Consider the following 43,796-nt stretch of genomic DNA (forward strand, 5'->3'; position numbering starts at 1 on the left):
GAAGGTCAAGTACAAGGAGACGGCGCGGGGCGGGCTCGCGGTCAACGTCATCGAGTGCTGATCGAACTCGCCCTGACCTGGGAGGTCTTGCGTTTCGGAGCGTTCACGACGCAGTGTCGTTGATCGCTCCGGCGCTCCCCAATTACTCCCCAGCGAAGGCTGGTTCTCCCCAGCCACTCCCCAGGAAACGCGCTGAAACGGCCGCTGCTCCTTCCCGTAGGTCGGGAGGAACAGCGGCCGTTGTGCGTTACGGGATCATGCCGGTGGGCTGTCCTTGAACGTGTGGGTGCGGTGCCACTGGTAGTACTTCTCGCGGTCCTCGGTCCACCAGGTGACCTTCCGCCCGGCCAGCCTTTCCTCGATGTGCTTCGCGACTTCAGGCAGGTCCTTGGCGAGTGGGCTCACTTGGATCACGCCCTGAGGGGCGACGGCGATGTAGCCGTGTTCGTAGAGGGAGTCGCAGCCGAAGGTGCAGGCGAGCATCGCGATGTTGGCGAGGTCGCGCTTCTCATCGTCGTCACACACCGAGCGCTTCTTGATGTGGGCACCTATGAGGAAAGCACCGGGAAGGTGCCGCCCGCACAGGGCGCACTCACCCGTGTTGCTGGGCAGGAGACGGCGCTTCAGCGCAGCCTGCTCGCCCCGGTGGGCCCGTTGAGACTTGCGCTCCAGCTCCCCGTCGAAGTTGGCAATGGCCGCTTCTTCCTCCTGCTCATCGACGGGCGCAGGTGCGGCCGGCGCCGGGTCGAGCGTCAGGAGGGAGTGGAGGGTGTCGCTTTCGTCGTCGCCGAGGACCGTGATCCCCATGACGTTCCGCTTCTCGTTCCACTCAAGAAGCTTGCGAACTTCCGCGATGGGAATGTCGAAGCCCTGAACGCCGGAGATGGCATACATGAACTCCCATGTGCTGCCGTCGTCTTCGGTCTCCCACAGCTTCATCGCCATGGCCTTGTTGCGCCAGGTCAGTGCGATGGTTCCACCGAGGTAGAGCTTGTTGTCGCCGGTGAAGACCACCCCATCCCCCGGACGCATCTTCTTGATCTGGGGGGCGTTGGCGTCGTTCTTGCCTGGCGCGACGCCCCACATGGGGGCAGAGCCATCAGGAAACAACGTGTGGAGTTGGTCAAGGACGTGGGCGTCGAGCAGATGCGCGTAGTCGTCAAAGACCACCGGTTTCGCGATCGTGTCCTGGTAGTGCTTGTTGACGACTCTCCTCGAGCGCCTGGCCGGCTGCATGACGATGCGCATCGGCTGACTCATCCCCCCAGTTGTGTGTACTTGTCCGCCCGGCCCCGTGCAAGGTGCGCCGGGTATTTCCGGTGGTTGGTCTCGATCTTCTCAACCAGAGCCTGCTCCAGGTCAAGATCGAGAACGTCGGCCAGCCTGAGCAAGTACGCGAAGACGTCGGCCATTTCCTCGCGCACATGCGGCGCCCGGACGGGATCATCCATGACGGCGCTGGACTCTTCAGGTGTCAGCCACTGGAAGATTTCGAGGAGTTCGCCGCTCTCACCGGCCAAGGCCATGGCCAGGTTCTTCGGGGTGTGGAACTGTTCCCACTCGCGTTCAGCGGCGAAGTCAGCCAGCGACTTTTGCAGAGATCCGATCGTCATGCTCCCAGCAATACCAGGTGGCACTGACAGGCTGTCGCGATCTCACCCCGTATCCAATCGAGTTGTCGGTCACAGCTGGTATACGTCTGGCCATGCATCTCTACGGGGGAACGGTCTCGGCGGTCACACAGAACGTCACACAGCCCGCGTTCATCGCCGAGTGCGAGCGACGCTTTGTCCAGCTGTTCGGCGTCTCGCCCAGCCAGGAGGAGGTACAAAGCTGGCGGCGCAGCTGGCCTGCCCTGCTCGCCGCCCTGCAGCGAGCAGGTTTGGACGAGCTCCATGTGCTGCTCGAGTACGCACTGCCGGCGACCGGAGAACGTATCGACGCCCTCGTCCTCGGTGAGGCCCCCGATAGCCGCCTCTGCGCCGTGGTGATCGAGCTGAAGCAGTGGACCAGTGCGCAGACCAACCTGGCCCGTCCGGGGATGGTCAGAATCGGACAGCGCACCGTGCAGCACCCTGCACGTCAAGTCGGCGGATATGTCCGCTACTTGGAGGACTGGATCGCTCGGGACGAGATCCCGCTGCTGGCGCGCGGCATCACCGTCCTGCACGACGCACAACCTGAATTGATCAATCAGCTTCGGCCCGCGGCGGCTCGCGGCCCCGCCGCAGCCTTCCCCCTCCTCGGCCGTGACGACCTCACCACCGAACCCACGAGGCAGGCCCTGGCCGAGCGGCTGGGTTGCGCCGACATGCAACCGACCGCAGACGAGCGCATCAAGGCCTTTCTCGACACGGAGCACCGCCCCTCGTCCACCTTGCTGGCCAGGGCAGGACGAGCAATCGAAGGCCACGACGAACTAACTCTTCTCGGCGACCAGGATCTGGCGCGCCAGGAGGTGCTGCACACCGTAGAAGCGGCGGCACAAGAGCGGGTAATACGCAGCACCATCGTCGTCACCGGAGGTCCAGGGACCGGCAAGACCGTCATCGCATGCCGGCTCCTCGGCGACCTATGCAGCCGCCCAGACGCAAACCCCCGACTGCTCTCCCCCACCGGCACGCTCACCTGGCAGCTGAAGCGCACCGTCGGAGATTCCTCACGCGGCCTCATTGCCACGTTCCTCAACAACGTGCCCGCGGGATTGACGGCCGGCAGCGTGGTTCTGCTCGATGAGGCCCACAGGGCCCGCACCTACCCCGACCAAGGCCGTAGCGGTTTTCCGCTCATCTTGGGACAACTGTTGAACCGGGCGTCGGTGGCGGTGCTCTTCCTCGATGAGAAGCAGACCGTTCGCCCCACGGAAGGCATCAGTCTCGCCGACCTTGCCCAGCACGCCGAGGACAACGACCGCTACTTCTGGCACATCGACCTCACCACGCAATTCCGGTGCAACGGCTCACGCGCCTATCACCAATGGATCGACCAGTTCCTGGAGCCTGCGGGCCCCACAGTGCCGTGGGCGGGCGCGGATTACGACCTCGCGGCCATCGATGATCCGGATCAGTTCACCCGATGGGTCAACTCCCACGTGGACAACGGTCACACGGCCCGGATCACAGCAGGCTTCTGCTGGCCCTGGGAATCGCCGGATACGCCCCCGCTTCGGCCAGAGGTTGAGATTCCCTGGATGGGGCCGGATGGGCCACGCACTTGGACCCGCCCCTGGAATGCACGCATCAACGAAACCGGCCACCCGCAGGTGCCGGGCCGCCCGTACTGGGCCACCGACACGGGCGGCCACGAACAGGTCGGCTGCATCTACACCGCCCAGGGCATGGAGTACGCCTACAACGTCGTCATCATCGGTGACGACCTCGTCCGCCGAGGCGACAAGTGGGCCGCCCAGCCCAACAAGAGCTGCGATCCGGCGTTCAAGGACATCTCCCCGGACCGCTACCTGCGATACGCCCTCAACACCTACCGCGTTCTCGCCACCCGGGGAACCAGAGGTACCCGCCTCTACTCCGCCGACGAAGAGACCCAAGCCCATCTGGCAGCACTGCTGCCGCATCATGATCGACGTCCCCGCCAAGGTTGAGTGTCAGTGGGTTGCCGTAGCCTCGGTCAGCAGCTGAAGTCCTTTTCGACTGCCTGACGGGGATGCTGTGACTGCGTGGATCCTGACCTGCAATCTCGACACTTTTGATCTTGAAGCGTTTAGGCGTGACGGTCAGGAACTCCAGTCGTGGAGCGTGGGCCGCTTCCGTGATGAGCTAACAGCCGGCGACGCGTTCGCCTTGTGGATCACCGGTGCTGGTGGAGGAGTTGTCGCCCGCGGACACCTCACCGGACCTCCTTCCCAGGACCTGTCGGCCGACGAGGCGTACTGGAAGAAGGACCCTGGGACTCGTTGGTACGTCCCACTGATCGTCGACGAGTGGCTGGAGCGCCCCATCCCGCGCAGCCAGATCATCGACGATCCGCTCTTCTCCAACTCCTCCCTGCGCAAGCAGCCCTTCGCCGCCAATCCGCACCGACTCGACGCTCAGCAATGGGACTTGCTCACCAATGCGCTCGAGCACGCAGGCGACGAAGACCCGAACTGGCACCTGCAGCCTGGGGACACCATCCGCCGTGTCGACCTGCATGACCGCTACGGCGGCAGCAGCCAGGGCGGGATCTGTCCGTCAGGGCGCACGCCGAACGTCCTGATCTTCACGGATTCACGCTCGGGCCATCAGCACGGGTACTACGACGAGTGGAGCGAGGACGGGACCTTCCACTACACCGGCGAAGGCCAGAAAGGCGATCAGGTCTTCACCAAGGGCAACAAAGCAATTCGCGACCACGGCCTCACGGGTAGCCGACTGCGCCTCTTCGAAGGCGCGCGAGGCACCGTGCGCTACGTAGGGGAAGTCGTCCTGGACGCGACCACCCCCCACTCCTACGGCCAGGCCCCACCGACCGGTGGCGGCCCGCTACGCCAGGTCATCCGGTTCCACATGGTGCCGGCCGGGACCAAACCCCAGTCATCAGACGTTCCCGTCGGCACCGGATACCGTCCCGCCGATGAGAGCATCCAGCCCGCCGCCGCGCCACCGCGCACTCCCGACCCAGACTTGACCGGACGAAACCTCAAGGCCCACCGGCGACTCCAAAACGAGTTGGCCGAAGCCGCACGAGCATGTGGCATGGAGGTCTTGTCGCCCACGGCCTCAGATCCCGACTTCGACGTGGCATGGCGCGACTCCGCCGACAACCTCACAGTCTGCGAGGTCAAGTCGCTGACCCTTGCGAACGAGGCTCGTCAGCTGCGCACCGGCTTGGGGCAGATCTTGGACTACCACGACCAACTACGGGGGCGGGGTAGGGAAGTTCGGGCTGCGCTCTGGGTAGAGCGGGAGCCGACCGACCCTCGGTGGATCGACCTGTGTCAGCGGGTTGGCGTCAAACTCGCGTGGCCGGGCCTAGAAGCAGAACTTCTCACCTAGGAACGTAGATCCTAGGTGAGCGAGTTCAGGAAAGCAGACCTGATTCTCCGCATGATCATTAGGAGGGTCAGAGTGAAGTGTGCGAGAAGTACGAGCAGGACGCCGCTTGCCCACCGATTGATTCTCTCGAGCCCCATACCAGAGGCAACTCCCAGGATCGAAGCCGACACCAAGGCCACCAAGAGGGCGTAGGTGACATTTGCCTGCAGGTGCTTGGCCAGCTTCAACCTCACGTTCTGCAAGCCGACTCCGCCCGCACCTTGAGCAGCCTTCGCAGCGACGTCAAAGAGGAGAACCAGAAGGTTAAATAGGAGGCCAGCTAGTATCGCGAATGCGGCGAGAATATTCCCAACACCCCCGACCCTCCATCCAAGGATCGCTCCCCCCACCCCGACAACCATGGGAAGCCCATAGAAGAATGCAACTTCCCCCCATAGAACTCTGTTCGTGGAGTGACTCCGCAGGGTGTTGAAATGATCCTTAACGATCGGAACGAGGTCAATCATTTGGATCATCGGGAACCTCCAATCGATAACGATCCCAGAGCTCTGGCCACTCGAATTCACGGCGCATCAGATCAGCGCCCAGCCCCATGGTTTGCCCCAGATCTTCTGCTAGCTCTTTCGCCTTCGCGTACACCCACTCATCCGTGAGGGTGGCACCAACACCCTCCTTCTTCAGTTCGGCATCGAGGTCGTACAGCATCGCTGGCGTCGCACCAGACGACACGGACAGAGTGCGAGTCGAGTTAGCGATCTTGACTTCGACCTTCATCTCTCCGAACTCAACGTCTCGCCACTCCAACATGCTCGAGACATCGGCCTCTCCGCTTATTACCCTCTGGATCATCTGCTTGCGAAATGAGGTCAGACGCGGAGGGCGAAGCACCACCTCGAGCGAACCTAGATTCCGCTCGTTGTCCCCAAGCCCCAAGGCGTCGGCCACATCGTGCGGTATGGCATGTCGGACGAGGCGAATCTTCCGCAGCTCCCCACTCTCCAAGTACACGCCGAAAGCGGCCTCTGAAGTCATGCTATTAATCTCCAGTGTATAACCACTGAACTTGGCAGAGAAGGCTTTCTTGAAAGCTTCAGACAGACTTGCGATCACCCCATTCCCCTGGAAGCGCTCAGTAAACAGAAGCCCCGCAGTTGAGTTTCCAGGCAGGATCATGTAGTTGCGCAAGTCCGTAAGGTCTACGTGATCTTCTTCTTTCCGGAAGACTACCGCTCCAGTCAACCTCTCCCTTATTCTGGACTGGGCGCCGAAGAGTCCGTGAGCGAGCTTCACGTAGAGGGCGCGGTTTTCCTGCCGAATGCCATGAGCCTCGAGTGAGCGTTCCTTCTTTGGTATTTCATACGGCCTGTCCTCCAGGTGCAGCAGGAACCCGTAGAACTCCTTCAGTAGATCCGCCCCCGCTCCGTCGAAGTTGTCGAGCGCTAGATAGCCTTTCTCCCGGTTCTTCCGGATCCTGACTGCATAACTTGCGAATGAGTGCTTCGCCACTCGCCACCTCCCCTGTGAGCGCACGATCATCGCACGGCCGATTGACTATGGGTCTGATATCCCAAAGTTGGCTGAAGGTGGTCGACTTGGAACGTCCCGCCGGGCCGTCCTGCGAGTCAGATGCAGGTCTTCTGAACCTCAAGCAGGTAGGCCGTCCATCGAGTACCCGGTCGACGGCCGGGCACCGAACTCAAGGCGAGTTCAAGGGTCTTCCTCAAGGGATGGGGTGATCCCATGATCGACTCATTGCGTCGAGCCAGGCGTTCCAACTCGTCGGGGCGCGGCAGCCGATCACTCTTGGCACCGTTGCAAGCCTGATGCGCAGGGGCGAGATTCCACAGCACATCCAGATCGGGGCCATCCCAACCCCCCACACTGGCGTAGCGCTGCATGAGCGAGTAGGGGAAGACGTGGTCGATGGCGACCGCGTCGGCGAGATCTAGCACGTCGTCGCAGATGAGGCAGCGGCCGTGTTGAAAGCCGATCAAAGCGTCGGCTACTCCGGTGACCGGACGACGACGGCGCTTGTCGGTGAGCTGCAGCGTCGACCAGTCCACGGTGACGCCCCCCTCGATGAGGGCGCGGCCGATGCCGGCGGCGAAGGAGGATTCCACGATGCTCCAACGTGCGCCGAGCTCCGCACGAAGTCCCGCGACTTGTTCCGACTGCGCCACCTGCAGGAGTTCTGGCGTGAGACAAACGATCCGCTGGCGGGGATTCCCGGCCATCTCGTAGAAGCGGTGGGGGACTTCGGTTCCTCCGCGCAGGTTGTGGAACTTCTGCATGACCATCGTCGGCATTGACTTGACCGCGGCTTCCAGCAGCAGGTCAGTGGGCCGGCCGAGCTTCTGCGTCTCCTCCCGCTCGGCGGCCGCGATGGTCAGGAAGTCGGTCCTGCCGATCAAAGTTCCTTCGGGTGCCTGCGGGGCCGTAGCTGCATGCTCGACCAGGCTCATGGCATAGGGCACGGCGAGCTCGCTGAGCAGGATCTCGGCGTGGCCGTGTCGGGCGTGCACGAGGAGGGCGTCGGCAAGGGCGAACTTGTACGTGCGGGAGTTGGCCCCCATCAAGATCGCCAAGCGCCAGGACGATCGGACGGAGGGTTCGGCCGCGAAGAAGGCATCCGCCGTCATGCCTGGCCCTTTCGCATGGCCAGCTCGCTCCAGTAGATCCCGTCCCGGCCAAGCTGGTCCTGTCCGCCACCGAGGTGCAGGACGTCCAGGCCGCATTCCTGGGCAAGTGCCGCGGTCTCGTCAGCGGGCACGTCAAACATCTTGCGGTCCGCGGGTGGTGGGCCGTGACGCAGCGAGATGATCAACAAGCCGCCGGGAGCGAGGAGTTCGGCCAGCCGGCGCATAGCAACGGTCCGCTCCTGCTCATCCAGATGCATCCACACTGCAGAAAGGAGGATCAGCCCGAAGTTGCCCTCGAGGTGCTCCAGGGCAGGGAGCGAGTCCTCCAACCAGTCGATGGCGGCGTCAGCGTGCAGCTTCTGGGCTACCTGCCGAAGCTCCCTCACCGGCTCGACCGCGATGACCTTGTGGCCACGGTCGGCCAACGCCTGCGCGTCCCGACCAGTGCCGGCACCGATGTCGGCGGCCCGGGTGGCGGCGTCCGGCAGTAAGTGCAAGATCTCCTGGTGCACAGACTCGAAGATCAAGCTTTCGTACCGCTCGGCCAGGGCTTCAGCGGCGTGTGCGTAGTACGGCTGAGCACCAGCGACGGCGACGTGCGATGAAACCGACACACCCTGATCTGCAGCTGATCTCGTCATGTCAGCACACTACGACGCCCCACTGACACACCGGATCCCGTCGCCGACAGGTGGCCGCGGTACGCAGCCGTCGGGAGAACTCGCCGACGTGGATTGGGAGTTCGCAACGAACGTAGAAGCGGACCGCATCGATGACGCTCGAACTCCCGTGCATCATCGGACACTTGACCCACCAACCGTTTCATGGTTGGGTGCTCGGCGCGCTGTATCCCAAATCCCGGCTCCGGCCATCGAATCCCCCGAACGCAGCGCGGAAGGGCACCTCCATGCCTAAGCCCCAGTACGCCTACGTGCTGCCACCCCACAAGGTGGAGTACGGGCTGGAGGTCGCGGTCAGCGACCTCGCCATCGACCCTCAGGCGCAGCGGACGCTCAGCGAACCGCGAGCCCAGCGCATGTCCGACAACCTCGTTATTGAGGCCATCGGCTTGATCATCGTTTCGCAGCGCGACGACGGCAAGAAGTACATCGTCGATGGCCAGCACCGGAAGCGCGCCTGCGAGCTCGCCGGCATCACCACAGTCAAGGCTGAGGTCCACTACGGCCTGACGCTTGCTCAGGAGGCGAGCCTCTTCCTGATCAAGAACCGCGAATCGCACAAGCCGAGGCCCATCGACGAGTACCACGTGGGGCTCACCGGCGGGGTACCGCTCTTCGTGGATACGGACCGCGTCCTCAAAGACCACAGCCTGACGCTTGGTTCCACGTCCACCAACGGGGTCGGCGCCGTTTCCGGAGTTCTGCGGATCACGGAGCGCTGGGGCGCCGATACCCTCGACCGGACCCTTACGGTCGCGGAGGAGGCGTGGGGGCGCACGGCGGAAACCTGGGACGGCATGCTCCTGGGAGGTATCGGCCAGTTCCTCGGTCGGTTCGGCGGTGAGATCGACGACCAGGAGCTCGCCAAGCGACTGCTCGAGTCCGGTTCCGCCCTCGCTTGGCGCGCCGAGATCCTCAGCCAGTCGTCCCGCGGCGGATTCAACAACAGCGGCACTGGCTCCCGCGTGACCACCGCCTTCAAGCTTGTCGCCCATGCATGGAACAGGCGGCGCAAGGCGGCAAACCGCATCGAGATCTAGCTCATCTGAGTCGGCCGGTGTCCCTTGCAACCTGGGCAAGGGACAAGAATCCTCCGGCTTGACCAGAGCAGTCGCGATCTTCTGCCAAGCTAGATGCGTGAAAATTGTCAGGCGAATCGGTGCTACGCCGCGCATGCCGCGGTGGATGTGGCGCCTGATCGTTCTGCTGTGTGCGCTGATCCTTTCGCGCCGAGGGTTCACATGCTGCTTCGCCCCTGCGGGGGCACCCTCTGAACCCCTGGATGCCGGCGTACCTGTACCCCTGCGCATCTGACAGACCCTCCTGCCCTGCGTGATCCATAGTCCTCAAGGCGGGATAGCTCTGTGCCGTGGCAGGCGCGCTCTCGATGTGCTGCTCTCGTCTTGCCGACCGCAGTGAAGGGTCAGCAATCCACCATGTTTCAACTCCCTGACGGCATGCCGCTGTGGGTGGTCCTCACCCTCGGTGCCGCGTGCATCGCAGTATTCGGCCTGGTCCGGCTGGTCGGGAAACTCCCCAAGGACTGGTACAAGCACCGCTCCGAGTTCCTCACCCGCAGGGAGGAGCTGAGGAACGGCCACAAGGAGGGCCGGACGGCCACCCTGGAAAGGCCCCGGTTGATCTTCTTCGGGTTCGTGCTCGTCTGCATCGTCGTCGTCATCGTCGCGATCGTGACGTCGCAGACCACGGCATCAACCCCACCGTCCGGGACTCCGTCGGTGAGCTCTCCCTCGACACCTTGAACTCTGGGTGTCCAGCTCGGAGCTGCGCCTTGCCCCAGGGCTTGGGGTCAAGGCGCGGCTCCGCGACCTTTCAGGTCGAGTACTCCAATTCCGTCACCGCGGCCTGGCGTATGACCAAGGCCAGTTCGTCAACATCAAGGCCGTGAAGGTAAGTCACCAAAGCCAACCTCGTGTCTCGCAAGTGACCAGCAAGCCCGACACCGCCGATGCCGCTGGGACGGATGATCTTACGGAACTCCTCGTGCTCGATCGCTCCCGCGATCAACTTCTCGGCCAGCCATAGGGGCGTGCGCTCACGGATGGCAAAGGTGAGGTGGATGCTGTGCTCATCGAAGTCGACGACGTGGGGGTTGTGGACCCATCCCCTTGGGAGCAAGAGCGACTGGCCGGCCTTGAGGTCGAGCTCTATGTCCGGCCCGGCCGCTTCCCACGTCGAAACGAAGTCGTCCTTCCAAACGCGGAAGCTCTCGTTGTACTCCCTCATGGGAGCTTCGACCGGCGGCCGCCAGAGCTGCCACCGCTTCGTACCCGCGATCTGGACGATCACAGCCATCTGCTGATCCCAGTGGTGGCGGAGCCCTTGCTCTCCGGGCGGGGTCAGGAAGGCGTGGATGTAGTTCGAGTATCCGGTCTCGGTCTGGATCGCTTCGGAGATGCGCGACAAGGCCGGGACTACCCGTTGAAGATTGCCGAGGCGGATGGTGTACCCGCGCTCGTACAGCCGGGCGAGCTTCGAGCGATCTGTCCGACCATTCGTCGTGTACGCGTTCTGACTCAGCGACGGGTAGGGGGCCTTGATGGCCGCAATCTCGTTCGCCGGGACGCATCCGGTGTTGAGGTAGCCGCGGATGGTCTCCCCGCTGACGGACTCATCGAGGGCCGCCGTGCCGCGGTCGTAGACGCGGGGCTCATCTGGCCACGAGGCCAGCAGTTCCGTTACACCCTCCTCGGGCAGCAAGAGACGCAGCGACATTACATCGGCTCCTTACGACAGTGGGAGCGGGCAGGCGATCTCTGGGTGGAACCGGTTTGGGCAGCACACGACGGAGAACGAGATCAGGTTCTTCGACGGCGTGTAGTACACCCAGCTCACGTCGACGCCACGGGGCAGTACATCGGTGGCGTAATCCAGCTTGGTGTCGAGACTGCTGTACGCCTCAAGGCCATCCGTGCGTTCGAACGGAGGGTTCGCCTCGTACTCTTTCGTCAGCCAGGCCAGCGCGATACCCATATCGGCCCAAGTGCGGTCGGCCGAGACCTGGTTCTTCTTCATCAGCCAGTAGCCAGTCATCGTGGGCGGCATGTTGCCCGTCTGGAACTCCGCGGCGGCTTCGCGGAACCGGTCGAGGACTGCCTGCTGCTTCTTGTCCTCGGGATTAAGCACCGAGGGCGGTCCGTTGGGATGCGGAGGCCGGCGACCTCCCTCCTTCCCGTACACAGCTGATGGGCCGATCCACGGTCCGTAGCCGTGCCAGTGCCCTGACCAGCTCATATGCGCCCTTCCGGAAGTACAGGGCCGCCCCGCCGGAGCAGGGCGGCCGTCTTGTCCTGAACGGGGAAGCGTCAGACTAGAGCGCGAGCCCCTGCTTCTTGACCCAGCCGCGGGCGAAGTCGTCCAATTCAGCCTTGGTGAACCGGAGTTCGATTCCGGCGCCCCCAGGCTTGTTGTCGCGCAGGGCGAAGACGGAGGTCGCGCCGGGGATCGCGCCGACCTCGACGCAAGACTCGTGCTCGCCCCCCAAGTTGCCGCCGCAGAAGTTCTGGAACTCCGCGCCCTCGATGGGGAGGTTGTAGAGGGAACTCATGGGATGGTCCTCCTGGTGCGTTGACTGTGCGGAGATGCGTTCTCCGGGCCGTCGTGCACTGGCAACCCGCGTGAGCGGGTCGGCCCCTCCCCGGCCTCCGGTCCAGGGGCAGCCGGGGAGGGAGTTCGTGGGCTACTCCGTGCGGATGTAACGGAGGGTGCCGGCGAGGGCGTTGAAGTCGATGGGCCGATAGGCCAACGTCGGGCCGGCCACCGTGTACGGCTCCCGGTCCGCGAAGATCAGCACCTTCGCTCCGCCTTGGCCGGTGACCATGTCTCGCACAGGGAAGAAGATTCCGTCGAAGCGGATCAGGTCCCCGATCTTGAGTTGTCCCGGGGTCAGGATCGTGCCGTTGGTGCCCGGAGGGCCCACGGGGATCTTGCTCTCGTCAGGCATCATGCCGCTGCCCATCCGAGGCGAGAGATTCGTCTAATTCCGGGGCGAGTTGCTCGACGGTGTAGACCCGACCGTCTCGCGTCACCCTGTAGACCCGGATGGTGTCCGGCCCGGACAGAGCGACCGGACTGGGCTGTGAAGGCGTCACGCTCATGGCTTCCCCTCGCTGCTGTGCCGGTGGGTTCTGACACGAACGTAGGGCCGTCATCGGCCAACTCCCAAGCAGATTGCGCGAGTTTGCAGCAGGTCGATTGACTAGGTCGAACACCTCGCCGAGCATCAGATTGTCACGCAAACTCGCGCAAGGCAGCGGACGGGAGAGCGGCCATGAAGTTACGGTTCCTTGGCAAGAACTCCACCCCCGGAGACAGTCCCACCCTGTATGCCAGCGACCAGGACAGCTATGTCGTCCAGGGCTGGAAGGTCTACGCGAACGACCTGCTGATGCAGCTTGATGTCCCTGACGGACACACGGTCGTTGAGGTGCCCACCGAGCTCTTCGAGCACCTGACGAAGGACGGCTTGCCGTCCGCCGAGATCAAGAACTACGCGGCACCGATCATGCTCCTGACCGAGCAGGGAACATGCATCGTCCAGGGTCCGGAGATGCATGACGCGGAGGCCTTGAGTCAGATGCGCATGCCCGACTATGAAACCTGCATCGAGGTGCCGAAGTCCTCGATCACGGCCCTGCTGGAGGAGAACAGTGGACCTGATCACCAGCGCCCAGCGTGACGAGCTGTTCAACAGCTTCGAGCGGGATGCCTTTCACCTGGAGCTGAGGGACGACTACGGGTCCCCTGTCGAGGACACGCCCTACGCCCGTTGGCAACGTGGCGAGCCCGACGACTACGCCTGGCTCGATCCCTGGATGACGCTCATGAAGGGGGTCACCGGCGAGGGCAGGACGGTACGGCGGGTGCGCGTCATCTCCGAGCCGCACTCCCAATACGTCGGCTGGGAACACTCGTTGACGCACCTGAACCTGGAAGCCGGGGAGGACATCCGATGGATGCCACGCCACCAGCTACCCGAAGGCATCACCTTCCCCGTCGCCGGCAACGACTGGTGGCTGTTCGATGACCGCCTACTCGCCGTGGGCCACTTCGATCAGGACGGCAGGGTCCTCGGCTCCGAGCTGATCGAGGACGCGGAGACCGTGGCGGAATGCATCCGCGTACGGGATCTTCTCTGGACCGTCGCTACTCCACACACCGAGTACAAGCCCTGAATCATCCGTGAGCACTGAAGCACAGTCACAGCGAGAGGCCTTGGGTGCCCGGCTTCGAGGTTTCCGCAAGGATGCCGGGTTCTCGAGCGGCCGGGCATTCGCCCAGGCGACCGGTTGGGCGGAGTCCAAGGTCTCTCGGATCGAGAACGGACGGCAGAACGCCAGCGAGGACGACATACGCCTCTGGTGTGCCCTGACCGACAACCAGGAGCACGTGGGCGACCTGATCGCCACGGCCAGGCACATCGAGGAACTGTGGCTCGAATGGCGCCGGCAGCTCGCCACCGGTGCCGCGCCACGGCAACAGAAGGCCCTGCCCGTCTACTCCAAGACCAAGGTGTTCCGGATCTGGCATCCGACCCTGGTCTGGGGATCTCTACAGACTGCGGACTACGCGGCGGAAACTTTCAAGCAGGTGATCGAGTTCTACGGCATCCCGGACGACATGGATGCCGCCGTGGCGAAGCGTCTGGAGAGGCAGAAGTACCTCCACCAAGGTGACCGCATCTTCAACGTCCTGCTCGCCGAACAAGCGCTGTACAGCAACTTCGGCGGGCCGGACGTGATGATCGGGCAGCTCGACCGTCTGCTCGCCGTGATCGGCCTGCCGAGGCTGAGCCTTGGCCTGGTACCCAGGTCGGCACCCATGCACATCTGGCCCGGAAACTCGTTCTCGATGTTCGACGACAAATTGGTACTCGTGGAGACCTACTCCGCCGAGCTCTCTGTGACACAGCCCAGGGAAATCGCTCTGTACGCGAAGGCTTTCAAGCTCTTGAAGCAGTCGGCCGTCTACGGCGACAGGGCCAGGGCGCTCATCGCACAGGCGATCCAGCACCACGACCGGCACTAGCAACCAGGATGGAGAGGCAGCATGTCAGACGCCCCGAACTGGCGAACGAGCTCCTACACCGGCACCGAGAACTGTGTTGAAGTCGCTGATAACCACCCCAGCGTCGTCAGAGTCCGCGACAGCAAGAGGCGCGAAGGTCTCTCCCTGGACATTAGCCCTGCCAGCTGGCAGGCGTTCGCTGATTACGTCAAGTCCCAGACGCTATAGATGTCTGGCACCCACTCCGAGCATGGGACTGCATCGGTCGTTGCGTGAGTCCTGGCAGTCCCTTCAATCTCTCCCGTATAGGAGCTTGAGATCATCTCAAACGCCACTCGATGGCCTCGCGGATCGTCGGCACAGCCTGCTGGTCGAACCCCTCACTCAAGAGTCTGAATCGATGCAACTTGGGCGGATCTCCATCCTTGTATCCGGTTACTCTGTAGCCCTCAATGTGTCGGTTAGGATCCATCTCCACGTCGACTAGCCCGAATCGGCTGAGCATTCGATGGGACTCATATGCATCCCGGCCAAGCCCAAAGTGAAGAAGCCTTACATCGCCCGCAACAAACACCTGCTGCTGCAATCCGAAGTGCGCATGCAAGGACGCCAGCATCAGCAGAAATGCGAGCTCGCTATCTTCCAGTAGATGGATCCAACCGTTGAGGAACAGTCCAGCAGGCAATCCCAACAGGCCTCGTTGGTCCAACGGCACCGTGTAGCGATCGGTGTCACCTCCGTCAGACGGCGCCCCAGACTCCTGGAGCAACAGGAAGCCTTCGTACTTGCCCGTGGCGCTACGAAGGTTCGGTAGATGTACGAGCCGAAACTCGGGCTCAGCTAACCGCTTCAGAGCATGCTGGAGCTGCCGAATCTTCTTGTCCCGCACGCTGGCGTAACTCAATGCACCACCACCCTGCTGAGCGGTTGTAGCTATCAAGTCGACCCAACTCACGGATTTGTCCGTCGCGTTGAGGGGGAGATGGTTGCCGGGACGCGTGCCCGCACGGCCTGCTTGCGCAACGAAGAGACCAGTGAGGTACAGCTTCAACGCAATGCCGCGAGGCGACGACAGGCGGGTCGCAGGCGGCCTCTCGGCGAGTGACGGTAGTAGCCGATCTGAGGGTTCGCCCTGGACGTCCGCCGGCTCATCGCGGTACACGAAGCTTCTGCGGATCACCAGGTGATCCGCAACTGGGATTCTAGCGAACGCTCCACACGCGCGGACTACCTCGCCCTCGCTTCTCTCAAGCTTGACCTGGCGAGCCTCAAACCGCCTGCGTTCACTGGGAGATGGCGGGAACAGCTGAGGAAACGAAGAACTCAAAACGAGTTTGCCCCCTCTGATCTGAGCCTCTTGATCCGCCAGAGATGGGCTCCATTTAGTCAACCATGAGCACTCACTGGCGGATTAAGCCGTGCCCGAAGTCTACTCGCCTCGCCGAGGCGACGCGTGCATTCTCGTGTGCAGGAGCCCGGAACCACAGAACAGGTAAGGAAATTGAGCGGCCCCTGGCTGTCATCCAAAGGCCGCTCATCCGGTGCTCTATGTCTCATCACATACAGAGTTAGGAGACGCACCAGTGCCGAGAGTACGCACCGGAGGCGAGCCCGACGAGCCCGAGCGGCTGCCGCTTCGGTGGGCGGTGATCTTCGTGGCCGCAGCGGGGGCCACGGCATTCACCGCATTGGTCGCCGGTCCCGTTGTAGCCATAGGGGTCTTCTTTGCCGTGGCCGGGGGCTTGCATGTCATGGTGGCTTGACCGCCCCTGACGCGCGCAAGGCGCCCCGCTCCGGCAACATGCCGGAGCGGGGCGTGGGCTCATGAACCGGCCGCGAGCTGCCACGTGGCCGCGAAAGCTGCGACCGCAGCGGCCAGGGCCGCGATGATCTGCCAAGGCCATCGGTTGGCTTCGAGACGGCGAATGCGTTCCTCATGGTCGTCGAGTTGGTCAGTGATCGCGGCTATCCCGTCGAGCTTCCCTTCGATACGGCTGACGCTCTCGCGGAGACCGCGAAGTTCGCCGTACATCTCGGCGGCGGTGATGGTGACGACCGGAACGTCGTCGCCACTCACGGATTGAGTCCCCTCGGGGCGGCCCCCGCAGTGGCGTTGGCGGTCTCGGTGATGCCAGGGCCGCTGCTGCCCGTGGTGCCCGTGGCTATTGACGTGACGACCGAGAGGATCGCGGCAATACCGGCAAGAGCGATGCCTCGGCCCCAGGGGAGGGCGAGAACGTCGGCCGCGTCGAGGCCGAGGGCCGCGATGAGAGTCTGCGCGAAGGTGCGGACCGCTCGCTCGGTGGTGGCGAGCCAGAAGCTGGAGCTGTTGATGGTGACCATGGTGGATCTCCTGTTCAGCTGTAGACGGGGAAGGCGTGGCGAGTGCCGAGGGCGGTCAGGGACTTTCGGCCGGGGACGCCGTCGGCGTCGCTGCCGGAGTAGCCGAGGCGGCGCTGCCAGGCCGCGTATGCAGCGAGGGTCTTGGTGCCGTATGAGCCGTCGATCCACTTCTCGGCAAGCAGTCCCTCGGCGTGCAGTGCCTTCTCTACGGTGAGGACGCCGGTGCGGTAGCTGGTCTGGCCCTGAGGTGCGCTGGGATCGTCACGGGCCGCGGCGCGGATGCGGGCGAGGCTGACCGGAGATCCGACCGGCAGAGTCTGCGGGTGCGGCCCGCCGTCGGTGGTCGGCTCGCGCTTGAGGCGCTTGGCGATGTTGCTGCGCAGGGCGGTGATGCTGACGCCGCGCGGGTCGACCTTGGCACTGGTCCATTCCCGGTGGCCGATCACGGACTTGGCGGTCCACTTGTGGGCGCGGCAGATGGCGGCCGAAGTGCGCTCGACGGCCTCGACCTGGGCCGCGGGCCAGGGGTCGTTGCCGTCGCCGAGGTTCTCGCATTCGAAGCCGTAGAAGCGGGCGTTGCCGTCGGTGTTGTGCTGGTTCGGGCGCGGTGGGGTGCTGGCGTAGTTCTCACGCTGGACGGCGTGTAGAACGTCTGCGTCGCCGCTGCCTGCGTGGTTGGCCCGGCCGTGGCCGATGAGGTGGACGATGCCGTCCTTGGCGATGACGCCGTGGCAGAGCGGGCCGGGGAGGTCGGTGTAGCCGTCGTGGCAGATGCGGAGGGTGGCGTCCGTGCCGCGGGTGACCGTGTGGTGGATGACGATGCCGTTGACCGGTCCCCAGGGTCCTTTGTGGTTGCGGTTGTGGGTACGCCAGCCGTCGTGTTCCACGACGGTGACGCCCTCGGCACGCAGCACCCTGACCAGGGCATCGGCGGATAGAGGTGTGGCCATGTGGTGGGGCTCCTTCGGTTGGGTTGCTATTCGTCGGCCGCTGCGGCGGCCTCGTCGTCGGGCGGTGCAGGAAGCCGGCCGCGGAGTTCGCGTACGTCCTCTTCGAGGCGGCGGATGCGGTCAAGCAAGTCGGGCGGGATGACGGCCACTACTCGTCTCCTTGATCGGTGCCGGTTGCCGTGGCGGTGTCCAGGAGGAGCGAGGCGGTCTCTGGCTGGCCACGTTCGGGGGCGCGGGCGGTGAAGCCGACGACGCGGTACCGGCCGGCGAACCGGTTGGTCCATACGTCGGCGATGCGCAGGCGGATGGTGGCGCCGAGGACGGCAGGGGTCATGGCCGCGGCGTCGAGGTTCACGGTGATCTGGGGAACGGTCTGCCGGTTCCACGCCTCGCGCAGGTCCGCGGTGGCGTGCTCGTTCAGGACGGACGTGCTGGTGATGGCGGTGTAGTCGCTGGTGCCGTCAAGGCGGGGCCAGCCCTCCTCGATGGCGCCCGGAATGTAGAGAGCGCTGGACATCAGCGGGCGCTGGCTGGTCTTTCCGGACGCGCCGCGCGAGCGCCAGTGGGTGGCGCGAGTGGTGGCGTCGTAGGGGAAGCGGTACGAGGTGACGGGGCCGGGGAAGTTCAGGACCGTGTCATTGCCGGAGCTGGATGTGGTGATGCGCGGGTGACCGAGGTGGAGTTCCTTGATTCGTTCGCCGGCGGTGTCGCGGTAGCAACGGATGCGCCACTCAAAGCCGTTGTCCGTGGCGGCCAGCTTGTCGAGCAGGTCCCGGACCTTTGGCAGGTCGTAGCGCGAGTAGCTGCGGGTCCGCTCGATGCCGGAGGTCTGTCCGTCGTTGACGCGGAGGCCGATGTCGCCGCCCTCGGCGGACTGCACGAGGTCCATCAGGCGCCGGGCGATCGCGAGTTGATCGCTGTCGGTGGCGGTCAAGTCGGCGGTTAGGAGCCGGTGGTCCAGGTAGCTGTCGAAGGTCGCCGCTTGGATGTCTGCCTTGGCTGGCGTGCCGCGGGCGGTGGAAGTCAAGGCGCTGGTCCAGACGATGCCGCCCCACCAGATGGTGCGATCGCGCTCGATCCAAACCGCGGTGCGGCCGGGTATGACGGCGGTGGTGATGCGCTCGGCAGTGACCGCGTCGGGGGCGGTGAGAGTGCCGGACATGGTGCCGGTCTTGCCTATGTAGTCCTCGATGCTCACGCCGGAGATCGGGAAGGCGTCGCGGATCTGGTCGGTGCGCAGGTCACAGAAGAGTGCCCGGTAGGCGGAGGTCATGGGTGGCGCCTCCGTCCCTACTCAGAGCGGGTACATGACGCCGTGCAGGCTCAGCCAGGGCGGTGTGTCGCCGGCGTCGCTGATGACGACGCCCAGGCCGTTGCTGTGGAAGTCGACCTTGATGCTGAGGATCGAGCTCGTGGAGGCCGAGCAGGCGACGGACAGGGAGCGGAGTCCAGTGGGGCGGGCGGTGGTGGGTAGCGCGGTGCGCAGGAACTTGCCGTCGCCGCGTGGGGCGCCGCGGCTGTAGGAGAGGTTCATGCCGCCGCGCCATTGCACGAAGCGGGTGCCGAGTAGGTCGATGACGCGGTAGCGGACATCGCCGTTGCTGTTGCCGTTATGGCCGTAGCCGGTCGCGAGGGAGACCTTGGTCCAGCCGATGACCTCGGCGGCGAGGCCGGACCAGGTGGTGCCGGTGAAGCGTTGGAGGCCGGTGCCAGTGTCGCGGTATTGGCCGCGGTAGGCGCCGGTCACGCTGTAGGGGGTGATGCCGCCGACGGCGGTGGTGTATCGGCGTACGTCGGTAGTGGCGGCGGGGAAGTCGATGCCGCCGGTGCCGGCGGAGAGTCCGGCGGCGACCTGGACGCGGTAGAGCGCCAGGGCGCCGGCCGGGGTGGGCGGTGGTGTGGGTGCGGCGCCCGGGGTGCCGGGGATGATCTCGACGGTGGCGAAGGTCTGGCCCGAGCTGTCGTAGGCGGTGTCGTAGATCCGTAGGACCACGAGGTCGATGCGAGGGTTGGCGGGGTCGCCGTCCGCGAAGACCAAAGCCTCCGGGGCGGTGATCGCGACCGGGTAGGCGCCCTGCGGACCAGTGCCCTGGATGGTCGCACGGCCGGTCGCGAGGGTTGCGGTCATCGGGCCGGTGGCAGCGAGCTCGAAGGGGTCGCCTCCGGGGATGACGCCGGGCGCGGTGGTGAGTTCGGCGGCGGGCGTCATAGCGCCGAGTGGGGCGAGGCGGGTGTCGTTGCGGGTCTGTCCGCCGGCGGCGTCGCCGCGGTTGGTCAGCCACGCGGCCCGTACGGTCATGGTGCGGCTCCTGGGGGTTGGGGTTACCAGTAGGCGGAGCGCCAGAGCACGGTCAGGGCCCCGTTGGGGTTGAACTCGGCGGCGCGGAAGGTGAGCAGCGAGTCGCCGGGCGGCAGCGTGAAGGCTTGTTCGGGGGTGCTGCGGGCGGTCGCGGTGTAGAGGCGCGGCGCGGTGTCGTTGAGGGTGACGGTGCCGGCCTGGGTGTCGATGACCAGCCGGTCGGTGGCCGCGAGGGTGATGTCGTACTCCAGCGTGGCGCCGGTGGCCTGGTTAGTGACGGTGGGCCGTACGACTGGGCCGGTGATCGCAAGGACGGGGTGGGTGTCGGCGTCGCCGGTGTTGTCGATGAGGACGGCGCCGGGGGTGCCGGCGGAGCCGTAGTCGAGGTCCCATGCGACGCCGGGCGGTGGGTCGGTGGGATGCCAGTCGATACCGGGTTCCGGCTCAGGCAGTCCGGTGCGCGCGACCTGCTCCTCGACCTGGTAGCGGCGCGGGTCGGCGCACGTGAACTGGACGGAGCCGGTGGGCTTGCCCCAGGTGTAGGCGCGGGAGGCGGGCAGGGTGCGGCGGGTGAGCCGCGCCCACATCAGGCGCCGGGCCCCGGCAAGTTGGACGATGAGCGGTGACTCGTCTTGGCGTACGGCGGTGGCCGTGCGCAGCTCCTCGAGTACGCCCGGGAACCCGGTAAGGCCGTTGTCGGCGTAGATAAGGAAGTCGAAGACGAGGACGCGTGGCCCGGCAAGCAGCCAGCCGGGCCACGCGCCGTGTGCTGAGGGCATGGGGACGGTGGCGTCGTCGAGGTCGGGCAGGTCGTCCCAGCCGGAGAGCTGTCGGCCGTGGATGGGTGTGGTTTCGCCCATCAGGTAGGTGCCGAACTGGAGTTGTCCGTCCTGGGTGACCTTCACCTCGCCGAGCGGCAGTCGGGCCATGGGCTCACCCCCTTGCCTTGGCGAGCCAGGCGAGTTCGCGCGCGATGGCGGCTGGGCTCTGGTTCTGCTGGGCCACGAACGTGCCGATCGACACCGCCGAGCCGGATCGGTCTCCCGAGGCCGTGAACTCGGGCTGCATCGCCTCAAGTCGCGGGGTCACGGTGGGCCGGTAGCCGGCGACCTCGTCGGTGACCGCTCGCAGGCGGGCGCGCAGGTCGGGCACGGCGTCGGTGATGCCGTCGGTGAATCCGGCCATGACCAGGCGGCCGGCCGGGCGTAGGAGGACGGCGTCGCGCTTCGGCGGGCCCTTCCATGAGGTCAGGGAGTCGGTCAGTCCGCCGAGGGTGTCCTTGACGCTGCCGAGCATGCCCTTGATGCCGTCGATGAAGCCCTTGATCAGGTCCTTTCCGGCATCGATCAGAACCTTCCCGAGATCGCCGAGGGCTTTGCCGATGTTGCCGGGCAGGTCCTTGAACCACTGCTTCAGGTTCTCCCACTCCGCGCGCAGTCCAGCGGCGAACTTGATGAGTCCGTTGACGGCGGCGGTGCGCAGCCGTGGGCCGAACTCGCTGAGTGCGGACCAGGCTCGTCCGGGCAGGCCCGCGAGCCACTCGACGGCCGCGTTGATGCCGGTCGCGACCCATCCGCCGAAGCGGGCGAAGAGGTCGCGGAAGAACTTGCCGATGCCGGCGACCAGGTCCTTGGCGTGCTGCCAGGCGCCGGAGAAGTCGCCCCGCAGGAGGTCGGTGATCAGTCCGAGTGCGGGGATGAGGATGTTCGTCACGGCCGAGGCGAGGACGTCTGCGAAGAGGCCAGCGAGCTGGCCGACGACGGCGATGATCGGGGTGAGGATCGGCATCAGGGCGGACAGCACGTTGACCATCAGCGTCGTGAACGCCGCGATCAACGGGGTCAGGCCAACGAGGAGTTGCGCGAGGATCTGGCCGACCTGGGCCAGTGACGGGGCGAGCGCGGAAATGATCTGCGTCGCGATCATGACCAGGATCGGCGCGAGCTGTGTAGCCATCGCGAGGAACGGCGCTAGCAGAGCCGGGAGTTGAGCGAGGACCGGTTGAAGGGCGGTGCCGAGCGCTGAGACGAGCTGCCCGATGACGGGGCCGAGCGAGGCCAGGATCGGGGCGAGGGCGCCCGCGATCATGGTGATGACGTCGGCAACGATGGGCACGATGTCGGCCAGTACACCGGCGACCGCGGAGACCACCGGCGCGAGCCCGGTGCCCAGCGCGGTGATCAGGATTTCCAGCGCTGGGCCGATAGCTGCGAAGGCTTGTTGTAGTGGCCCAGCCAGGGCACCGACTAGCGAGGACAGCAGGGGTAGGGCGGCCTGGAGAGCGGCGCCGAGGACGCCGGAGATCACGCGCCCGGCCGAGGCCAGGGTCTCGAAGAGCCCGCGGAAGGCTTCCTGCGCCGCGTCGGTGCCGGTGACGTCGGCGAGGGTCTGGGAGACGGTGTTCAGGACGCCGAGGAACCCGGCGCCCGCGTCGGCGGCAGGGCCGAAGATGTTGCCGAGGGCCGTGCCGAGATTGCCGAAGGTGTCGAAGAGCTGCCGCACCTGGGCGAGGGCGCCCTCGATGCTGGCCTGCATGGACCCGGAGTTGAAGGCCCGGTCCATCTTTCCCGAGAGGCGTACGAGCGCGTCGTCCGCGCCCTTGGTGAGCCGTTCAAAAGCAGGCCCCGCAGCGGCGCCGATCTGCACCAGACCCTGGATGAGGACCGCGGGCGCCTTGGACAGGTTGCCGAGGCCCTTGTTGGCCGAGGTCATCGCCTCGCCCAGCGGGCCGCGGAAGGTGACCGCGGCGCTGGCGGTCTCCCGTGCCATCTGGTTCAGCGAGGTGGCAGCGCCAGTGAGCCCGATCTTCACCACCGGAAGAACGGAGCTGCCCAGCTCCTTCAAGCTGGCGCTCAAGTCCTTGAACAGCGCGCCCTGCACCGAGGAGCGCACGCCCTGCCAGGCGGGTGCCATGGCGCGCAACTGACCCACCGTGGCCTGAGCGGCGGGTGCCAGTTTCGCCAACGCGTCGGCATCGCCCTTGAGCGCCTCCGCCACCCCATTGGTGCCGATCTTGATGGCGGCGGTGGCGGACGCCATGGCGATCAGTCCGGTCGCGGCGACGCCGGCGGCGGGCGCCAACTGCACCAGTCCGGCGCCAAGTCCAGCCAGGTTCGGGATGGCGGTCAGGGCGGCGGCGCGCACGCTGCCGATGGCGCGCGCCACATTCGCCAGCGGCCGGCCAGCGCTGTCGCCGCGGCCGCCGAGTCCGCCGATGGCGGAGGTGACACGGCTCAGACCGGAACGGTCGACGTCGACGCGGACGGTGATGCGGTGGTCCCGCGTGAGCAGCGCGAGCTGGGCGCGGGCTGCTGCGTCGTCCAGGTCTACGTCAACGGTGGTGGTGCGGTGGCGGGTCAGCAGCGCGAGCTGGGCTTGGGCCGCGCCGTCATCGAGGTCCGCGCGCAGGTCGATCTGCCGCGGGCGAGTGAGCCGTTCGAGGCTGGACAGGACCCGGCTCGTGGCAGCGCGGTCGAGTACCGGAAGGATCGGCACCCGTACCGGGCGGTTGAGGCGTTCCAGCCGGGTGGCAAGGGCGCCGAGCGTGGCGGTGTTGAGCCGCGGCTCGACTGCTACCTCGATACGGCCGTCCAACGTGCCGGTCAGTGCGCGAAGTTCGGCAGCGAGGCGGGAGGTGTCGGCCTCGACCGGTACGCGTACCCGTGCCCGGGTGCTGGCCAGGGCAGTCTGCAGGTCGGTGCGGAAGGTCCGGGCGTCTGGGGTGACGGGGATGCTGACCCGGGTCTGGATGGCGCCGAGCTTGTCGCGCAGCTCGGCGCCGAAGCCACGGGTGTCCGGGGTGACGCGTACGGCTATCTTGGCGCGCTGCTCGATCCGGTCGAGGAACGTCTGGAGCGAGGTGGCGAAGCCGGAGGTGTCGGGCAGGACGCGGATGGAGAGGCGCTCGACTTCGCGACCTCCGGGTGATCCAGCCAACCCTGATCACCTCCTCGCCACGGGATCAGGGCGGCGCGCTGCGGTAGCGCTCCGGCAGGGGCTTAGCGAGGGGGTGTACTGAGAGGTCCAGCGGGCCGCGGCGCACAAAATGTGTGCCGGGTCGCGGCAGCGGCTTGGGGCGTGGGACCGGCTTACGGCTACCTGCCTGAGCGACGGTCCAGGCGGTGTGATGGGCAGCGTCGATGACGTGCGCGATCAGGTGGGCGTGCAGGTCCCAGCCGCGGTGGGCCGGGTCGCCGGTGAGGCTGGTGGCGAGGGCGGAGCCGGTGGGCAGGTGCTCGGCCAGATCCAGGACACGACGCGGGGCGAGCTGTCCGCGCCACACGTCGGCCAGGTCGAGGCCGTACCGATGCTGGAGATCAGCGCGAAGAGCGGCGCCGTGTCCTTCGCGGATCAGTTGGCCGAGCTGGAGGCTTCCGGGACCTGGGTGCCGTTCTGCCAACGCTCGATAAGGGTGACGAGCAACCCCAGAGGCCAGGTGGTGAGTTCGGCCTCAAGGGTCGTCGGGTCGTCGGCCACCAGGAGGAGCAGGCGCCGCATGGCACCGATGGCGGCGGTGAGGCGGTTGTCCGTGCTCGCTGTGTTGATCTCCTCAAGGAGCTGCTCGACGACGACGTAGTCGGCCTCGGCGAGCATCAGCGTGGAGCGCAGCCAAATGGCAGCACCGGATTCCAGGGTCAGGGGCAGTGCTTCATAGGTGATCTCGGCTTCGGCGCGCAGGGCGGCGATCGAGAGGGCTTCAGCCACGGTCGGGGTTCTCCATCACGCTCGCGGGGGTGGGCTGTTGGCGGTGGGTGATCAGGAGCCAGGGCCGGCGCCGAGGATCGCGGCCCATTCGCCGATCGCGCCGCCGAGGGCGGAGGAGCCCAGGAAGGTGCCGGTGATGGGGAAGGAGATGAACGCCTCGGCATCGAGGCTCACCGCGTCCGAGCCGAGCAGTGAGGTACGTGGGTGCCACAACGGTACGAAGTTCTGGCCGTCCACGATGATGAACAGCAGGGCGCGGACCTGGGGTTCGGGCCGAGCGGGGATACGGAAGGAGCCGTCCGGCTGCACGGCTTCCTCGCCGGCGCCGAAGTAGAGGCGGTAGGTGTCGGTCGACGCCTGGACCGACTGGAAGGTCACGGCGTAGGTGACGTCCGGGGAGGTCTGGCGGAGCTTGGCGTTCTGCCAGGAGCCGATCGTCTCGGGCTCGTCGCCATCGCGGGCGAACTCGGGGAGTTCGTCGCGGGAGGTGTGGCCGATGTTGGTCCAGCCGGGGCCAGGGTTGAGCGGGTCCGTGATGGCGGTGGGCTTCGGGGTGTCGGGGTCGGCAAGGTAGATATGGCCGGTCCCCGGGATGAGGGCGGCCTCGTCGATCAAGGGCATGGTGGGTCAGCCTCCAAGTGGGCGGACGGTCAGGTCGGGAGTAGCGGCCGGGCAGTGATCCGGTAGGTGGCCTGGAACCGGAACAGGTCGGCACCCGGGGTGGGGAAGGTGTCGCGGATCTCGGTGGGGCCGGAGGGTTCGGCCGCGAAGCGGGAGAGGTAGCCCTCGGCTTCGGGGTGGGCGAACTGGGCGGCGCAGGCGTCGAAGAGCACGGCCCGCACCTGCCGGGCCAGCCGGTGGGCGATGCGCCGCTCTGCGGCCGCACACTGCACATCCACTACGGCGGCATCCAGGCCGCGCGGATCGGGCGCGGCGCCGGCGACGCGGCGGGCCACGACGAGCGGGAGGCGCTGGGGCCAGTCGTCGGGCCACAGCGTGAACACGTTGGTTCCGCTGGGTAGTCCGGCGGTCAGGGCGGCGCGGACGAGTTCATCCACGTCGGGCAGGACAGCGGTCATGCCTGGCCCGCCTCGATGGCGTGGATGCCCTCGACCCAGCGGCCATTGGCCGCGGTGTGCCCGTAGTTGATGGACATGACCAGTGGATGGGCGATGTAGATGGTGGAGTCGGTGGTGTTCGACTCCACGCGCAGGGAGGCGCGCAGCCGTCCGGTGTGCACGTGTTGGTCGACGACTGCTTGTACGCGGGCGGCTCGGGCGTCTAGTTCGGCACGTACCGCGGCGCGTACGGCGGACAGGTGGGCGATGCGGGCGTCCAGGTTGCGGGAGGCGCGGGCCATGGGTTCCTCACCTTCTGCGGATCGTCGCGGTGTCGTGCCGGGTCCGCAACGACCCACGGCGGTGGGCAGGCTCACCGACCACCGCCCAGGTGCGGCCGCGCCAGGTGACGCGGGCCCAGGGGCCGACGGGCAGGGTGCGGGCGATGATCCGGTAGAGCGTGGCGTCGAGGTATCCGGGCTCGGGCTGCTCAGTGGAGGTAATCGGCTGGACGCGGCAGCGCACGGCGATGGGTGCACCTTCGGCACCGCGGGTTCCGTCCGGCAAGACAGGGCCAGCCGGATAGATGACAACCGTCTCGGGGCCGCGGTCCAGCAGGCTCATCGACACCACCAGTCGGGCGGCCAGACCGGGCCGGGCGGGTGCCGGTGCCGGCGGGGCGGGTTGGTGGGGGCGATGGTGAAGGCGCCGCGCCCAATGCCGAGCATGATCAGCTCGTCAGGGAGCAGTATCAGGAAGCCGGCCGCTGCCCGAGAGTCGAGTTGATAGGAGTAGTCGCCTTCGGTCTCGGCTCGGTAGCCATCGGGGTTGCGGGCCACACGGGCGACCATGGAAGCCTCGATGAAGTCCACGGTGGCCTGGGTGACTTGGCCGGAGGCGATGCGCCGGTCGAGGTCCGGGACGCGGGCGTACAGATACGTTTCCGCCTGGGTGATCAGGGCCTGAATCTGCGCGTCACCCAGTTCGGTGCCCTCGGGGAGCAGGGCTTTGACCTGCTCAACGGTCGCGGTCACTGTCCCCCCTTCGCCGGACGAAGGTTTCGACCGCGTCGGCCCAGGTCTTCAGGTCGCCCGCCGGGTCCAGCTCAGCAGAGCGTTCCAGGGCGCGGGTGGACGCGGTGGCGTAGGCGTCCAGCTCCAGCACGGAGGCAAGGACGGACAGCCAGGAGTCGAGGTCGTCCCGGTCGGCGAAGATCCCCGCGTGGCCGAGGGACTCGGTCAGTCCCGGGGTCGGGTGGGCAACAACCGGGATACCGGAGGCCATGGCCTCCACACCGACCCGACCCCAGGACTCATACGAGCTGGGCATGACCATCACACGGGAGCGGGCATACACCTTCTCACGCATGTCGTGGCCGGAGACGTGGTCGATGATCTCCAGGTTCGGCAATGGGTGCGGCGGCAGGATCTGGTCACCGTACGCGCCGAGCACGCCGAGGAACTCCGTCTCCGGCATCCGGGCCGCAATGCGCCAGAACAGGTCTCCGCCCTTGTCGGCGTTGAGGTTGACCAGCGTCACGCATTCCCCCGGCGTGGTGCGGTACTCCTCCGCGTACACCGGGGGTCGCACGATCGCGGTGTTCTGCGGGCGGGCGTGGTCGGCGAACTCGCCGTAGAAGACCTCGGCTTCGGCACGCATCCAGTGCGAGTTGTAGACGGCGAGGTCGACACCGGCGGCGTGCCGGAAGGTAGGCAGATGGGTGTTGTGGCAGATCGCGGCCATCGCCACCCCGTACTCGCGGGCCAGGGCGGCGACCATCGGCACGTTCTCCAGGTGGGAGACCAGTACGTCGGAGTCGCGGGCGTGGGCAGCGAAGTCGATGCGGGCCTGGAACGGGATGACCTGCACCCCGTCCAGGATGTAGCGGTGCGGGATCTGCCCGTACCGCGAGAGCCACACACTGACCTCGTGTCCACGCTCGACCAGGGCGCGAAGCATGGAGTGGAGCATCCATTCCCCACCCGCATTGTGGGCGGGCGGGTAGGCGTGCACCCGGGCCGTGATCCGCAGCGGGCGAGGAGTCGGCATTAGCTACCGCCACCCTTGGCAGTCAGGGTGACGAACGCCTTCGGGTTACCGACGACGAACCCGAAGTACGCCTCCGCCAGGATCAGAACCAGGTTCTCCTGGAAGGCGGAGTGCCACACACCATCCACGTCGACGTACCCGGCCTCGGTAGAGATCTTGATCGTGATATCCATGCCGACGCCGTACCTGCACTGGTCGAAGTCGCCGCCGATCAGGCGCAGTCCGGTGTCTCGGGCGCCGCTCTGGCGGATGACCTTGCCGGAGATGCCTCGGCTGTAAGAGAGCGGCAGGCCCACCAGGGAGCCTGATCCGACGGCGCCAATTCCCGGGGTGGTGGTGTCCACGAAGACCGGGCGGCCGTTGATGTCGGTGGCGAGCAGGAGGTCTGGGCGCAGCCGCGGGTCGCCGGCCCAGCCGGTGACGTCGTAGCCCTCGGAAGGATCCTCCGGGTCGTCGTCGCCGTCGACCACGAGCTTCATCCCGTTTACGAGGTCGGCCCAGATGCCGCCCTTGTTCTGCGGGGCAGTGCCGAGCTGCACGGTGTAGGGGGTCTCGGTAAGGAAGTCGGCGAACGGGCCGGGCCCGCCGGTGGGGGTCTTGCCGTGGATGGCGGCGAGGTCGAAGGCACGGGCCAGAGCCTTGGGCAGGTCCCGCTGGATTTGGGTATAGAGGCCGGCGGCGTTGCTGTTGGCGACCTCTTGGGAGATCGGCACCAGGCAGGCGACCTTCTCACCCTGCATGATCTTTGCGCCGATACCGGCGGTGCCCGTGGGCTTGGGCCCGCCCTCCTTGACCCAGCCCGCGGTCGGCAGGTCGAGCGGGACGGGGATAGCGGTCTGGGCTGTCATGGCCAGCGGCACTCGGTCGGCCAGGCGCATCACCGCGGACTCTTCGACCGCGCGGTCGAAGATCGGGGAGGTGATCTCCGGCGGTAGGAGTATCGGCTCGATCGCGGAGAGCTTGACGGGGGTTGCAGCCATATCTGGCCCTCACTTCATGGGGGTTCGCCGCGCGCGTCAGCGCAGCCGGGTCTGGATGATCTGGGCGAACTGATCGGCCGCGGAGAGTGGCGCAGCCTCGCCGCCGCCCTGAAGGCGGTCGGGGCGGGGCGGACGGGCGGCGCTAGCCGGGGCCAGCTCGGCAAGCGCCTTGGCGTCCTTCTCCATGGCCTCGTCGTCGTCCCCCTGGATGCGGGAGATCAGAACGTCGGGGAGCTGGTACTTGCGACCCAGCCGTTCACGGGTGAGCTGGTGCTCGGTTGCGGCGAGGCGGTCGTGGGCTTCCTGGATGGCGGCCTTCGCCTCCTCCGGGTCGGCCATGCCGGCGAGCTGGTCCTTCAGCCCACGCAGTTCGATACGGCGCCGGGCGGCTTCGTCCCGGGCTCGGGTGAGTTCGCTGCGGGCCCAGTCCGGGAGCGTGCTCTCGTCCTGCTTGGGCGGCGAATCCTGTCCGGCTTCTGAGGTGTTGGCATCGTCAGAGCCCGCGGTGTTGTCGCTGGTGGAGGTCGGCGGGACTGGCGCGGCCTGCGCGTCAGGCATGCGTGATCAACTCCCTTGAGGCCGCGGTGCGGCCCGGGTGGTCGTTAAGGAGGGTGTGTTCAGGCGAGCGATACGCCGCGGGCGCGGGCGCGGCGGCGCCGGGCCTCGATCGCACGCCGGTACGCGTTGATCGCGTCCTGTCCGGCATGGCCTTCAGTGGCCTGGTCCCACAACTCACGCAAAGCGCGGCCCTGTTCGGGCAACCAGTCCGTGCGCGAGTAGATAGGGATGACCTGGCAGTGACACATGTCGTGGTACTTCTCCAGATCCTCCGCGTCGACCGGAGCCAGTGGGCCGGCACTCCCCTTGAGCTGGGCGGCGTCTCCGGACCGGTAGATGGCGCCGCGGGAGGCGAGCATGGCGCACCATGCGCACGGGTCGGCGTCGGTCACGCGCGCCCAACCCACCGTCTGTGGATCGGCGGCCGAGGCACGATGAAGGAGGTCCCGGCCGCCGCGGAGGGCTTCGCGGTCGGCCGCGGCGGCGGCCGTCGTACCCGCATCGCGCATCAGGGCATCGAGCTCAGCGAGGAATCCGGCGTCGTCCAGACGCCCCGTATCCGTCTGCCGCTCGGCTTGGGCGAGGCGCTGGCGGGCGTGCACGGGTCCGGTGACCACCAAGGATGTGCGGGCCGCGGCATCGAGAGCGGCGGCGTCCGGCTCGGGCCAGGTGTAGTCGTCTTCGACGATCACCTCCAGACCGTCGTCGTCTACGTCGAGGTCAAAGTCGGCAAGATCGACGAAGTCGTCGCGCAGTTCCCCCAGCGTGATCACGTCACCGGCCGGCTCCGCGTCGTAAGGCGGCAGTGTCGCGTCGGTGTTCATAGCGCGGTGTAGTCGCAGGTACGACGCGGCGAGTGTGCGGGACTCGGTGTGGGAGGTGGCGATGGTGGCGAGGGATGCGTCCAGCCACTGGGGTGCAGTCTCGTCTAGACGGTGGGGCTGGACGAGGCGTTGCCATCCGTCAAGCACCTGCGTGGCGGTACGGGACGACAGCGCGGTCTGGGCGCGACGGTGTCCGTCGGTGAGCTGCCGGAGACTATCGCTCCGGGCCATCCGGCGCCTCCTCGCCCGTGGTGCCGTTGTCCGGCTGAGCCGTCCGAGTGCGGGTGGCGCGATTCAGAGAGTCGGCCAACCGAGAGGCGGGGTCAGCCTGTTGCCATAGTTCGGCAATTCGTTCCTGCTCACTGACCGGCAGCCCGAGGGCTTCGGGCCCATAGGCGGGCGGGAAGACCTGGGCGGCGACCATCTTGGACACGTAGTCGGCTTTCGCCGCCATCGTCGGGGTAGATGGGTCGCGCCATATCGTGGCCAACTTCTCCACGCCCTCGGGATAGTTGCCGCCCTCGGTAATCCAGACGGCGAGGCGCAGTACCTGCTCCCACGGCCCGCCGAAGGCGCGTTGGCGGCGCTCACACGCCTTGACCAGACGAGCCTCCTCCGCACGGATCGCGTCTGCACTGGTGGGGTTGTCCGCGCCGGCCGCAAAGTAGGAGAGCGGCACGCCCTGCAATGAGGCGGCGAGCTTGCCGTATTGGGTGATCGCGTCGGTGAAGTTGCGTAGCTCGGCCGCGGGGAACTGACCCGCCTTCGCTTGATCGTTGGCGAGAGCCCAGACCCGGCCGAGGTAGGCCTCCCAGGCGGGGACCTTGTTGCCATCGGCATCCTCGAAGTCCTCCGGGGTGGCGCCGAGGATGTAGCGCTGGGGCACAGCCTGGAACTCGGTCGCGATCTGCAGGTTCGTGATTGCCCGACAGCATGCATCTGCAACCGGGATGACACGGAGCATCTCCGAGCGGCCGGCCCGGTCGGCGACTCGGGGCCGGTTGACGAGCGGTACGACCGGGATCTGCGGCATGCCGTGCGCGTCACGGTCCACGACAGTCCAGCCACCGGCCCCACCTCCCTCGTGGACCACCTGCACGGTCTGGCCAGGCAAGAACAGTGAAGCGGCAACCGCGGTGGCACTGTGTGCGTACTCAGGCAGATCGACCTCGCCAGGGTCCTGTATGAAGCGTGCCGCTGCGCGGACTTGCCGGGTGAGCGGGTCGCGTTCATGGGTCATCCACAACGGTGACTCCACGGTGATCGCCGGGCCGCCGGTGGCGTCCGTGCCGACCACTACGTAGGCGCGGCCGTAGATCAGGGCGTCGGCATGGGCGAGTTGCGACTCCTCGTCCAACCCGGAGGCCTGCCATATATCCCAGAGCACTTCGGAGGGAGCATCGGAAGCGGAGGTGCGGAAGCCCTCCACATCAAGGCGTTCCTCAATGGTGTCTGCGGCCTGCGCCGGCCAGGCGATCACCGTGCGCAGGGCGTCGTATCCGGGCGGGACGTTCAGGCCGATGGAGCGCATGTAGGTGTCGGCGTCGTAGTACCTGCCTAGTACTTCCAGCCCGCCGTTACGCAGGGAGGCGGTACGTGAGTTGATCAACCGCTGATAGAGACGGCTAAGGGTGCGTTCCTCGTCCGCCGTGAGCCGCTCTGTGGAGGTGGCCATGCGATCACCCCCGTGTCCGTCTGTCAGCGCAGGATGGTCACCTTGCGGGAACGGTTGCGCGCGCCGGTGGCGACGGCATCGAGGCGGCACTGCCAGGCAAGGACGGCGGCGACCGCGGCATCGATCTTCCGCGGGGAGTCGGGGTGCTCCTTGGCGATCTGCAAGCCCGAGGCCGACGGGCGGCGCCGCGCGTTGAGGATGTGGCGGGTCAAGACGGACGAGCCGCTATGCGTCAGCTCTCGGTCCACGACCGCGGCGTGGAACTTGTCCAGCGCCCGCACGATCAGCCCGGACCGGCCGCCCGTCATCCACCATTCGATGGGGTGCTGGCGGCTCGACTTCACCGGGAGCCGAACCCCGTACTTTGCCTCCCAAGTGGCGATGTGGCCCTCCCACTTGGCAGGGTCGGCGTAGAAGCCGACCACGTCGAAGCGGCGGAAGGTTTCCTCGACCGCGGCCAGCACCTCGGCAACCGGGACTTCCCAGGTGTCCCCGGCGGGGCCGTCGGGTTGTTCCCAGATCTGGATCGGGAACAGGTGGCCGTCCTCGACCCGGCAGGCGATGAGCGCCGTGGCGTCGGTGACACCCTTGCGGCGCCGGCGTGATCCGTCGAAGCCGAGCACGATCCGGTCGCCGGCGGCGACGGTCGTGTCCGGGGCTGCGCAGCCCGACCATTCGGGCTGGGCGAGCCAGGAGTCGGTGGCGTGGGTGACCTGGTTGAGGAAGTAGCGGCGTGCGTCTTGCGGGTCGGTGTCCGGGTCCCAGTAGTCCATCAGGACTCGGCGCAGATTGACCCAGCCGCCGTTGGCGTCCGCACTGCCGCCGTAGGCGACGGCGAGGCCGGTGAGGAGCGAGTCCTCGTCGGCGGGGTCAGTTTCGGCCGGGGCCTCGCGATGATCGAAGAGAAGGCCGTCGTCGGCCTTGGTCTTCCCCTCCACCTGCTTCTTCCAGGCTTCGAAGGACCGCTCGGCCACCGAGTCCTCACCGGGCACAAAGGCGTTCGGCGTCTCGACCGAGGCACCGTTCACCTTGGTCAGGTTGCGACGGATGGTCGCAGCGAGCTTGCGGCCTCCGTTGCTCGGCGTCCATGACTCGGTCTGGTCCATCACGGAGAAGACCGGGCGGAAGCCCTCGCGCGAGTTGGCCGCGGACGTCGTGAACTCGATACGCCCGTCTGGGACGTTGACGAACGACTCCATCGGCTCGATCGCGTACGCATCACGTACGGGACCATGGCGAGCCATCTCCAACAATGGATCCCACGTATTCGCCGTCTGATCCTCGCTGACTGCGACGATCTGGACCTTTGCCTTGAAACCGAGCGAGGTCCACTCCCGGCCGACCGGCTCGCCTTCGGCATCCCAGCCGTCCGGCACCACTGGGCCGAGCGCCTCGGCCAGGCAAAGCGCAGCGAGCAGAGGGGACTTGCCCCAGCCCTTCGGTCGCGACAAGACCGCACGCCGGATGCGCCGGCCGTTGACCAGAGACCGCCCGCGGATCGCGGGCCCATCGAAGCGCGGGTCGATGGCATACATCTGGAGAACGAACAGCGCCTGTTCATCGGTGAGCACGAGCGGCTCATTGGCCGCCGGGCCGTCCGGAACGATCAGGTACTCGGAGATCCAGTCCAGTACCTGCCAGCCCAGCGTCGGTAGTTCGCCTAGGTAGTTCGGTCCGCGCCAGGGCACGGGTGACCACCCCCAGCCTGCCTACGTCTCCGCGGCCCCGGCGGGTTTGATCACCCGTAGCGTGGCGTACCGATCACGTGCAGCCGCCTCCCGGTGAGGGCGCTGGGCATCTGCCTCGTCGGCCTGTGCGAACTGCATGCGCAGCCGAGATCGGTCCTCCGGTGTCGCTCCGAACTTGGCCACCCGTAGCCGCAGTTCGGCGGCGGCTGACGCTTCGCCCGACCACAACCGGGCGTGGATGAGCGCGGTGTCGAGGAGGAAGTCCCAGTCAGTGGAGGAGAAATGCTCGGCCTGCGGCGAGGCCCGCCACATCTGCCACCAGTCCCGTGTGCGCTCCGGCCAGTCCCCTTCCTCGCCGGGCCACCATGGGAGGTCGGGTGGCTCGGCCTGTTCGAAGCGGAGGACAGTCTGTGGAGACGGTTCGGCGTTTCGCCGAGCACGGCGCACAGGGTCCTTGGGGGCGGGGCCTCGGCCAGCCATTTTTCCCCCTTCGCCTACGAAAGCTCTCCGTGCTGCAGCTGGCGGTGGTAGCCTCTCGGTGGCCTTTAGGGGGCCGGTCCCGACGCTGAGCTGCCCCAGTGCAGCGTCACCTATGGGATGAAGAAGCCATAGCTTCACCGAGTTGGTTTTTGCGTGTCCGATTGCACCCGTTTGGGGTGCGCCGATCAGTTATCGGACGTTCAGGGGCAGCAGCGTTCGAGGACGGATCGTGCCATGTCTGCTGGCGGACGCCTCTCCACCCTTACTCGAACTCGGGTCACCTACACCGGCGAACCGTTTCAATTCGCCAAGGATTCCCTCAAACAACAGGACAATCAGACGCCGTTGCCGGTAGCGACTGGCGCCCAGGCACAGCTGGAATCCCAAATCATGGCCCTCTTGGGAAATGGCGGGCGCCTTTGGGCGCACCCCACAGGTATCTCAGCGGTGCTGATGCGCCCCGGCCATCCTCCAGTGATCAAGCTTGACGGCCAGTCTGCGGGCGCACCAACCTCCATGAACGAGTTGGCACTTCGGAACCTTCTTCCCTGCGCAGAGGTCGGGGTCCAGATTCGAGGCGCCATCGGACTGCGCGTAGAGAAAGTGAACCGGTCAGATCTCCACGTGAAGCTGGTTGGCACTGACAGCCGTGCCATCTTGCGAGGTATTCCGCAAACGAACTGGCACCGTGAACTAGATGGCGAGTGGGAGAGACTTCACACCATGGGGTTCCCGCCTCTATGGGAAGAAGACTCTCTGACGGAACACGAACAGCAGGACACACAAGAATTCCCAGCTCTCGCAAAGACGGATCGGGATATCAGCTGGCTTGGATCCGCCATGCTGCGCAGAATTTCCGCACTCTGCAGCGCAAGCTCAGCCTACTTCGTCAACTCTTGGATCACGGGAGCTGAGTGGATCACCGAGATAAGCACAGCCACCGGCGCGGACTTCAACCACCATCACCTCCTGGCCGCGCTCACTGATCCTGTCTGGGGAGCAGCGCTTCGCGTCAGACGGTCCTTCTGCGCGTGCGATCCCCTCGGAAAGCCCAAGGGGCAGTGCCTCTTCTACCTCGGCCACAAGGACGGAAGAACGGGAACTCTACAGCTGCGCTTTCTTCCCGACCCTGTAAACGATCGCGCCACCAAGCGCGCCGCGCTCAGATCGGTCGGCGCCGATGCCGCATGGATTGATCGGGTACTACCCATCACCGGAAATGAGCACGGTCCAGGGGTGGCCCGATGAAATGGGATCAGATCACACTGTTCGTCCTGGCCGCATTTGGGGCAATGTCACTGCTCCTTTACCAGGTTCAGGAGTTGCTACTCAAGATCCCTGCCGTGGTACGAGCGTGGCGCGAAGTGCGGCAATGTCTCAGCCCCGCGGCGCAGCAAACGATGCGTCGGGACCGAGATCCTTCCCCATCTCAACAGGTCTCCGACGACGCCACCCCTGGGCAGCCCCAGACCCGTACATAGACCGAGCCGCAATACGCTTGCGGTCTTCACGGACCCCGGGGGGAGGGACCTCCCCCGGGGCGAGGAGGTCATTTCACTGCAGCCCTGGGTGCCGCTCTCCGGGCCGGCCCCGCGGGGGTCGTCGCGCGCGCCGTCCTGCCGCGCTCTCCGCAGCAGTCTTACGTTTGTGGTGCCACCGGCACAGCGACTGGAGATTGGCGTCGCGGTGATCGTGGCGGTCACCAATGTGGTCCACGTCTGTGGCTCGCGCAGGACAGCGGGTTCCGTCACGCATCCGGGCGACGCATTGGTACCCGTCGCGGGCCAGGATGCGGGGGCGTCGTCGCGATCCCCAATCCCGGGGTAGCTCCGCACGGCGGCGACTAGTTGACCAGGCCATTACTCTCCCCCTCACGCAGGAGGTAAAGCCCATAGGCCATGCTCGAGGGCCTACTCATGCAATGAACAAGCCCCCGAATCATTCAGGCTCGGGGGCTTACGGAAGGCTCTATTGGTGGGCGCAGATCACCACCATCTGAACGAAGTGTGACACCAACCACCCTCAAGATCAAGGCGTTTCGTGATCAGGTTGCCCGTCGACCGCCTCGACGCCTGGTGTCACGCTCGGCTCTAAGCACGTCCAGCTCCCGCCACCAGCACGTGCGCGATCCCGGAATCCGCACAGGCTCGACATACCCCCGACGAGCCCACTGCCGCAGAGTCGCGGGAGCAACTCTGGCGAGAGTCGCAGCCTGTGCAGTAGTCAGGTAGTTGTTGGCGAGGCCAGACATGTGCCGTTCGTACTCCAATCCGTGACGAGCCTCCTCAGCCACCCGCCAGCGCTGCCCTGCGGACGCGGCGGCCATACCCATCGGAGGTGCCGAGCAGCTTCCCCAACTCGGCTCCGTTCAGGCCTGGGTTATCGGCGAGTAGTTTCCTTGCAGCGGCGACCGCCTCTGGGCTCACACGCTCCGACGTACTCGCGCCCCCTACCGTGCCGTTGGTACCGCCCCGTTTGCGGTCCCCACGCGGTACTTGGTCCTCACCCGTCGACACCAAGTGAGGTACGAGCAGCACTCGCGGCATCGCGCCTGGTCCGGCACCGGCCCCTGAGGCCGGTGACGCTGGGGGTTCCGTGGCGTCCGCAATCTGGAGTGTGTGCACCCGCCAGATCACGAGCGGAACCAGCAACGAGACACCCACGATCAGCGGAACGGTAGGGCCGATGCGGCCGGCCTCAAGGAGATGGGCGGCGACTTGTGCAGCACCCATGATGGTCAGGGCGCCGGCGATGTCCCGCCCTCTCCCTCGACGGACGGCAGCGATGACGTAGACGTCGATCGCCACCGGCAGCAGAGCAGCGACGAAACGATCTGCGCCGAGGGAGCGGGCGAGGTGGTACTCGGCGACCGCCGTGAAGAGCACACCGGCGGCAAGGGCGATGTTCACCAGGGCAGTGCCGGTTCTGTCGGTGCCGGTAGCGTGAGAGCTACGCATTCAGGGCCTCCTAGTAGGTCCTGGGTGTCAGGCCCCGGGCCGGTGTTCGAGCACCGCCTGGGGCCGATTCATGTGCGGATCTTGGTTCTGGTGCCGGGGCCGCACGGTGCGATTCCGGCACCGGCGGTCAAGCAGCAGAGGTCATGAAGGTTCCGGCCCAGGCGTCGTACCGGTCCCAGGTGGTGAACCAACGGCACGCCCGGCACCGGACGGTGTCGGTTCCGCCTTCCCGCTCGAGGGCTCGCAGATCGCACTGCGGGCACGGTGCCGCCAGTCGGGAGGTTCCGCGATCGGCGCGGAGGAGGCGCCGGGTTCCTGCTGCCAGAGCGAGGACTTCGTGGCCGTATTCGGTGGCGAACGGGGCGGACATGGCTGCGGTGTGCCGGCGGCCCAGGTAGTCCACAGCCGAGGTGAGGGCGCGGCCCTCACCGGCGTGGTCGATGCCGACTGCGGCAGCCTGCTGGCCGAGGTGGGTACGCAGTGCGTCCTCCCAGGCGCACGTAGTGCGCAGGATCTCGTCAGCCTGGTCGGCCCCCGGACTCACGGACGGTGTTCCGGTGCCGCGGCTGGTGGCGACCTTCTCTCCTGCTCCGGCTGCGCGTTGGCCGGCGTCCCACAGCGCGGCGTACAGATCGACCAATTCCTGCAATGCGACGTGGATGCTCTGCTGGCATGCACGGCACCACACTGGAGCGCCCGGTACCTGACCACCGTCGACGCGGTCGCGATTACAGCGGCCGGGGCAGGGCGGCATTCCGGTGTCGGTGGAGTCGTTCACGGTAGGCCTCCCTGGAGTTGACCGAAACGGGCTGGTAGCACCTGGTCAGCTGGTGGCACGCCTGCCGAAGGCCTCGGTGGCGATGGTGTGGGCTAGCTCGAGGACCGCATGCTCGCCAAGGTGTTCAGCGAGTTGCTCGCGTGTGTACGTCCGGTCGTCCAGGCACTCGTACAGCGGGCAGACCGTGGCCGTAGCCGGTTCGGGTACGGCGGCCGGCTCGTCCGGCGTCGAGGTCGGCTGGGCGCTGATGTTCCAGCCGTCTACGGCCAGGGTCGTGATGATCTCGACGGCGGCCTCGTCCGGACTGGCGGTCGGGCGGTGCTCGAGGACGGCGGCGATGGTGTCGATGACGGCGTCGGCCGTCGGTACCGGCTTGGAGGTCGTGATCATGCGGCAGCTCCATATCGGGTGTGGGCGCGCTGTGCGGCTTCGGATATCAGGGCGATGAGTGCTGTGCGTGCGGGACTGCTATTGCGATGGCCGTTCCACTGATCGGGCGGCAAGTAGCCCGTCCACGCGTGCGGGGTGGGGTAGTTGAACGGTGCGGTTCTGAGGCGTCCCGCGAGGTCAGGGTGACTAAGAACCTGGGCACGGCGGCGGTCGCAATCGTCGCGAGCACGGGTGACCTCGGCGCGTATGAAGTCGGCGAGGTCGCCCTGGCGGCGCATGAGCCCGATGTCCTCTTCGCTGACTGCGGTCATCGCGAACGCCCTGCAGGGACGCGGTGGCCGATTCCGCCGAGGAGTGCCTGGACCTCACCCGCTTCTCCGCTGAGGGGGCTGGCGGCGCGGAATCGCTGCTCGCGCAGGGCCGCGAGGTAGGCAGGTACATCGTCGGGGTCGGCGTCGGGGATCTGGGCGGCAAGTCCCGGGCCCTGGAAGTTCTTTGCGCGGTTGCTGCGAGCTCGGCGTATCTCGGTGACGATCTCGCCGACCGCGACGAATGCATGCCCGGCCTCCACGCGGGCGACGACTGCGGCACGGGCCTCGGCTAGCGAGTAGCGCTGGAGGACGTCGTGCCACGCGTCGGGGGTGTACTCGTCGAACTTCTGCTGCGGGCACTGGGCGTGGACGTAGGCGGCAAGCATCACGGTCTCGTCGGGAGTCATCCGGGGGGCACCTCCTGGTTCATACGGGTCTGGGCGCGGGCCATTGCTCGCCCGAACAAGCCATCAGCGGTGCCGGATTGACCGGGCGCGGCCGGCAGAACAGGTGCGGCATCGGGTGGCGGAGGGGCGGCGCTGGCCCCAGTGGGCAGGCCGGCCCATGACTTGAGCCAGGCACGAGCCGAATGCGCTGGCGTGGTGCGTGAGGCATGCAGACGCCGGGCGTGCTCGACGAGGGCGGGGATGCCGACGCGGTCGACGAGGGCTTCGATCTTGAGCCACTCGGCTTCCGTCAGCCGCCAAGCGACCACCAGTCCTGTCGCGGTGCACGCATCGACCAGGGGCACAGCTTTGGCGGGCGGCGGGTCGTCGACCGCGGAGGCGACGACAAGTCGGGGGCGCTCGCGCGCCTCCGCGCCCACGCGCTGCTTGCCTACCTCTCCGTTAGGAGAGGTAGTGGGGTTGGGGTTGGGAGCAGGCGTTACGGGAGCGTGAGTAACGGAGTTACGCGCACCGTCATCGCTCGCGTCACGCTGAGGGGGCCGAGTCGACTCCGGCTTCTTCCTACGGTCCCGAAAGGCCTTCTGCCGCGCGGCGCTGCTCTTACGCTCACCTTCGATCTGCTCGGCGGACTTCTGATAGTCGAGGTAGTCGTGGATGCGGAAGCCACCTTCGTCCTCCTCCCACAGGCCAGCCTTAACCAGGCGGCGGACTGCGAACCGTGCGATCAACGGGGCGAGGTCCTCGTGATCCACATCGTGAGTAGCGGCGTTACTTCCTGCGTGACCCTCGGCGTACCGCACCGCTTCGGCAGCGTCCTCGAAGTCCAGCAGACGCAAGGCAGATCGGCGCGGTATGAACCCGTCGGTCAAGTTGCGGTTGGACCACGCCAGGCCGGCCACCCACAGTGCGGTCCCGAGTGCACCGGCGGCGTCGCACTTCGGGTGGTCGTAGAAGTCGTCGGAGATACGGACCCAGGCCATGAGACGGGTTCCTCTTCCCGTAGCAGATCAGGCAGCGGCAGGTTGATCAGGCGACAGGGCCAGCCCGGTCCAGGTCTTCACTCCCGATCCATGGACAGTTGGGCGAGTGCCGTTGGTCCAGCCGTCGTGGCGGATCAGGCCCTCATCCCGCAGCAGGCTCATCAATCGACCCCATAGGCACGAGTGCGGCGGGTCAGGGAGCTGTCGCTCACTCGCGATCTCATAGGCGGTGAAGACTCGGCCGGATGCGGCAGCGTCCTCGAAGGCCGGACGCACTTGCGCCAACCAGTCCTCGAACCCCAGGACCGCCCGCTCGTCTTCGCCGGTGATGATCGGCTCGAGGGGGTCGAGCGCTGGTTGCTCGCTCACGGAACGGCGTCCGGTGCTACGTCACGCAGCGATTCCAGCGCCAAGTCGTAGACGGCAATGGCGCATTGCGGGAAGTAGAAGGGGTCAGGGTGGCCAGCCGCCGCCTCGAAGAGTGCGGCCATCATCGCGTCGTCGTCGTTGGCACACGCGACGGAGAACCGCATGGCGAAGACCTGGTGCGGCTCGACGGCATCGATGAGCACATCGGCGCCTTCCTCGTCGACCGCACCGAATACCCACAGCCCGTCGCGATCCGCACTGCCATGCCGCTGCGCCCAACTCCGAGTCGCAATGAGGGCGTACGCGTGCAGCATTCCGAAGGCGTTCGCCCGGCCTCGGAGGATGAGTGTCGCCAGCGTGCCCATCGCCTCCTGGCGCTCATCGGCAAGGCCTTGCCCCAGGGCGCTGAGCGCCAGATTGGTGAGCTCCTCACGGGTCATGAGCGATCTCCGTTCATGCTGCATACGGCGGTCGGGCTCGGCCTTTGCGGGACTCCGGATCTTGCTGGAGCGGGTCCAGGTCGGAGTTGCTACGGGAGTCCCCTGACTCGCACTCGGCGATCCAGGTATCCAAGTCGGCGATTCGGTACATGACCTTGCGTCCTTGCCGGAACGACGGCGGCCCGAAGCGGCGGTGACGCCAGACGCGCAGGGTGTCCACCGGGCGATTCAGGTACGCGGCGGCTTGCCGAGTCGTGAAGAACGGCGACGCCGGCAACGCCTGGTCATTCATGGACGGGCTCCTCTGATTCGTGGTGGCACGCGATGGTCGTGATCCGAACCCCGAGGCCTTCAGCGATCCGCTTCAAGAGATCCGGCCGCGGGTTGGACTGGCTGCGTTCGATCCGAGAGAGCTGCGCAGGGCTCACCTGCACCCGGCGCGCGAAGCCGCGCAGCGGAAACCCCCGTTCCTCACGCAGCGTCCGGATGGTGTCTCCGTTCGCTCGCATGACGGGAACTTTAGGGAACGATGAGGAACGAATCAAGTATTGACGGGGCTCGTTTCCATCCCTCAGGATGCTGCGACATGGGGAACGAGAGACAGGAGGGAACGCCATGGATAGGAAACAGCGGGCGTATCGACTCCCCTGGGTTCCAGTTGTTGCATGTTTTGGGGGAGACTGCCCCCATGCAGGCAACGGACGAGCAGTGGAAGCGGCTCGGTCAGCGAATCGCGGACCGGCGGCGAGAGCTCGGGCTCACACAGGTAGAGCTCGCCCAGGCGGCAGGCGTAGACGTGAAGAGCGTCGTCAGCGTCGAGAAGGGGACCCCGCGAAAGCGCTGGCCGATCTCGCTGCCTCGACTCGAGGCGCCGCTCGGTTGGACACCCGGGAGCACCCGCGACATGGCCAATGGCGGCGACCCCACCCCCCTTCCATCAGCCAGTCAACTCGGACGCGCCCCACAAGGCGTGGCCAGCACCGGCCTCGACGCCGAGCTCCTCATGGAGCTCGCCACAGCGACCCCCGAGCAGCAGCAGCGAGTCAAGGACTTCCTCCTCGGCCTGAAGCAGGCGAGCCGCTCGGACTACGCGCTCGCTGCCCACCGCCCGCACGCCGTCTCCGACGGCCCGGCCAACCAGGACCTGCGCGACGCCCTCGACGTCCTGGACGGGATCCAGCCGGAAGACGGCTGACCTGCCGATCCGCCGGGGATCGAGCTTGCTGTCGCGAGGCCACCTTGATTGAATCGAACATTCATTCGACATATGCGTCACTCGCGACGCCTGACAAAGTGGGGGTGGCGTGCCCGCCATCCAGAACGAGGGCCCGTCCGATCAGTCCAACGAGCAGCGCTCAAGCAGGCGCTCCGCCTTCAAGCGGAGACTGATGGGCGGAAGCCCTCGCGGCAGCGCGGCACAGCCATCCGGCCCCTATGCGCCCGATGCCGAGCTGTCGAAACTCGGCATCATGGTCAAGCGCAAGCGGATGCAGGACACCTGGGCCATCTGGTTCCCCCAACGACGGGCGATCGTCGTCGCTTCCGGACTCACGCGCGTTCAAGAACGCTGCGTCCTCGCCCACGAGCTTGAGCACGTCCTCGCGGACGACGGCGAGTGCATCCCCCACGATTCGCTTCGCGAGCACATCACCGTGCGACAGGAGCGCATCGCCGACATACGTGCCGCACGCAAACTGATCGCTCTCAGCGACCTCGTCCGCGTCCTCCCATGGGCTACCAGCTACGAGGAAGCCGCGGCCGAGCTCGACGTGACCGAGCGCATGCTGCGAGTGCGGCTCATGGACCTGGAAAAGGATTCATGGCTGGCTACATCGAAGACCGCTGGCTGAACAAAAGACCCGACCCCAAGACCGGAAACCGAGAACGTACCGACCGCTGGGGCAAGGGCAAACGGTATCGCGTCGCCGGGATCGTCGGCGTACGAGACCGTAGCTTCGACAACCTCACCGACGCCAAGACCTGGAAGGCCAAAGCCGAGCACGAGTCCCGGGTGGGCGACTTCGTCGACCCGAGACGCGGAGCCATGACGCTCACGGAGTACATCGAACAGCACTGGTGGCCGGGCAGGATTGACGAACCATCCACCGCCGCTCCCATGCGCAGCAGGATCTGGAACCACATAGTTCCGCTGATCGGCGGGAAGCCCCTCCGGGCCATAGACGCGTCCGTACTTCGTGCGTGGAAGGCGGAGCTCCTGGCCCGCGTCGAATCGTCGACCGCCGAGGTCATCTGGATCCACCTATCCACGATCTTGCAAGCCGCCGTCGACGACGGCCGGCTCACGAGGAACCCCTGCCGCGTTCATCGGAGCATCAAGCCTCCGAAGCGAACGAAGAAGAAGGCAAAGGCGTGGACTCGGGAGATCGTGGACGCGGTCCGCGCCGGGCTGCAGGAGCGATACCACCTTGCCGTCGACCTCGGCGTCGGCCTCGGGCTCCGGCAAGGGGAAGCGTTCGGGCTTGCAGAGGACGACTTCGACTTCGAGGCCGGCGTCGTACACGTGCGGCGACAGCTGCGATGGGACTCGCGTGGCCGGCCGTACTTCTGCCTACCGAAGGGTGGCAAGACTCGAGATGTACCGGTGTCCCCGCGGCTCGCTCACCGGGTGCTTGATGCCCTCAAGCACTTCCCAGCGGTCGAGTGCACCCTGCCGTGGCGGAACCCAGAGGCACCTGAGACGGAGCTACAGGCCAGGCAGAGGAAGCCCAGCACGGTGCGGCTCGTATTGACGACCTCGCACGGCAACCGGATCTACTACCGGACCTGGAATGACCGGAGCTGGAAGCCTGCGCTCGCCATCGCGGGGGTGCTCAAGAAGATCGGCGAGAAGGTCCAGAAATACGGCGGCCGAACCCGCAAGAACCCGATCTTCGAGCAGTCTCGCGAAGACATGTTCCACGTCCTGCGGCACACCTACGCGAGCGTGCAGCTCGAGGCCGGCGAATCCATCGTGTCGCTCTCCGAGTGGCTTGGCCATGCCTCGCCGAACGTCACGCTCGAGCACTACGCTCACTTCATGCCGCAGGCTGGGGCGCGCGGATTGCAGGCGATGGACAGCTGGTTCACTCCCCCGGAGCCGGTTCTCCCCAGCCACTCCCCCAAGGCCTCCGCCCCCTACTGGGATAAGGCAAAGGCGCTGGCCAACCTAAAGATCAGCGCGTTTGACCACAAGAAGGTCAAGTACAAGGAGACGGC

General features: G+C 66.4%; 55 protein-coding genes and 1 pseudogene. 13 read left to right on the top strand and 43 right to left on the bottom strand.

The window, feature by feature from the left end; translation table 11 throughout:
• Positions 1-255: 255 nt before the first annotated feature.
• Both ABT367_RS22405 and ABT367_RS22410 read right to left on the bottom strand, forming a co-directional pair.
• Positions 256-1,260, bottom strand: coding sequence for a hypothetical protein (locus ABT367_RS22405; protein ID WP_352254844.1), 1,005 nt, complete (start codon positions 1,258-1,260; stop codon positions 256-258).
• Positions 1,257-1,613: a nucleotide pyrophosphohydrolase gene (locus tag ABT367_RS22410; protein ID WP_352254845.1), complete on the bottom strand. Its 357-nt coding sequence runs from the start codon at positions 1,611-1,613 to the stop codon at positions 1,257-1,259. Before ABT367_RS22410 ends, ABT367_RS22405 begins: the two co-directional genes overlap by 4 nt.
• 92 nt (positions 1,614-1,705) lie before the next feature.
• Between ABT367_RS22410 and ABT367_RS22415 the strand changes: the two genes are divergently transcribed.
• Both ABT367_RS22415 and ABT367_RS22420 read left to right on the top strand, forming a co-directional pair.
• Entirely contained in the window at positions 1,706-3,601 is a 1,896-nt protein-coding gene (locus ABT367_RS22415; RefSeq protein WP_352254846.1) for a DNA/RNA helicase domain-containing protein, read from the top strand.
• Positions 3,602-3,668: 67 nt separating this feature from the next.
• Positions 3,669-4,994, top strand: coding sequence for a hypothetical protein (locus tag ABT367_RS22420; RefSeq protein ID WP_352254847.1), 1,326 nt, complete (start codon positions 3,669-3,671; stop codon positions 4,992-4,994).
• An 11-nt stretch (positions 4,995-5,005) separates the two neighbouring features.
• Here the strand turns inward: ABT367_RS22420 and ABT367_RS22425 are convergent, their stop codons facing one another.
• The 4 genes from ABT367_RS22425 to ABT367_RS22440 all read right to left on the bottom strand — a co-directional run bounded on the left by ABT367_RS22425 (position 5,006) and on the right by ABT367_RS22440 (position 8,274).
• Positions 5,006-5,500, bottom strand: coding sequence for a hypothetical protein (locus ABT367_RS22425; RefSeq protein WP_352254848.1), 495 nt, complete (start codon positions 5,498-5,500; stop codon positions 5,006-5,008).
• Positions 5,493-6,500, bottom strand: a complete 1,008-nt coding sequence (locus ABT367_RS22430; RefSeq protein WP_352254849.1) for a hypothetical protein — start codon at positions 6,498-6,500, stop codon at positions 5,493-5,495. Before ABT367_RS22430 ends, ABT367_RS22425 begins: the two co-directional genes overlap by 8 nt.
• Positions 6,501-6,616: 116 nt before the next feature.
• Positions 6,617-7,633: an HNH endonuclease gene (locus tag ABT367_RS22435; RefSeq protein ID WP_352254850.1), complete on the bottom strand. Its 1,017-nt coding sequence runs from the start codon at positions 7,631-7,633 to the stop codon at positions 6,617-6,619.
• Entirely contained in the window at positions 7,630-8,274 is a 645-nt protein-coding gene (locus ABT367_RS22440) for a class I SAM-dependent methyltransferase (protein ID WP_352254851.1), read from the bottom strand. Before ABT367_RS22440 ends, ABT367_RS22435 begins: the two co-directional genes overlap by 4 nt.
• A gap of 131 nt (positions 8,275-8,405) precedes the next feature.
• Between ABT367_RS22440 and ABT367_RS22445 the strand changes: the two genes are divergently transcribed.
• Positions 8,406-9,353, top strand: coding sequence for a ParB/RepB/Spo0J family partition protein (locus ABT367_RS22445; RefSeq protein ID WP_352254852.1), 948 nt, complete (start codon positions 8,406-8,408; stop codon positions 9,351-9,353).
• Between the two features lie 396 nt (positions 9,354-9,749).
• Positions 9,750-10,076 (top strand): hypothetical protein, encoded by a 327-nt coding sequence (locus tag ABT367_RS22450; protein ID WP_352254853.1) that lies wholly within the window; start codon positions 9,750-9,752, stop codon positions 10,074-10,076.
• Positions 10,077-10,146: 70 nt separating this feature from the next.
• Here ABT367_RS22450 and ABT367_RS22455 read toward each other — a convergent pair whose 3' ends face one another.
• The 4 genes from ABT367_RS22455 to ABT367_RS22470 form a co-directional block, all read right to left on the bottom strand.
• The gene (locus ABT367_RS22455) at positions 10,147-11,049 is read right to left on the bottom strand and encodes a JmjC domain-containing protein (protein WP_352254854.1); all 903 of its coding nucleotides are present in this window, start codon (positions 11,047-11,049) and stop codon (positions 10,147-10,149) included.
• 12 nt (positions 11,050-11,061) lie between these two features.
• The gene (locus ABT367_RS22460; RefSeq protein ID WP_352254855.1) at positions 11,062-11,460 is read right to left on the bottom strand and encodes a hypothetical protein; all 399 of its coding nucleotides are present in this window, start codon (positions 11,458-11,460) and stop codon (positions 11,062-11,064) included.
• 184 nt (positions 11,461-11,644) lie between these two features.
• The gene (locus ABT367_RS22465; protein ID WP_352254856.1) at positions 11,645-11,881 is read right to left on the bottom strand and encodes a DUF397 domain-containing protein; all 237 of its coding nucleotides are present in this window, start codon (positions 11,879-11,881) and stop codon (positions 11,645-11,647) included.
• A 132-nt stretch (positions 11,882-12,013) separates the two neighbouring features.
• A complete protein-coding gene (locus tag ABT367_RS22470) occupies positions 12,014-12,280 on the bottom strand; it encodes a hypothetical protein (RefSeq protein WP_352254857.1) in 267 nt (88 codons plus the stop codon).
• Between the two features lie 324 nt (positions 12,281-12,604).
• Between ABT367_RS22470 and ABT367_RS22475 the strand changes: the two genes are divergently transcribed.
• From ABT367_RS22475 to ABT367_RS22490, 4 genes are read left to right on the top strand one after another with little or no spacing between them, the layout of a single operon-like run.
• Entirely contained in the window at positions 12,605-13,012 is a 408-nt protein-coding gene (locus ABT367_RS22475; RefSeq protein ID WP_352254858.1) for a hypothetical protein, read from the top strand.
• Complete coding sequence (locus tag ABT367_RS22480; RefSeq protein WP_352254859.1) at positions 12,984-13,508, top strand: DUF6879 family protein; 525 nt, start codon at positions 12,984-12,986, stop codon at positions 13,506-13,508. Before ABT367_RS22475 ends, ABT367_RS22480 begins: the two co-directional genes overlap by 29 nt.
• A 7-nt stretch (positions 13,509-13,515) precedes the next feature.
• Positions 13,516-14,361, top strand: a complete 846-nt coding sequence (locus ABT367_RS22485) for a helix-turn-helix domain-containing protein (protein WP_352254860.1) — start codon at positions 13,516-13,518, stop codon at positions 14,359-14,361.
• A gap of 21 nt (positions 14,362-14,382) precedes the next feature.
• Complete coding sequence (locus ABT367_RS22490; RefSeq protein ID WP_352254861.1) at positions 14,383-14,568, top strand: DUF397 domain-containing protein; 186 nt, start codon at positions 14,383-14,385, stop codon at positions 14,566-14,568.
• A gap of 91 nt (positions 14,569-14,659) precedes the next feature.
• On the opposite strand, the gene ABT367_RS22495 is transcribed toward ABT367_RS22490, so the two are convergent.
• The 23 genes from ABT367_RS22495 to ABT367_RS22605 form a co-directional block, all read right to left on the bottom strand.
• A complete protein-coding gene (locus ABT367_RS22495) occupies positions 14,660-15,295 on the bottom strand; it encodes a hypothetical protein (RefSeq protein ID WP_352254862.1) in 636 nt (211 codons plus the stop codon).
• Positions 15,296-16,162: 867 nt separating this feature from the next.
• Complete coding sequence (locus tag ABT367_RS22500) at positions 16,163-16,417, bottom strand: hypothetical protein (RefSeq protein ID WP_352254863.1); 255 nt, start codon at positions 16,415-16,417, stop codon at positions 16,163-16,165.
• Entirely contained in the window at positions 16,414-16,683 is a 270-nt protein-coding gene (locus ABT367_RS22505; RefSeq protein WP_352254864.1) for a holin, read from the bottom strand. The genes ABT367_RS22500 and ABT367_RS22505 overlap by 4 nt, the downstream gene beginning before the upstream one ends.
• Before the next feature lie 14 nt (positions 16,684-16,697).
• On the bottom strand, positions 16,698-17,633 hold the full coding sequence (locus ABT367_RS22510; RefSeq protein WP_352254865.1) for an N-acetylmuramoyl-L-alanine amidase: 936 nt from the start codon (positions 17,631-17,633) through the stop codon (positions 16,698-16,700).
• 26 nt (positions 17,634-17,659) lie between these two features.
• Positions 17,660-17,782 carry a hypothetical protein gene (locus ABT367_RS22515; RefSeq protein ID WP_352254866.1) on the bottom strand — a complete coding sequence of 41 codons (123 nt, stop codon included), beginning with the start codon at positions 17,780-17,782 and terminating at the stop codon, positions 17,660-17,662.
• The gene (locus tag ABT367_RS22520; RefSeq protein WP_352254867.1) at positions 17,782-18,906 is read right to left on the bottom strand and encodes a hypothetical protein; all 1,125 of its coding nucleotides are present in this window, start codon (positions 18,904-18,906) and stop codon (positions 17,782-17,784) included. The genes ABT367_RS22515 and ABT367_RS22520 overlap by 1 nt, the downstream gene beginning before the upstream one ends.
• A gap of 21 nt (positions 18,907-18,927) precedes the next feature.
• The gene (locus tag ABT367_RS22525; protein WP_352254868.1) at positions 18,928-19,932 is read right to left on the bottom strand and encodes a hypothetical protein; all 1,005 of its coding nucleotides are present in this window, start codon (positions 19,930-19,932) and stop codon (positions 18,928-18,930) included.
• 23 nt (positions 19,933-19,955) lie between these two features.
• Positions 19,956-20,861: a phage distal tail protein gene (locus tag ABT367_RS22530; RefSeq protein ID WP_352254869.1), complete on the bottom strand. Its 906-nt coding sequence runs from the start codon at positions 20,859-20,861 to the stop codon at positions 19,956-19,958.
• 4 nt (positions 20,862-20,865) lie between these two features.
• The gene (locus tag ABT367_RS22535) at positions 20,866-23,868 is read right to left on the bottom strand and encodes a phage tail protein (protein ID WP_352254870.1); all 3,003 of its coding nucleotides are present in this window, start codon (positions 23,866-23,868) and stop codon (positions 20,866-20,868) included.
• Between the two features lie 25 nt (positions 23,869-23,893).
• Positions 23,894-24,331, bottom strand: coding sequence for a hypothetical protein (locus ABT367_RS22540; RefSeq protein WP_352254871.1), 438 nt, complete (start codon positions 24,329-24,331; stop codon positions 23,894-23,896).
• On the bottom strand, positions 24,283-24,636 hold the full coding sequence (locus ABT367_RS22545; protein WP_352254872.1) for a phage tail assembly protein: 354 nt from the start codon (positions 24,634-24,636) through the stop codon (positions 24,283-24,285). The genes ABT367_RS22540 and ABT367_RS22545 overlap by 49 nt, the downstream gene beginning before the upstream one ends.
• Before the next feature lie 51 nt (positions 24,637-24,687).
• Positions 24,688-25,257, bottom strand: coding sequence for a hypothetical protein (locus ABT367_RS22550; RefSeq protein WP_352254873.1), 570 nt, complete (start codon positions 25,255-25,257; stop codon positions 24,688-24,690).
• Between the two features lie 29 nt (positions 25,258-25,286).
• Entirely contained in the window at positions 25,287-25,715 is a 429-nt protein-coding gene (locus tag ABT367_RS22555; RefSeq protein WP_352254874.1) for a phage tail termination protein, read from the bottom strand.
• Positions 25,712-25,996 (bottom strand): DUF5403 family protein, encoded by a 285-nt coding sequence (locus ABT367_RS22560; protein ID WP_352254875.1) that lies wholly within the window; start codon positions 25,994-25,996, stop codon positions 25,712-25,714. The genes ABT367_RS22555 and ABT367_RS22560 overlap by 4 nt, the downstream gene beginning before the upstream one ends.
• 7 nt (positions 25,997-26,003) lie before the next feature.
• On the bottom strand, positions 26,004-26,219 hold the full coding sequence (locus tag ABT367_RS22565) for a hypothetical protein (RefSeq protein ID WP_352254876.1): 216 nt from the start codon (positions 26,217-26,219) through the stop codon (positions 26,004-26,006).
• 95 nt (positions 26,220-26,314) lie between these two features.
• Entirely contained in the window at positions 26,315-26,728 is a 414-nt protein-coding gene (locus ABT367_RS22570; RefSeq protein WP_352254877.1) for a Gp19/Gp15/Gp42 family protein, read from the bottom strand.
• Entirely contained in the window at positions 26,712-27,743 is a 1,032-nt protein-coding gene (locus ABT367_RS22575; RefSeq protein WP_352254878.1) for a glycosyltransferase family 4 protein, read from the bottom strand. The genes ABT367_RS22570 and ABT367_RS22575 overlap by 17 nt, the downstream gene beginning before the upstream one ends.
• Entirely contained in the window at positions 27,743-28,723 is a 981-nt protein-coding gene (locus ABT367_RS22580) for a phage major capsid protein (protein WP_352254879.1), read from the bottom strand. Before ABT367_RS22580 ends, ABT367_RS22575 begins: the two co-directional genes overlap by 1 nt.
• Before the next feature lie 36 nt (positions 28,724-28,759).
• Positions 28,760-29,281: a hypothetical protein gene (locus ABT367_RS22585; RefSeq protein WP_352254880.1), complete on the bottom strand. Its 522-nt coding sequence runs from the start codon at positions 29,279-29,281 to the stop codon at positions 28,760-28,762.
• 59 nt (positions 29,282-29,340) lie between these two features.
• The gene (locus tag ABT367_RS22590) at positions 29,341-30,105 is read right to left on the bottom strand and encodes a hypothetical protein (protein WP_352254881.1); all 765 of its coding nucleotides are present in this window, start codon (positions 30,103-30,105) and stop codon (positions 29,341-29,343) included.
• Between the two features lie 214 nt (positions 30,106-30,319).
• On the bottom strand, positions 30,320-31,780 hold the full coding sequence (locus tag ABT367_RS22595; RefSeq protein ID WP_352254882.1) for a phage portal protein: 1,461 nt from the start codon (positions 31,778-31,780) through the stop codon (positions 30,320-30,322).
• Between the two features lie 23 nt (positions 31,781-31,803).
• Positions 31,804-33,468 carry a terminase gene (locus ABT367_RS22600; protein WP_352254883.1) on the bottom strand — a complete coding sequence of 555 codons (1,665 nt, stop codon included), beginning with the start codon at positions 33,466-33,468 and terminating at the stop codon, positions 31,804-31,806.
• A gap of 21 nt (positions 33,469-33,489) precedes the next feature.
• A complete protein-coding gene (locus ABT367_RS22605; RefSeq protein ID WP_352254884.1) occupies positions 33,490-33,948 on the bottom strand; it encodes a hypothetical protein in 459 nt (152 codons plus the stop codon).
• Positions 33,949-34,182: 234 nt separating this feature from the next.
• Between ABT367_RS22605 and ABT367_RS22610 the strand changes: the two genes are divergently transcribed.
• Positions 34,183-35,196, top strand: coding sequence for a hypothetical protein (locus ABT367_RS22610; RefSeq protein WP_352254885.1), 1,014 nt, complete (start codon positions 34,183-34,185; stop codon positions 35,194-35,196).
• 1,037 nt (positions 35,197-36,233) lie between these two features.
• On the opposite strand, the gene ABT367_RS22615 is transcribed toward ABT367_RS22610, so the two are convergent.
• The 10 genes from ABT367_RS22615 to ABT367_RS22660 all read right to left on the bottom strand — a co-directional run bounded on the left by ABT367_RS22615 (position 36,234) and on the right by ABT367_RS22660 (position 41,089).
• Positions 36,234-36,905: a hypothetical protein gene (locus ABT367_RS22615; RefSeq protein WP_352254886.1), complete on the bottom strand. Its 672-nt coding sequence runs from the start codon at positions 36,903-36,905 to the stop codon at positions 36,234-36,236.
• A 127-nt stretch (positions 36,906-37,032) separates the two neighbouring features.
• Complete coding sequence (locus ABT367_RS22620; RefSeq protein WP_352254887.1) at positions 37,033-37,683, bottom strand: hypothetical protein; 651 nt, start codon at positions 37,681-37,683, stop codon at positions 37,033-37,035.
• A 45-nt stretch (positions 37,684-37,728) separates the two neighbouring features.
• Positions 37,729-38,073, bottom strand: coding sequence for a hypothetical protein (locus ABT367_RS22625; RefSeq protein ID WP_352254888.1), 345 nt, complete (start codon positions 38,071-38,073; stop codon positions 37,729-37,731).
• On the bottom strand, positions 38,070-38,384 hold the full coding sequence (locus ABT367_RS22630) for a hypothetical protein (protein WP_352254889.1): 315 nt from the start codon (positions 38,382-38,384) through the stop codon (positions 38,070-38,072). Before ABT367_RS22630 ends, ABT367_RS22625 begins: the two co-directional genes overlap by 4 nt.
• The gene (locus ABT367_RS22635) at positions 38,381-38,791 is read right to left on the bottom strand and encodes a hypothetical protein (RefSeq protein WP_352254890.1); all 411 of its coding nucleotides are present in this window, start codon (positions 38,789-38,791) and stop codon (positions 38,381-38,383) included. Before ABT367_RS22635 ends, ABT367_RS22630 begins: the two co-directional genes overlap by 4 nt.
• Positions 38,788-39,771 (bottom strand): hypothetical protein, encoded by a 984-nt coding sequence (locus ABT367_RS22640; protein ID WP_352254891.1) that lies wholly within the window; start codon positions 39,769-39,771, stop codon positions 38,788-38,790. Before ABT367_RS22640 ends, ABT367_RS22635 begins: the two co-directional genes overlap by 4 nt.
• A gap of 27 nt (positions 39,772-39,798) precedes the next feature.
• Entirely contained in the window at positions 39,799-40,140 is a 342-nt protein-coding gene (locus ABT367_RS22645) for a hypothetical protein (RefSeq protein ID WP_352254892.1), read from the bottom strand.
• A complete protein-coding gene (locus ABT367_RS22650) occupies positions 40,137-40,580 on the bottom strand; it encodes a hypothetical protein (protein ID WP_352254893.1) in 444 nt (147 codons plus the stop codon). Before ABT367_RS22650 ends, ABT367_RS22645 begins: the two co-directional genes overlap by 4 nt.
• Positions 40,581-40,593: 13 nt before the next feature.
• Positions 40,594-40,872: a helix-turn-helix domain-containing protein gene (locus ABT367_RS22655; protein ID WP_352254894.1), complete on the bottom strand. Its 279-nt coding sequence runs from the start codon at positions 40,870-40,872 to the stop codon at positions 40,594-40,596.
• Entirely contained in the window at positions 40,865-41,089 is a 225-nt protein-coding gene (locus ABT367_RS22660) for a helix-turn-helix domain-containing protein (RefSeq protein ID WP_352254895.1), read from the bottom strand. The genes ABT367_RS22655 and ABT367_RS22660 overlap by 8 nt, the downstream gene beginning before the upstream one ends.
• A 179-nt stretch (positions 41,090-41,268) precedes the next feature.
• Here ABT367_RS22660 and ABT367_RS22665 point away from each other — a divergent pair.
• The 4 genes and pseudogenes from ABT367_RS22665 to ABT367_RS22680 form a co-directional block, all read left to right on the top strand.
• Positions 41,269-41,397 (top strand): annotated as a pseudogene (locus ABT367_RS22665) (hypothetical protein); the annotation flags it as partial.
• Positions 41,398-41,550: 153 nt separating this feature from the next.
• Positions 41,551-41,775 carry a hypothetical protein gene (locus tag ABT367_RS22670; protein WP_352254898.1) on the top strand — a complete coding sequence of 75 codons (225 nt, stop codon included), beginning with the start codon at positions 41,551-41,553 and terminating at the stop codon, positions 41,773-41,775.
• A gap of 109 nt (positions 41,776-41,884) precedes the next feature.
• A complete protein-coding gene (locus ABT367_RS22675; protein ID WP_352254896.1) occupies positions 41,885-42,430 on the top strand; it encodes an ImmA/IrrE family metallo-endopeptidase in 546 nt (181 codons plus the stop codon).
• Positions 42,400-43,796: tyrosine-type recombinase/integrase (locus ABT367_RS22680; protein WP_352254897.1), on the top strand; the 1,397-nt coding region annotated here is incomplete at its 3' end. The genes ABT367_RS22675 and ABT367_RS22680, both read left to right, overlap by 31 nt.

Source organism: Streptomyces mesophilus (assembly GCF_040300965.1).
Classification (GTDB): Bacteria; Actinomycetota; Actinomycetes; order Streptomycetales; family Streptomycetaceae; genus Streptomyces; species Streptomyces mesophilus_A.

Coding starts and splice junctions, on each gene's coding strand:
- ABT367_RS22635 (WP_352254890.1), bottom strand. CDS start 38,791: ATGACTCCCGACGAGACCGTGATGCTTGCCGCCTACGTCCACGCCCAG.
- ABT367_RS22625 (WP_352254888.1), bottom strand. CDS start 38,073: ATGATCACGACCTCCAAGCCGGTACCGACGGCCGACGCCGTCATCGAC.
- ABT367_RS22555 (WP_352254874.1), bottom strand. CDS start 25,715: ATGACCGCTGTCCTGCCCGACGTGGATGAACTCGTCCGCGCCGCCCTG.
- ABT367_RS22445 (WP_352254852.1), top strand. CDS start 8,406: ATGACGCTCGAACTCCCGTGCATCATCGGACACTTGACCCACCAACCG.
- ABT367_RS22505 (WP_352254864.1), bottom strand. CDS start 16,683: ATGGTCACCATCAACAGCTCCAGCTTCTGGCTCGCCACCACCGAGCGA.
- ABT367_RS22595 (WP_352254882.1), bottom strand. CDS start 31,780: ATGGCCACCTCCACAGAGCGGCTCACGGCGGACGAGGAACGCACCCTT.
- ABT367_RS22470 (WP_352254857.1), bottom strand. CDS start 12,280: ATGATGCCTGACGAGAGCAAGATCCCCGTGGGCCCTCCGGGCACCAAC.
- ABT367_RS22405 (WP_352254844.1), bottom strand. CDS start 1,260: ATGAGTCAGCCGATGCGCATCGTCATGCAGCCGGCCAGGCGCTCGAGG.
- ABT367_RS22655 (WP_352254894.1), bottom strand. CDS start 40,872: ATGAATGACCAGGCGTTGCCGGCGTCGCCGTTCTTCACGACTCGGCAA.
- ABT367_RS22450 (WP_352254853.1), top strand. CDS start 9,750: ATGTTTCAACTCCCTGACGGCATGCCGCTGTGGGTGGTCCTCACCCTC.
- ABT367_RS22605 (WP_352254884.1), bottom strand. CDS start 33,948: ATGGCTGGCCGAGGCCCCGCCCCCAAGGACCCTGTGCGCCGTGCTCGG.
- ABT367_RS22650 (WP_352254893.1), bottom strand. CDS start 40,580: ATGACCCGTGAGGAGCTCACCAATCTGGCGCTCAGCGCCCTGGGGCAA.
- ABT367_RS22455 (WP_352254854.1), bottom strand. CDS start 11,049: ATGTCGCTGCGTCTCTTGCTGCCCGAGGAGGGTGTAACGGAACTGCTG.
- ABT367_RS22440 (WP_352254851.1), bottom strand. CDS start 8,274: ATGACGAGATCAGCTGCAGATCAGGGTGTGTCGGTTTCATCGCACGTC.
- ABT367_RS22475 (WP_352254858.1), top strand. CDS start 12,605: ATGAAGTTACGGTTCCTTGGCAAGAACTCCACCCCCGGAGACAGTCCC.
- ABT367_RS22615 (WP_352254886.1), bottom strand. CDS start 36,905: ATGCGTAGCTCTCACGCTACCGGCACCGACAGAACCGGCACTGCCCTG.
- ABT367_RS22490 (WP_352254861.1), top strand. CDS start 14,383: ATGTCAGACGCCCCGAACTGGCGAACGAGCTCCTACACCGGCACCGAG.
- ABT367_RS22585 (WP_352254880.1), bottom strand. CDS start 29,281: ATGCCTGACGCGCAGGCCGCGCCAGTCCCGCCGACCTCCACCAGCGAC.
- ABT367_RS22530 (WP_352254869.1), bottom strand. CDS start 20,861: ATGGCCCGACTGCCGCTCGGCGAGGTGAAGGTCACCCAGGACGGACAA.
- ABT367_RS22410 (WP_352254845.1), bottom strand. CDS start 1,613: ATGACGATCGGATCTCTGCAAAAGTCGCTGGCTGACTTCGCCGCTGAA.
- ABT367_RS22575 (WP_352254878.1), bottom strand. CDS start 27,743: ATGCCGACTCCTCGCCCGCTGCGGATCACGGCCCGGGTGCACGCCTAC.
- ABT367_RS22510 (WP_352254865.1), bottom strand. CDS start 17,633: ATGGCCACACCTCTATCCGCCGATGCCCTGGTCAGGGTGCTGCGTGCC.
- ABT367_RS22415 (WP_352254846.1), top strand. CDS start 1,706: ATGCATCTCTACGGGGGAACGGTCTCGGCGGTCACACAGAACGTCACA.
- ABT367_RS22425 (WP_352254848.1), bottom strand. CDS start 5,500: ATGATTGACCTCGTTCCGATCGTTAAGGATCATTTCAACACCCTGCGG.
- ABT367_RS22520 (WP_352254867.1), bottom strand. CDS start 18,906: ATGACCTCCGCCTACCGGGCACTCTTCTGTGACCTGCGCACCGACCAG.
- ABT367_RS22465 (WP_352254856.1), bottom strand. CDS start 11,881: ATGAGTTCCCTCTACAACCTCCCCATCGAGGGCGCGGAGTTCCAGAAC.
- ABT367_RS22435 (WP_352254850.1), bottom strand. CDS start 7,633: ATGACGGCGGATGCCTTCTTCGCGGCCGAACCCTCCGTCCGATCGTCC.
- ABT367_RS22610 (WP_352254885.1), top strand. CDS start 34,183: ATGTCTGCTGGCGGACGCCTCTCCACCCTTACTCGAACTCGGGTCACC.
- ABT367_RS22660 (WP_352254895.1), bottom strand. CDS start 41,089: ATGCGAGCGAACGGAGACACCATCCGGACGCTGCGTGAGGAACGGGGG.
- ABT367_RS22560 (WP_352254875.1), bottom strand. CDS start 25,996: ATGGCCCGCGCCTCCCGCAACCTGGACGCCCGCATCGCCCACCTGTCC.
- ABT367_RS22525 (WP_352254868.1), bottom strand. CDS start 19,932: ATGACCGTACGGGCCGCGTGGCTGACCAACCGCGGCGACGCCGCCGGC.
- ABT367_RS22630 (WP_352254889.1), bottom strand. CDS start 38,384: ATGACCGCAGTCAGCGAAGAGGACATCGGGCTCATGCGCCGCCAGGGC.
- ABT367_RS22550 (WP_352254873.1), bottom strand. CDS start 25,257: ATGCCCTTGATCGACGAGGCCGCCCTCATCCCGGGGACCGGCCATATC.
- ABT367_RS22590 (WP_352254881.1), bottom strand. CDS start 30,105: ATGAACACCGACGCGACACTGCCGCCTTACGACGCGGAGCCGGCCGGT.
- ABT367_RS22580 (WP_352254879.1), bottom strand. CDS start 28,723: ATGGCTGCAACCCCCGTCAAGCTCTCCGCGATCGAGCCGATACTCCTA.
- ABT367_RS22640 (WP_352254891.1), bottom strand. CDS start 39,771: ATGGCCTGGGTCCGTATCTCCGACGACTTCTACGACCACCCGAAGTGC.